General features: G+C 34.9%; 59 protein-coding genes (2 of these 59 running past the window's edge). 9 read left to right on the forward strand and 50 right to left on the reverse strand.

Features of this window, described 5'->3' with window-relative positions; all coding sequences use genetic code 11:
- The 17 genes from rny to AC07SW_RS02590 form a co-directional block, all read right to left on the reverse strand.
- A protein-coding gene (gene rny / locus AC07SW_RS02510) for a ribonuclease Y (protein ID WP_494632178.1) crosses the window boundary here: on the reverse strand, positions 1 to 1259 show its 5' portion. Its footprint begins 301 nt before the window's first position; the window shows 1259 of its 1560 coding nt (coding positions 1-1259); it begins with the start codon at positions 1257 to 1259; its stop codon lies off the left edge, out of view.
- 341 nt (positions 1260 to 1600) lie between these two features.
- Complete coding sequence (recA, locus tag AC07SW_RS02515; RefSeq protein ID WP_119908251.1) at positions 1601 to 2695, reverse strand: recombinase RecA; 1095 nt, start codon at positions 2693 to 2695, stop codon at positions 1601 to 1603.
- Positions 2696 to 2876: 181 nt separating this feature from the next.
- A complete protein-coding gene (locus tag AC07SW_RS02520; protein WP_119908252.1) occupies positions 2877 to 4139 on the reverse strand; it encodes a competence/damage-inducible protein A in 1263 nt (420 codons plus the stop codon).
- A gap of 143 nt (positions 4140 to 4282) precedes the next feature.
- Positions 4283 to 4861: a CDP-diacylglycerol--glycerol-3-phosphate 3-phosphatidyltransferase gene (gene pgsA, locus AC07SW_RS02525; protein WP_034568920.1), complete on the reverse strand. Its 579-nt coding sequence runs from the start codon at positions 4859 to 4861 to the stop codon at positions 4283 to 4285.
- Positions 4862 to 4967: 106 nt separating this feature from the next.
- Positions 4968 to 7037 carry a Na+/H+ antiporter gene (locus AC07SW_RS02530; protein ID WP_135024103.1) on the reverse strand — a complete coding sequence of 690 codons (2070 nt, stop codon included), beginning with the start codon at positions 7035 to 7037 and terminating at the stop codon, positions 4968 to 4970.
- A gap of 83 nt (positions 7038 to 7120) precedes the next feature.
- A complete protein-coding gene (locus AC07SW_RS02535) occupies positions 7121 to 7990 on the reverse strand; it encodes a helix-turn-helix domain-containing protein (RefSeq protein WP_135024105.1) in 870 nt (289 codons plus the stop codon).
- 98 nt (positions 7991 to 8088) lie between these two features.
- On the reverse strand, positions 8089 to 8814 hold the full coding sequence (gene ymfI, locus AC07SW_RS02540; RefSeq protein ID WP_119908254.1) for an elongation factor P 5-aminopentanone reductase: 726 nt from the start codon (positions 8812 to 8814) through the stop codon (positions 8089 to 8091).
- Positions 8811 to 10112 (reverse strand): EF-P 5-aminopentanol modification-associated protein YfmH, encoded by a 1302-nt coding sequence (yfmH, locus tag AC07SW_RS02545; protein WP_119908255.1) that lies wholly within the window; start codon positions 10110 to 10112, stop codon positions 8811 to 8813. Before yfmH ends, ymfI begins: the two co-directional genes overlap by 4 nt.
- Complete coding sequence (gene yfmF / locus AC07SW_RS02550) at positions 10112 to 11374, reverse strand: EF-P 5-aminopentanol modification-associated protein YfmF (RefSeq protein WP_135024110.1); 1263 nt, start codon at positions 11372 to 11374, stop codon at positions 10112 to 10114. Before yfmF ends, yfmH begins: the two co-directional genes overlap by 1 nt.
- A gap of 144 nt (positions 11375 to 11518) precedes the next feature.
- Positions 11519 to 12478, reverse strand: coding sequence for an ABC transporter permease (locus AC07SW_RS02555; protein ID WP_034568908.1), 960 nt, complete (start codon positions 12476 to 12478; stop codon positions 11519 to 11521).
- Between the two features lies 1 nt (position 12479).
- Complete coding sequence (locus AC07SW_RS02560; protein WP_034568906.1) at positions 12480 to 13547, reverse strand: ABC transporter permease; 1068 nt, start codon at positions 13545 to 13547, stop codon at positions 12480 to 12482.
- On the reverse strand, positions 13537 to 15099 hold the full coding sequence (locus AC07SW_RS02565; protein WP_034573430.1) for an ABC transporter ATP-binding protein: 1563 nt from the start codon (positions 15097 to 15099) through the stop codon (positions 13537 to 13539). The genes AC07SW_RS02560 and AC07SW_RS02565 overlap by 11 nt, the downstream gene beginning before the upstream one ends.
- Positions 15100 to 15311: 212 nt before the next feature.
- Positions 15312 to 16355 (reverse strand): BMP family lipoprotein, encoded by a 1044-nt coding sequence (locus AC07SW_RS02570; protein WP_034568904.1) that lies wholly within the window; start codon positions 16353 to 16355, stop codon positions 15312 to 15314.
- 263 nt (positions 16356 to 16618) lie between these two features.
- Entirely contained in the window at positions 16619 to 18964 is a 2346-nt protein-coding gene (locus AC07SW_RS02575) for an FtsK/SpoIIIE family DNA translocase (protein ID WP_119908258.1), read from the reverse strand.
- Between the two features lie 150 nt (positions 18965 to 19114).
- Entirely contained in the window at positions 19115 to 19921 is an 807-nt protein-coding gene (locus AC07SW_RS02580; RefSeq protein WP_034568900.1) for a DUF975 family protein, read from the reverse strand.
- A 157-nt stretch (positions 19922 to 20078) separates the two neighbouring features.
- Positions 20079 to 22154, reverse strand: a complete 2076-nt coding sequence (locus AC07SW_RS02585; protein WP_463684372.1) for a DNA topoisomerase 3 — start codon at positions 22152 to 22154, stop codon at positions 20079 to 20081.
- Between the two features lie 12 nt (positions 22155 to 22166).
- Positions 22167 to 22472, reverse strand: coding sequence for a DUF1033 family protein (locus AC07SW_RS02590; protein WP_236707218.1), 306 nt, complete (start codon positions 22470 to 22472; stop codon positions 22167 to 22169).
- Positions 22473 to 22620: 148 nt separating this feature from the next.
- Here AC07SW_RS02590 and AC07SW_RS02595 point away from each other — a divergent pair, with 148 nt between their 5' ends.
- Positions 22621 to 22896, forward strand: coding sequence for an acylphosphatase (locus AC07SW_RS02595; RefSeq protein WP_463684370.1), 276 nt, complete (start codon positions 22621 to 22623; stop codon positions 22894 to 22896).
- Positions 22897 to 22962: 66 nt separating this feature from the next.
- Positions 22963 to 23880, forward strand: coding sequence for a membrane protein insertase YidC (gene yidC / locus AC07SW_RS02600; protein ID WP_119908261.1), 918 nt, complete (start codon positions 22963 to 22965; stop codon positions 23878 to 23880).
- A gap of 52 nt (positions 23881 to 23932) precedes the next feature.
- Here the strand turns inward: yidC and AC07SW_RS02605 are convergent, their stop codons facing one another.
- Both AC07SW_RS02605 and AC07SW_RS02610 read right to left on the reverse strand, forming a co-directional pair.
- Positions 23933 to 25360, reverse strand: coding sequence for a HAMP domain-containing sensor histidine kinase (locus tag AC07SW_RS02605; RefSeq protein ID WP_494632225.1), 1428 nt, complete (start codon positions 25358 to 25360; stop codon positions 23933 to 23935).
- A gap of 89 nt (positions 25361 to 25449) precedes the next feature.
- Entirely contained in the window at positions 25450 to 26136 is a 687-nt protein-coding gene (locus AC07SW_RS02610) for a response regulator transcription factor (protein ID WP_034568891.1), read from the reverse strand.
- 393 nt (positions 26137 to 26529) lie between these two features.
- On the opposite strand from AC07SW_RS02610, the gene AC07SW_RS02615 reads away from it, so the two are divergent.
- Positions 26530 to 27087 (forward strand): hypothetical protein, encoded by a 558-nt coding sequence (locus tag AC07SW_RS02615; protein ID WP_494632181.1) that lies wholly within the window; start codon positions 26530 to 26532, stop codon positions 27085 to 27087.
- Between the two features lie 71 nt (positions 27088 to 27158).
- Here AC07SW_RS02615 and gnd read toward each other — a convergent pair whose 3' ends face one another.
- Entirely contained in the window at positions 27159 to 28586 is a 1428-nt protein-coding gene (gene gnd, locus AC07SW_RS02620; protein WP_034568886.1) for an NADP-dependent phosphogluconate dehydrogenase, read from the reverse strand.
- A gap of 96 nt (positions 28587 to 28682) precedes the next feature.
- Positions 28683 to 29804 carry a M20/M25/M40 family metallo-hydrolase gene (locus AC07SW_RS02625; protein WP_494632182.1) on the reverse strand — a complete coding sequence of 374 codons (1122 nt, stop codon included), beginning with the start codon at positions 29802 to 29804 and terminating at the stop codon, positions 28683 to 28685.
- 156 nt (positions 29805 to 29960) lie between these two features.
- Between AC07SW_RS02625 and AC07SW_RS02630 the strand changes: the two genes are divergently transcribed.
- Positions 29961 to 30917, forward strand: coding sequence for a magnesium transporter CorA family protein (locus AC07SW_RS02630; RefSeq protein ID WP_034568881.1), 957 nt, complete (start codon positions 29961 to 29963; stop codon positions 30915 to 30917).
- 75 nt (positions 30918 to 30992) lie between these two features.
- The gene (locus tag AC07SW_RS02635) at positions 30993 to 31142 is read left to right on the forward strand and encodes a DUF4044 domain-containing protein (protein ID WP_074403285.1); all 150 of its coding nucleotides are present in this window, start codon (positions 30993 to 30995) and stop codon (positions 31140 to 31142) included.
- 41 nt (positions 31143 to 31183) lie between these two features.
- On the opposite strand, the gene AC07SW_RS02640 is transcribed toward AC07SW_RS02635, so the two are convergent.
- From AC07SW_RS02640 to AC07SW_RS02755, 24 genes are all read right to left on the reverse strand, one after another.
- The gene (locus tag AC07SW_RS02640) at positions 31184 to 32422 is read right to left on the reverse strand and encodes an ABC transporter permease (protein WP_034568879.1); all 1239 of its coding nucleotides are present in this window, start codon (positions 32420 to 32422) and stop codon (positions 31184 to 31186) included.
- Positions 32419 to 33129, reverse strand: a complete 711-nt coding sequence (locus tag AC07SW_RS02645; protein WP_034568877.1) for an ABC transporter ATP-binding protein — start codon at positions 33127 to 33129, stop codon at positions 32419 to 32421. Before AC07SW_RS02645 ends, AC07SW_RS02640 begins: the two co-directional genes overlap by 4 nt.
- A gap of 14 nt (positions 33130 to 33143) precedes the next feature.
- Positions 33144 to 34313: an efflux RND transporter periplasmic adaptor subunit gene (locus AC07SW_RS02650; RefSeq protein ID WP_034568874.1), complete on the reverse strand. Its 1170-nt coding sequence runs from the start codon at positions 34311 to 34313 to the stop codon at positions 33144 to 33146.
- A gap of 208 nt (positions 34314 to 34521) precedes the next feature.
- Positions 34522 to 36225 (reverse strand): DNA repair protein RecN, encoded by a 1704-nt coding sequence (recN, locus tag AC07SW_RS02655; RefSeq protein ID WP_135024130.1) that lies wholly within the window; start codon positions 36223 to 36225, stop codon positions 34522 to 34524.
- A gap of 36 nt (positions 36226 to 36261) precedes the next feature.
- On the reverse strand, positions 36262 to 36711 hold the full coding sequence (gene ahrC, locus AC07SW_RS02660; protein WP_034568869.1) for a transcriptional regulator AhrC/ArgR: 450 nt from the start codon (positions 36709 to 36711) through the stop codon (positions 36262 to 36264).
- Between the two features lie 184 nt (positions 36712 to 36895).
- Positions 36896 to 37714, reverse strand: a complete 819-nt coding sequence (locus tag AC07SW_RS02665) for a TlyA family RNA methyltransferase (protein WP_034568867.1) — start codon at positions 37712 to 37714, stop codon at positions 36896 to 36898.
- A gap of 8 nt (positions 37715 to 37722) precedes the next feature.
- A complete protein-coding gene (locus AC07SW_RS02670) occupies positions 37723 to 38613 on the reverse strand; it encodes a polyprenyl synthetase family protein (protein ID WP_494632184.1) in 891 nt (296 codons plus the stop codon).
- Between the two features lie 12 nt (positions 38614 to 38625).
- On the reverse strand, positions 38626 to 38856 hold the full coding sequence (locus AC07SW_RS02675; RefSeq protein ID WP_034568863.1) for an exodeoxyribonuclease VII small subunit: 231 nt from the start codon (positions 38854 to 38856) through the stop codon (positions 38626 to 38628).
- The gene (xseA, locus tag AC07SW_RS02680) at positions 38856 to 40193 is read right to left on the reverse strand and encodes an exodeoxyribonuclease VII large subunit (RefSeq protein ID WP_494632185.1); all 1338 of its coding nucleotides are present in this window, start codon (positions 40191 to 40193) and stop codon (positions 38856 to 38858) included. Before xseA ends, AC07SW_RS02675 begins: the two co-directional genes overlap by 1 nt.
- A gap of 22 nt (positions 40194 to 40215) precedes the next feature.
- On the reverse strand, positions 40216 to 41055 hold the full coding sequence (locus AC07SW_RS02685) for a bifunctional methylenetetrahydrofolate dehydrogenase/methenyltetrahydrofolate cyclohydrolase (RefSeq protein WP_034573423.1): 840 nt from the start codon (positions 41053 to 41055) through the stop codon (positions 40216 to 40218).
- Positions 41056 to 41260: 205 nt separating this feature from the next.
- On the reverse strand, positions 41261 to 41692 hold the full coding sequence (gene nusB / locus AC07SW_RS02690) for a transcription antitermination factor NusB (protein WP_034568858.1): 432 nt from the start codon (positions 41690 to 41692) through the stop codon (positions 41261 to 41263).
- Positions 41689 to 42114 carry an Asp23/Gls24 family envelope stress response protein gene (locus AC07SW_RS02695; RefSeq protein WP_034568856.1) on the reverse strand — a complete coding sequence of 142 codons (426 nt, stop codon included), beginning with the start codon at positions 42112 to 42114 and terminating at the stop codon, positions 41689 to 41691. The genes nusB and AC07SW_RS02695 overlap by 4 nt, the downstream gene beginning before the upstream one ends.
- 46 nt (positions 42115 to 42160) lie before the next feature.
- On the reverse strand, positions 42161 to 42718 hold the full coding sequence (efp, locus tag AC07SW_RS02700) for an elongation factor P (RefSeq protein ID WP_034568854.1): 558 nt from the start codon (positions 42716 to 42718) through the stop codon (positions 42161 to 42163).
- Between the two features lie 88 nt (positions 42719 to 42806).
- The gene (locus AC07SW_RS02705) at positions 42807 to 43874 is read right to left on the reverse strand and encodes a M24 family metallopeptidase (RefSeq protein WP_135024139.1); all 1068 of its coding nucleotides are present in this window, start codon (positions 43872 to 43874) and stop codon (positions 42807 to 42809) included.
- Between the two features lie 153 nt (positions 43875 to 44027).
- On the reverse strand, positions 44028 to 44363 hold the full coding sequence (gene comGG, locus AC07SW_RS02710; RefSeq protein WP_034568850.1) for a competence type IV pilus minor pilin ComGG: 336 nt from the start codon (positions 44361 to 44363) through the stop codon (positions 44028 to 44030).
- Positions 44360 to 44797, reverse strand: a complete 438-nt coding sequence (gene comGF / locus AC07SW_RS02715; RefSeq protein WP_167736736.1) for a competence type IV pilus minor pilin ComGF — start codon at positions 44795 to 44797, stop codon at positions 44360 to 44362. Before comGF ends, comGG begins: the two co-directional genes overlap by 4 nt.
- A complete protein-coding gene (locus AC07SW_RS02720) occupies positions 44790 to 45098 on the reverse strand; it encodes a hypothetical protein (protein ID WP_135024145.1) in 309 nt (102 codons plus the stop codon). Before AC07SW_RS02720 ends, comGF begins: the two co-directional genes overlap by 8 nt.
- Positions 45091 to 45588, reverse strand: a complete 498-nt coding sequence (gene comGD / locus AC07SW_RS02725; RefSeq protein WP_119908270.1) for a competence type IV pilus minor pilin ComGD — start codon at positions 45586 to 45588, stop codon at positions 45091 to 45093. The genes AC07SW_RS02720 and comGD overlap by 8 nt, the downstream gene beginning before the upstream one ends.
- Complete coding sequence (comGC, locus tag AC07SW_RS02730; protein WP_034568844.1) at positions 45533 to 45850, reverse strand: competence type IV pilus major pilin ComGC; 318 nt, start codon at positions 45848 to 45850, stop codon at positions 45533 to 45535. The genes comGD and comGC overlap by 56 nt, the downstream gene beginning before the upstream one ends.
- On the reverse strand, positions 45847 to 46917 hold the full coding sequence (gene comGB / locus AC07SW_RS02735) for a competence type IV pilus assembly protein ComGB (RefSeq protein WP_167554739.1): 1071 nt from the start codon (positions 46915 to 46917) through the stop codon (positions 45847 to 45849). Before comGB ends, comGC begins: the two co-directional genes overlap by 4 nt.
- Entirely contained in the window at positions 46871 to 47941 is a 1071-nt protein-coding gene (comGA, locus tag AC07SW_RS02740) for a competence type IV pilus ATPase ComGA (RefSeq protein WP_463684361.1), read from the reverse strand. The genes comGB and comGA overlap by 47 nt, the downstream gene beginning before the upstream one ends.
- Before the next feature lie 234 nt (positions 47942 to 48175).
- Positions 48176 to 48622: a universal stress protein gene (locus tag AC07SW_RS02745; protein WP_034568840.1), complete on the reverse strand. Its 447-nt coding sequence runs from the start codon at positions 48620 to 48622 to the stop codon at positions 48176 to 48178.
- A gap of 229 nt (positions 48623 to 48851) precedes the next feature.
- Positions 48852 to 49286 (reverse strand): GNAT family N-acetyltransferase, encoded by a 435-nt coding sequence (locus AC07SW_RS02750; protein WP_494632188.1) that lies wholly within the window; start codon positions 49284 to 49286, stop codon positions 48852 to 48854.
- Between the two features lie 19 nt (positions 49287 to 49305).
- Entirely contained in the window at positions 49306 to 50121 is an 816-nt protein-coding gene (locus tag AC07SW_RS02755; protein WP_034568839.1) for a LysR family transcriptional regulator, read from the reverse strand.
- Between the two features lie 116 nt (positions 50122 to 50237).
- Between AC07SW_RS02755 and AC07SW_RS02760 the strand changes: the two genes are divergently transcribed.
- Both AC07SW_RS02760 and AC07SW_RS02765 read left to right on the forward strand, forming a co-directional pair.
- Positions 50238 to 51230, forward strand: a complete 993-nt coding sequence (locus AC07SW_RS02760) for a YeiH family protein (protein ID WP_494632189.1) — start codon at positions 50238 to 50240, stop codon at positions 51228 to 51230.
- A 178-nt stretch (positions 51231 to 51408) separates the two neighbouring features.
- Positions 51409 to 52254, forward strand: a complete 846-nt coding sequence (locus AC07SW_RS02765; RefSeq protein ID WP_034568835.1) for a YitT family protein — start codon at positions 51409 to 51411, stop codon at positions 52252 to 52254.
- A gap of 28 nt (positions 52255 to 52282) precedes the next feature.
- Here the strand turns inward: AC07SW_RS02765 and AC07SW_RS02770 are convergent, their stop codons facing one another.
- From AC07SW_RS02770 to AC07SW_RS02785, 4 genes are all read right to left on the reverse strand, one after another.
- On the reverse strand, positions 52283 to 53008 hold the full coding sequence (locus AC07SW_RS02770) for a YebC/PmpR family DNA-binding transcriptional regulator (RefSeq protein WP_034568833.1): 726 nt from the start codon (positions 53006 to 53008) through the stop codon (positions 52283 to 52285).
- A 76-nt stretch (positions 53009 to 53084) separates the two neighbouring features.
- Positions 53085 to 53609 carry a dihydrofolate reductase family protein gene (locus AC07SW_RS02775; protein WP_494632191.1) on the reverse strand — a complete coding sequence of 175 codons (525 nt, stop codon included), beginning with the start codon at positions 53607 to 53609 and terminating at the stop codon, positions 53085 to 53087.
- A gap of 12 nt (positions 53610 to 53621) precedes the next feature.
- Entirely contained in the window at positions 53622 to 54131 is a 510-nt protein-coding gene (locus AC07SW_RS02780) for a VanZ family protein (protein ID WP_034568829.1), read from the reverse strand.
- Between the two features lie 92 nt (positions 54132 to 54223).
- A complete protein-coding gene (locus AC07SW_RS02785; RefSeq protein WP_135018739.1) occupies positions 54224 to 54526 on the reverse strand; it encodes a DUF7649 domain-containing protein in 303 nt (100 codons plus the stop codon).
- A 183-nt stretch (positions 54527 to 54709) separates the two neighbouring features.
- Between AC07SW_RS02785 and AC07SW_RS02790 the strand changes: the two genes are divergently transcribed.
- Positions 54710 to 56515: a M3 family oligoendopeptidase gene (locus AC07SW_RS02790; protein WP_494632192.1), complete on the forward strand. Its 1806-nt coding sequence runs from the start codon at positions 54710 to 54712 to the stop codon at positions 56513 to 56515.
- Between the two features lie 93 nt (positions 56516 to 56608).
- A complete protein-coding gene (locus AC07SW_RS02795) occupies positions 56609 to 57166 on the forward strand; it encodes a nucleotidyltransferase family protein (RefSeq protein WP_494632194.1) in 558 nt (185 codons plus the stop codon).
- Positions 57167 to 57178: 12 nt separating this feature from the next.
- Here AC07SW_RS02795 and AC07SW_RS02800 read toward each other — a convergent pair whose 3' ends face one another.
- On the reverse strand, positions 57179 to 57671 hold the 3' portion of the coding sequence (locus AC07SW_RS02800; RefSeq protein WP_311907900.1) for a WecB/TagA/CpsF family glycosyltransferase. Its footprint extends 218 nt past the window's final position; 493 of the gene's 711 nt are visible here — the last part of the coding sequence; the start codon falls outside the window, past its right edge; it ends in the stop codon at positions 57179 to 57181.

Consider the following 57671-nt stretch of genomic DNA (forward strand, 5'->3'; position numbering starts at 1 on the left):
GCAACTAATACCGATATAACTGAAGTGGCTTCGGTATCTCCATGATGAGAAGCGATGGCATTAATAACCGTTGCATTTTCTTTGTATTTCGTTGCAATCTCTTCACCAATTTCTACGTGAGAGCCTTCAATCTCGTGATCTAACGCTTTACCAATGTCATGAAGCAAACCAGCACGTTTTGCTAAGGCAACATCTTCTCCAAGTTCTGCTGCTAAAACACCTGCTAATTTTGCCACTTCAATTGAGTGGTTTAAAACATTTTGACCATAACTTGTTCTAAAGCGTAAACGACCTAGAATCTTAATTAAATCTGGATGTAACGAATGAACTCCAACATCAAAGGTTGCTTGTTCCCCAATTTCTCGGATACGCTCATCCATTTCTTTTCTTGATTTTTCAACCATCTCTTCAATTCGAGCTGGATGAATTCGACCGTCTTGAATTAATTTTTCAAGTGTCATTCTTGCTATTTCACGTCTGATTGGATCAAATCCACTTAAAATAACTGCTTCAGGAGTATCATCGATAATCAAATCAATTCCTGTTAGGGTTTCAAGGGTTCTGATATTTCGACCTTCACGACCAATAATTCGACCTTTCATTTCATCACTTGGTAATGTGACTACCGAAACAGTCGTCTCAGAAACTTGATCTGCTGCACAACGTTGAATTGCTAATGAAATCAGATTTTTCGCTTTTCGATCTGCTTCCTCTTTAGCACGTTGTTCAGAATCTTTAACCATTACAGCTAATTCGTGGGATAGCTCTTCTTCTGTTTCCTTGATAATCATGTTTTTAGCTTCTTCTCGTGATAAAGCCGCAACTCTTTCTAATTCAAGTTGTTGTTCTTCAACTAGTAATGTTGCTTTTTTCTCTTGATCGTCAATTAGCTGTTGTCTTGAACTTAGTTTTTCTTCTTTGGCTTCAAGGGAACGTTCCCGTTTTTCTAGTCCATCATCTTTACGGTCTAGGTTTTCTTCACGTTGTAGTAAACGATTTTCTTGTTTCAGAATGTCGCTTCTTCTCTCTTTTAGCTCCGTTTCAATTTCAGTTCGGTATCTGTGATTTTCATCCTTCGCCTCCAACAAAGCTTCTTTTTTCATGGTCTCTGCTTCTCTTCTTGCTTCCTCCAAAATTCCAGTTGCAGTGTTTCTAGCTCCTGCTAGTTCCTTTTCGTGAGTTGACTTGCGGACGATATATCCTGCGATTAGACCAACAACTAAAGCAACGATAGCGAAGGCTACACTAATAATTAACATTCTTCCACCTCCGTATCATGTATTTAATTGGTCATTTATCATTTCTTTTGGTAAAAATATTGTTTTTAACAAATTTTTATCCCTATCTTTTATAAGTGTAATACAACACACCTCTAATTTTAATTGTAGAGAGGGTACATGTCAACTTAAATAGTGTGATTTGTTGAACCTTTTTATAAATATCAGATATCTATCAAATTAAATAATTATAGTTATCGTTATTAATTGAATTTATGTGTCTGTGTTTTATGTTATTTTGATAAACTAACATTGATAGCGTTCTCTTTTTATTTGAAAAAAAAGAAGTCTCATTGCTTTCGCAATGGACCTCTTTCAATTAATTATTTTTCAATTTCAGGTAAATCTAACACGATCTCACTTTTTTCAGAAACTTGCTTTTTAGATTCTTTTGCATTTTTCTTTTCAGAAGCTTTTTCTTCCACTTCTTCACCAATTCCATATGCTGCACGAACTTTTTTCTCAATTTCTTCTCTTAAGTCAGGATTGTCTTTAAAATATTTCTTCGCATTCTCACGACCTTGACCAATTCGCTCGCCTTCATATGAATACCAAGCACCACTTTTATCAACAATATCTTTTTCTGAACCCATATCTAATAGCTCACCAACTTGAGAAATTCCTTCGCCATACATAATATCAACTTCAGCTACTTTAAAAGGAGGAGCTACTTTATTTTTTACTACTTTAATTTTTGTTCTATTTCCAACAACATCCGTACCATTTTTAATTTGTTCTGCACGGCGCACTTCCAAACGAACCGTTGCGTAGAATTTCAAAGCACGTCCACCTGGTGTGATTTCTGGATTTCCAAACATTACACCAACTTTTTCACGAATTTGATTGATAAACAATGCAATTGTTTTAGTTTTATTAATTGACCCAGATAATTTACGTAAAGCTTGAGACATTAAACGCGCTTGTAAACCAACATGGCTAGCTCCCATTTCGCCTTCAATCTCAGCACGAGGAACTAAGGCTGCTACTGAATCAATTACCACGATATCAACGGCACCACTTGAGACTAAAGCGTCTGCAATCTCTAACCCTTGCTCACCTGTATCGGGTTGAGATAATAGTAATTCATCAATATTAACTCCTAAATTTTGTGCATATTGCGGATCTAATGCATGTTCAGCATCGATAAAGGCTGCGATTCCACCTTGTTTTTGAACTTCGGCAACGGCGTGTAAAGCAACCGTTGTTTTACCTGAACTTTCAGGTCCATAAACTTCAACAATACGTCCTTTTGGAAACCCACCTACTCCTAAAGCTACATCTAATGCTAATGAACCACTAGGAATTGTTGAGATTTGAGTATCAACTTTTTCACCCAGCTTCATTACAGAACCTTTACCAAAACTTTTTTCAATTTTTTTCAATGCTGCGTCCAATGCTTGTTTACGATCATCTGCCATTAAAATTCCTCCTCAATCTATCTTCAAAAAATTATTTACTAGTTCATTATCAGTTATTTTACGGTTACAAGATATATAATAATAGTTCTTGCTAAAAAAAGCAAGAGAAAATCGAACAAACATTCGGTTAAAAGAGATTTATTTTTACGTAGCTATTAAAAATCCATAGATACCAATGATTTCAACTTTCTATTTCTATTGGCAAAGAGAGCACTACTCTTCGAATGAAATCAAATCCTGCTAAAATTGCTTGTTCTCGATTACCATTTCGATCTCTGGCAAAATGATGGCAAATTGCAATTGTAGGTTGGTTCTCTTGTGCCAACGCAATCCAAACTGTTCCTACTGGTTGATTTTCAAGCATAGCTGGTCCTGCAACGCCAGTAAATGACAAAGCCATTTTAGTTTTCATTAATTTTTGTACACCTTCTGCCATTTCAATCGCACATTCTTTACTGACTGCGCCTTTTTCATTCAATGTTTTTGCTGAAACACCTAATAACTGTTCTTTGATTTCATTTTGATAAGCAACGACGCCACCATTAAAGATATCAGAAGCACCTGGAATACTTGCCAACATACTTTGAAATCCACCACCTGTTAAACTTTCAGCAGCAGTTATCGTAATTGTACGCTCTTTTAGCAAATCAACCACTACTTCAGCTAACCGAGTCGTGTCGCCATAGCCATAAAAATACTCGCCTACCCGCAGTTGAATCTTTTCTTCTAAGTTATCCAATAACAGTTTACAACAGGACTGAGAGTCTCCATTAGCGGTAATTCTAAGCGTCACTTCGTAATCTCCTGCATAAGGCGCTAATGTTGGGTTGGTTTGTTCTTCAATTAAGTCATCTAATACCGTAACCAAGCGTGATTCGCCAATGCCATAGAATCGCAACACCCTAGAAACCATAAGGGATTCAGTTGGATTTTCTTTTTGTAGAAGTGGCTTAGCTTCATTTAAAAACATCGGTTTCAATTCGTTGGGTGGACCGGGTAACAGCAAGTAATTCACGGTATCTTTTTTTAAGAACATACCCGCTGCTAACCCAGTTTTATTGGCTAATACGGTTGACCCTTCAATGACCAGTGCTTGTAAACGATTGTTTTCCGTCATTGGACGGTTACTTGCTTGATGAAATACGTTAATTTTTTCAAGTGCATTCTGATCGATTACCAATTTTTTCTTTAGATGAGCGGCTACTGTCTGTTTTGTCATATCATCTTTTGTAGGTCCTAGGCCACCTGTCAAAATAATCAAATCACTTCTTTTTTCAGCTTGCTCTAAAACAGCTTCAAGCCGCTTGGCATTATCTCCAACCACCACATGATGGTAAACATTTATTCCTAATGCTGCTAATTCTTGTGATAAGAAAGCTGCATTTGTATTAACGATTTGTCCCAATAGTAGTTCGGTACCTACTGCAATAATTTCAGCTTTCATCTCCACCGCTCCTCTTATTCAATACTATCTGCATTCTATTGATTTTTCATTTTTTTATTAAATTCAGTTGCTTCTCTTACTTATTTTAGCACAATTTTAAAAAAAAAGAGAAGCTTAGCAAATCGCTAGCTCCTCTTTCAATCTTACATAGATCCTTTAAAAACATCTTTATTTTTAATGAAGTAGTCAACGCCTGAATAGATTGTAAAGAACAAACAGACATACAACATAATCGATGCAAATGGGAAACCCATTCCTTCAAATGGAAAATTATTTAAGAATAATAAAATAATTGCCACCATTTGTGTTGCGGTTTTGATTTTCCCCGGCATGGCAGCAGCCATCACTTCACCGTCTCCAACTAACAATAAACGTAAACCCGTTACTGCTAATTCACGACAAATGATAATTGCAACGACCCAAGAAGGAACGATGCCTTGACCAACTAGTACGATAAAAGCTGTTACAACAAGCATTTTATCTGCTAATGGGTCAGCAAATTTCCCGAAGTTTGTAACTAAACCTCTTGCACGGGCAATTTTTCCATCTAACCAATCTGTCATACTTGCTAAAGCAAAAATAATAGCACCAACCAATTGAGTTACTTCAATCGATGAACCTAGTACTGATACTTCTCCCCAATTTAACGGTGCTAAAACAATCACCATAAAAATAGGAATCATAAAAATACGAAGAACGGTTAACTTATTTGGTAAATTCAATAGTATTTCCTCCACTCTTAACTGATAATTCTGAAATGAATCTCTTTAATCATAATCAACTCACTGCGATTCGTCAATGAAATTCTATTCTATCTCTATTGGTATTTCACTCAGTTCCAAGAGCCAATTCACTCAGCTCATCGTATCCGATTTGTTCACCTATTTGGTTAGCAACCGGATAGTCAATCATTTTTTCATCCATCATTCTTTGAACAATTTCTCGTTGGATTTGCAATGCTAGTCGTGCATAGTAATTTGATTCTTCAACTTCCTCTAGATCATCTTGGCTTTGTTTCATAAAGCGATTATAACGCTGAATGACTCGTAGCGTTTCTTTTCTGTTAGCAGTATTCATTTGATTTTGCAGAGCTTGAATTGTTGCTTCCGCACTGATTTTTTGCGCCAATTTAAATTCGTCCATAATAAGCTGATTATTCTTAAATCGTGAATTAAAATGTTCTTTAATTTCTTTTTCTTCCATATGATTTAACCGGTTTCTCAGCAGACTAAATTTCAATCGGAAAAAGATTTTTTTAATAAAATTCTTTTCCTCAAACTGTTTAGAAGCCGCACTAAAGGCAGCGAATAATTCATGGGTTTGTTTGGAAATTACATTATTTTTATATAAATCATCAATTGTTTTGGATTGAATTGTATTCGCATAATTCAATAATTGTTTGACTTGCTTTTTATCCATTTCACGAAGCGAAACCTCTTCAGTGTCTGCTAATTTGCGAGTTAATTCTACAATTGTTTGATTGATATAATATTGATTTGACGTTGTTCGCTTTGCTTCTAATTGTTGGCTTGTTTGTTTTAAAAGTAGCGCATATGCTGTTTTAAAATCTAAGAAATTCGTGCTTACTTCTGGTAATTCTTCTTTTGGTAAAATAAGTGGTAAGAAAATCGTAGCACTGACTAGACTAATTAGAATAATCATTGCTGTAATAAATAGCAATTCATTGCGTAACGGAAAGGCTTGTCCATTTGTTAAAACCAACGGAATTGAAAGAGCCGTTGCTAACGAAATTGTTCCATGAACGCCTGCTAAAGTTGTGATTAACGCATATTTTCCTCGGCTGATTTGATCTACTTGTTTCTTTTCAGCACCCAATACAAAAGATTTGAAATAATCTTCAAATTTCATCGCATTAGGTTCGACAAAATGTTCATGCAGTAAATAGACCCAAATAAAACGAACGGCCATTAGAAATAGTGAAATGATTAATGCTAAACCTAGTAACTCTTCCACTAAAAAATTTTCCTTACTCCAGATTTTAGCCACAACTGAAGGCAATGTAGCGCCTAACAATAAAAATACCAAACTATTCAGAAAATAGACTACGGTTCCCCAAACATTATTAGAAACCATCTGGATTTTAGTTGTGGTTGCTTGCAGGTGGTCATGCTCTACGCCATGAACGACTCCGGCAGCTACCATTGCTAATACACCTGAAAATTCAAGACGCTCTGCAGCAATAAAAATAGTAAACGGTGTAATTAATTGAATTAACACCAATAACTCGGTTTGCTCCAATCTCATTTTTCGTAATTGAAGACGTAATTTAACAAATAGAAAACCGACAATCCCCCCGAAAATGATTCCCCCAAAAGCAGCAATTAGAAATTCAAAGCTAGCTTCTTTCACTGAAAAATAACCTGTCATTACTACGCCTAAAGCAACTTTAAAGGACACCAAACCAGCAGCATCATTAATCAAAGACTCGCCTTCTAAAACAGCCATAATATTATCTGGCAATTTAATATTTTTTACAATTGATTTCAACGCTACTGTATCCGTTGGTGAAACAATTGCCGATAACGCAAATGAAACAGGCAACGGCAAGTCAGGTATTAGCCAATGAATCAAAAAGCCTCCTGCCACTACTAAGAGTAAAACTAACCCAAAAGCTAAAAGTAAAATGGGTCCTCTTAGCTTCCATAATTCTTTACGTGAAATGTTTTGTCCCTCATAAAAAACTAGCGGCGCAATAATACCAATCATAAATAATTCAGGTTCAAAATGAATCGTGGTCTGTTCAATTGGTACAATAGCTAATAGCAAGCCAATCATAATTTGAATAAGTGCTAATGGGATTTGAGGAATGTATTTGCTGACAATCGCAGATAGTAAAACTCCAGCAACCATCAAAATAAATAAAACTAAGCTGTCCATCAAACTCCTCCTTTTATTTTTATTCTCAAAAAAAATAATAGCGCCATCTATTAGATAGATGACACTATTATCGAACTACTCTATTATGAAGCGGGAGTTAGTTGTAATTGAATATTTTGTGTCACTGAATTGACTGCTTCTGGAGCGTAAGGAATATCCGTTCCATTCAACGTAATTTTCGTTGCTTTTGCATTTCCAACTACGATTGTGACTGCAGTTGTACCTGCTGGAATTGGAACTTCTAAGTTTTCACCACTTTGCATGGTTTTTTGATCAACTTGAACGCCAGCAATTGTAACACCGACCCAGCTTGCCCCACCTTGTGCTGTAAGAACTAATGAACCAGGTTCCGTCATATTTTTAACAGTGTACGTTGTATTGCTTCCTGTTGAAGAAGCAATCGCTACCTCTTGTTTTGGTTTTTCTGGTTCTTTTGAGGATTCTGCTTCAGAACTACTTTCTTTTTTACTACTGCTTGGTTCTTCAGCTGAACTAGTAATTGAAACACTTTCTGAATCTTTTGAAATCATTGGTTCTTTTTCTTTGTTGCCACTCTTCGTTGCAGCAAACCAAATAGCTCCAGTAATCGCTAAAACAATTGCGACAATAATAATCGTTGGTAAAATCGCTTGAATTTTTTCCAACCAGATATTTGCAACATGGTTTTCTGAACGGGTTTGACTAGTCGAAACTTTCTCAACATATTCTTCATCATGTGTTTGTGGAACATCTTCCGTATACTCTTCTAGCAATTGATCCCCATTTAAACCCACGGTATCAGCATATTGCTTAATAAAAGCGCGAGCATAGAATTTTCCAGGCATCACATCAAAGTTTCCCTCTTCAATCGCAATCAAATAACGCTTTTGAATTTTAGTCATTTGTTGTAAATCGTCAAGCGTATACCCTTTTGCTTTTCTAGCTTCTTGCAATTTCACGCCAATTTCATTCATTATATTTCCACCTACCAGATCTCTTTTTTAGAGAACTAAAATTCTCATATCTTACATATTATAACATAAATAATGGAGTCAGAATATTAATTTTTTCTTTACTTTAACCAACCACCACTGATTGTTAATGCTTGTCCTGTCATGTAACTGCTCTCTTCTTTTAAAAGTTGTTTTACCCAAAAACTAATGTCATTTGGCTGTCCTAAACGACCAACTGGAATTTCTTGAAGCAATTCTGTCACTTCTGTTTCACTAAACTCGCTGTTCATTTTCGTTTGAATTGCACCTGGAGCTATGGCGTTGACTGTGATGCCAAGACTTGCAACTTCCTTACTGTAGGCTTTTACAAATGCTAATTGAGCCCCTTTTAGCGTGGAATACAAGACTTCCATTGCACTTCCAACTTCGCCATAAACCGAGCTGATAAAAATAATTCTACCTAATGTCGATTTCGCTAGTTTAGGTTGCAATTTTTGCAATAGAAGGAGTGGTGTTTTAAGATGAACTTGCCACATTTTTTCCATTTCTATCGCTGATACTTCTGTCAGTAACTGATAACTTGTAAAGCCACTTGAAAAAATAACTGCATCTACTTGAAAAAGAGCCTCTAAAAAAGTGGCAACGCCTTTTTCATCCGTCATATCTAAGGTTAATTTAAAGAAATCTTGTTTTGGAAATTGATTTTGATAACTCTCTAATTGCTCATCTAAGCTAAGTTGATCTTTAAAGCCATGTAAATAAAGGGACCATCCGTCAGATGCTAAATCTGCTGCAATGGCTTTGCCGATATCTCCACTAGCCCCCATTACCAATGCAAATTTCATGACTCTTTTGCCTCTTTTGGCAAAATATGAAAGACACTCATTCTTTCTGGTACCATAAATTGCGTTGCCAACTCTTTTACTTGAGAAAGTGTGATGCTTTCAATGACTGGGACTAAATCAAATAAGCTCGCTTCTCCATATGATTCTTGACTGTATTGGTTCGCAATATATTCAATTGAATTTAAAGATTGTAAGCTTTTGCCTACCATTCTTTTTTTAATCATCGTCAAATTTTCTGCTGTTAACTCTGGGCTATGAGGGGCTGTTTCTAGAATCTTTTTAACTGCATCGCTTAAAGCCGATGGATCTTTTGCATCGCCACCAATATCAACAAAATGGAAAGTACGATCGAGGTTAAATTCATAAGAAAAACTGTCGTCAACAATCCCTTCGTCATATAACTGCAAGTAATTAGTTGAAGTTGGTCCAAATAACAAAGTTAATAGCAAGTTCATTGTAGTTTTTAAAACTAACGCTTCTCTTCCTGTTGGAGCTGGCTCGATTCCTTTAACACCAACAATACTTTTTGCACGATTAACAGGCATTTCAATTGAATCGAATGCTTTGATATCACTCACTTTTTCAGTAGGGAAAAAGCGTTGGATTTCTTGTTTTGGTGCAAACTCTTTTTTAGCTTGATTTTGACGAATCCAGTCCATCATCTCGGCTGGATCCATTTTACCAACTACTAATAAATTCATATTACTAGGGTGATAAAAAGTATGGTAGCTCTCATACAAATCTTCTGCTGTAATTTCCATGATGCTCTCTACTGTTCCTGCAATGTCAATATGGATTGGATGATGCGGATACATATTGCCTACGATTCCAAAAAATAAGCGCCAATCTGGTTCATCATCATACATTTGAATTTCTTGCGCGATAATGCCTTTTTCCTTATCGACAGTCTCTTTTGTGAAATACGGTTCTTGAACAAAGTCGAGAAGCGTCGCCACATTTTCTAAAACATAGTTAGTACTTGAAAAAAGATAACTTGTTCTAGTAAAACTGGTAAATGCATTTGCAGAAGCTCCATATTTACCAAAGACATGAAAAATATCTCCCTCTTCTTTTTCAAACATTTTATGCTCTAAGAAATGAGCAATCCCATCCGGTACTGTTACTTTTTCAGATTTTCCTAATGGAATAAAACTGTTGTCGATTGACCCATAATTAGTTGTAAATAAACTATAGGTTTTATGAAAATCATTTTTAGGTAATAGTGTTACTTTCAATCCATTATCTAAGGTTTCGGTGTAAAGTGTTTCATCTAATTGTGCATAATGTTTTTTTTCCATTACTTATTTTCCTCCCCTGTTAAGAAGAATGTTGCTTTTAAATAAACCTGATTGGCAATTTTAATGATCTCTTCTTTTGTGACTTCATTAATTTTTTGCTCAAACTCTGCGGTTGTTAACGTCGATCCAACTAATTGTTGAGTATACATTTTTTCCATCACCGCTCCTGGATTGTCTTCCGATTGTAAAACTTGGTTTTTTAGCATTTCTTTGGTTTGATCGATTGCTTCATCTGAAAAATTCCCATTTTGCATTTCTATTAATTGCAATTGAATGATTTCTCTCACCTGTTCAACTTTTGTGCTGTCGATTCCCGTTTGAACAGTCATCATGCCTCTAAAAGTATCTAAAGTACTAGAAGCATAATAAGCCAAACTTTCCTTTTCACGGACATTCATAAATAATTTAGAGTGAGGAAATCCGCCAAATAACCCATTAAAAATCTGGGCTGCAAAATAGTTCTTATCCTGATAAAAGACATTCGTTTCATAGGCTAAATTAAATTTAGCTTGCGTTACTTCTTGTTGCTCAATTTCTTCAATTAATTTGTTGTGCGTAGCAGCTGTGTAAAAAATGGACTCCCTTGGTACTTGACGTGCTTTAAACGGGAACGCTCGGAATGCTTCTGTCATTTCGCTTTCCTCAACATCTCCTAAGACATAAATATCAACACAATCTTCTGCTAATAATTCTTGATAATACTCATATAAAGAAGCGGCCGTAATGTCGTTTAAATCTTCTAAAGTTCCAATACTTGGTGTTTTTTGGTTTTCATCTTCAAAATACAAACGTTGTAAAGATAAACTTGCATACGCTTGTTTGTCATCAAAAATCGATTCGTAATAATCGGCTAAATTTTCTTTTTCACGATTAAAGGTTTCCTCATCAAATTTTCCATCTGTTACATTCGGATGAAACAAAATTTCTTTTAGGAAATCAATGCCTTCTTGTAAGACATTCTCATTAGCAGAAAGATATTTTTCATTTACAACAGTCATCCCTACCGTTAACATATGCATGGTGCCTTTTTTAGTTACAGATAAGCCAAAACTTGCACCGTAAAGATTCGCCAATTCACTTCTTAACTTGGTTTGGGAATTGTATTTTTTACTATTGGTTTCAAGTAAACTTGATAATAGAGCTCGTTTAGTAATATTTTTTTTATCTAAAGGCGTTCTAAATTTTAAAACGATGCGGATCGTCTTGTATTTTTTAGTAGGTAAAACATGAATATTCACGCCTTCTTGTAATTGAATCGACATTCTTTATTTCCTCCTCATTGGAACTGAACTTCATCTATCTATGATAAGTGAATTGCAGCAAGAATACAATCATAATGCCACCATTCAAAGAAAATCTTAACATGAAAAAAACACTCTAAACAATTGCTTAGAGTGTTTTTGCTTTTATTTCGATTTAATGTATGTTTCACCATCTGCTGCTGGAGCTTCTGATTTCCCAATCACACCTACTAAAACAATAATCGTTAGGATGTAAGGTGCTGTTTGAAGTACCACAGGTGGAACATCCTTGATTAATGGAATGTAACTTCCAATTACGCTTAAGCTTTGCGCAAATCCAAAGAATATTGCTGCTCCCATGGCTCCAAGTGGATTCCATTTTCCGAAAATCATCGCTGCTAGCGCGATAAATCCTTGTCCTGCAATCGTTGAATGAGAGAAGTTTAGTGAAATAGATTGAGCAGCGATGGCTCCACCAATTCCGCCTAATAAACCAGAAATCATCACACCTGCATAGCGCATCACGTAAACATTAATTCCTAATGTATCTGCTGCTTGAGGATGCTCCCCAACAGAACGTAAACGTAAACCAAATCTTGTCTTGTAAAGTAAAATCCACGATAAAATTGCTACAATAATCGCTACAAATGCCATTGCTGAGGTATTTGTAAAGAAAATTTTCCCAATCACTGGAATGTCTTTCAATAGTGGAATACTGCTTTTACCAAAGTTAAATTGAATAATATCCGTTTGACCACGTCCATCAAATAAGACACGTGTTAAAAAGACAGCCAACGCAGGGGCTAACATGTTGATAACCGTACCTGAAACAATATGATTCGCTCTTAAATTAACGGTTGCAACTGCATGAATTAGTGAAAAAAGAATACCAATTCCGCCACCAACAAGTAACCCAAGCCACGGCGTTGCATCGCCAAATTGTTCTGCAAATGAAAGGTTAAACACGATTGATGAAAAAGCCCCCATCACCATGATTCCTTCTAGTCCAACGTTAACGATTCCGCCACGTTCTGAAAAAGTACCACCTAAGGCTGTAAATATAAGTGGAGCTGCATAAATTAATGCTGATGAAACAACGATTGATAATGTTGAAACGATATCCATCTTAATTCACCCCTCCTTTATTTACTTTAACCACTCGGTTCATAATGTAACGAATTAAATAATTTGCTCCAACGAAGAAAATAATTGAGGCAATCACAATGTCTACTACCTCTGATGGGACATCACTTGAAAGCGGCATACTCACGCCACCAATTTTAAGTCCACCAAACAATAGTCCTGAAACAAGAATTCCAAACGGATTTCCAGCTCCTAGTAAGGCAACTGCCATTCCATCAAAACCAATACTTGGCATACTTCCCATCACAAATAGATTTTCAAAGTTTCCAAGACCTTCCATCGTGCCACCTAAACCAGCTAGCCCGCCTGAAATGACCATTGCTAAAATAATATTGCGTTTTGTACTCATACCAGCGTATTCAGAAGCGTATGGATTTAATCCAACTGAACGTAATTCATAACCTAAAGTGGTTTTATGCATCATGATCCAAACGACCACACACATCAAGATCGCAATCAGTAAGCCGTAATGTAACGTTGAGTTTTCTGTAATCGATGCTAAAAACTCTGAGCGTAAACTAGCATTTTCTGAAATTCTTGGTGTCGCATCATCTGCTTTTGTTAACACATTTCGAACCATATGATTTGAGATATACAAAGCGGTATAGTTTAACATAATCGTTACAATAACTTCACTTGTATTAAAGTAAGCTCGTAACACACCAGCAATTCCTGCCCAAACCGCGCCACATAAAGCTCCCACAATTAAACAGAATGGAATCAAAATCATTTTTGGCAAATCAGGAAACATCAATGCGATGGTAACTGATCCTACCCAGCCAAATAGTGCTTGACCAGCAACCCCAATATTAAAGAAGCCAGCTGTATTTGCAACCGCAAAACCTAGAGCCGTTAAAATTAATGGTGTGGCTTGTCTTAATGTTTCCCCTACATAAAAGGGACTTCCAATCGCACCATCAATCAATGAACTATATCCTAATAGGGGATCATAGCCAAAAGCCAACATAATGATGGCTCCTAGAATCAACCCTAGCACTACTGAAAGCACTGGAACTAAAAAATTCTTAAGACGTTCGCTTCTATGATTCAAAATGATTCTCCTCTCCAACAGATCTTTCATTATTTTCAGCGGCTAAAGCAGCTTGAGCTTTTTCTAATGACGAACCCGCCATCAGTAATCCCAACTCTTCTCTAGTTGTTGTTTCAGGGTCAACAATAGCTACGATGTTCCCTTCATACATAACCGCAATGCGATCTGACACATTTAAAATTTCATCAAGTTCAAAACTCATTAATAAAACAGCTTTCTTTTTGTCACGTTGTTCAATTAAACGTTTGTGGATGTATTCAATCGCTCCAACGTCAAGTCCACGCGTTGGTTGGGCAGCAATTAATAGTGAAGGATTACGCTCTAACTCACGAGCAATAATCGCTTTTTGTTGATTCCCACCTGATAACGCACTTGCTGGTACAAATTCATTTGGAGTTCGGACATCAAACTCTTCAATCAATTTTGTAGCATATTGATTGATTGCACGATGATTTAAAAAACCATGATTGCTTAAAGGTTTTTGGTAATAGGTTTGTAAAGCAATATTTTCCTCTAGGCTCATTGGTAAAATCAAGCCATATTTATGGCGATCTTCTGGAATATGACCTAATCCCGTCTCTGTAATTTTTCGAGGAGGTAAATTTTGAACAGCTTTTCCTTCAAGGGTGATACTTCCTGATTCTACTTTAGTTAATCCGGTGATTGCTTGAATCAGTTCACTTTGACCATTGCCATCAATTCCGGCAATCCCAACGACTTCTCCTGCACGAACGTCTAAACTTAAGCCTTTAACTGCCTCTAAGCCTCGAGATTCTTTAACAACTAAATCTTTTATTTCTAAAACCACTTCTTGTGGTGCCGCTTTTATTTTCTTTGTTTTAAATGAAACAGAGCGTCCAACCATCATATCCGCTAGTTCTTGTTGGCTTGTTTTTTTCACGTCAACGGTATCGATACTTTGACCACGACGAATGACCGTACAACGATCAGCCACTTGTTTAATTTCATCTAATTTATGAGTAATCAAGATAATTGATTTTCCTTCTTTAACTAATTCACGCATGATATCAATTAATTCATCAATCTCTTGTGGAGTCAAAACTGCAGTCGGCTCATCAAAAATTAAAATATCTGCTCCTCGGTAAAGCGTTTTAATAATTTCGACTCTTTGTTCCATTCCCACTGAAATATCTTCTACAACAGCTGTAGGATCAACAGATAAACCATACTTTCCAGATAATTCATTAATCATTTTTTTAGCAGCCAATTTGTCTAAAAATCCTAAACGATTGGGCTCACTACCTAAAATAATATTTTCGGTTACCGTAAATTTTTTCACTAACATAAAGTGTTGGTGAACCATTCCAATTCCCAATTTATTCGCGACACTAGGGGAACTGATTTTAACAGCTTCACCATTGATTTTAATTTCACCAGATGTTGGTTCTAATAAACCTGATAGAATATTCATCAGTGTTGACTTTCCTGCACCATTTTCACCAAGTAGTGCATGAATCTCACCTTTTTTCAGTTTAAGGTTGATATTATCGTTTGCTTTGAACTCTCCAAACTGTTTTGTAATACCAGACATCTCAATTACATAATCTGTCCCTGTCAAGGTTGGTTCACTCCTTTTTTATGTTTGTTGTTTTTCTCGTATAGTATACTTTATTTAAAAAGAAACCGCTACCTAAAATTCTTTTTTATTGATAATATAAGTGCTATTTTTATTTTTTCACATTACTTTTCACAAAAATAGCCGGACAAACATCATCCGGCCACTATATCTGTCATTTATATTAATTAAGGTTTTTCTGGAACTTCGATCTTGCCATCAACAATTTGTTGTTTGTAATCATCTACTGCTTTTTGAACATCATCTGTTAATTGTCCTTTAGATAAATCAACACCGTCTTCTTTCAAGCCATAAGTCAATGTTTCTCCACCTGGGAATTTATCTTTCATTGCATCATTTGAAATATCCACTACGGCTGTTTTAACACCTTTAAGCGTTGAAGCAAGCGTTAAGTTTCCACCTTCGTATTTACCTTCTTCAGTTTGGTCACGGTCAACACCGATTACCCATACTTTTTTCTTAGAGTCAGCTTTCATGATATCTTTAGCTTCTGAAAAGACACCATTACCTGTGTCACCTGCTGCTTGATAAATAATATCAATTCCACTGTTGTACATTGCTGCTGCTAATTGTTTCCCTTTAGCAGAGTCACCAAATGAACCAGCGTATTCAACTTTTACATCGATATCTGGATCAACTGCTTTAACGCCTGCAATAAATCCTGCTTCAAAACGACCAATAACTTCACCTTCTTGACCACCAACAAAACCTAATTTTTTAGTTTCAGTTGTTTTTGCTGCTGCAACACCTGCTAAAAAGGCTGCTTCATGGTCTTTAAAGATAACTGAAACCACGTTGTCACCTTTGACAACAGAATCAATAATCGCAAAGTTTGTTTTTGGATTTTGTTTTGCTACATCTTCTAAAGCTGGAGCAATTTTATATCCAATTCCGAATACAGTGTTAAATTGTGATTTAACGGCACTGTTTAAATTTGTTACGAAATCTGAGTCAGAGTTAGATTGTAGATAGTTAAAACCATCTTTCCCTTTTTTCAAGTCATGTTCTTTGCCCCAAGCTTGCAAACCTTCCCATGCTGATTGGTTAAATGATTTATCATCTACCCCTCCAACGTCTGTTACCATTGCAACTGTATGCCCCTTAGCAGAACCGCTCTTACCTGAATCCTTTGCTCCGCCGCCACAAGCTGCTAATGTTAAACTAACGCCTAAACCGATTGCTAGTAGACCCACAAGATTACGCTTTTTCAATTTAAAACCCCTCCAAAAAAAATTTGATTGAAAACGAAACGTTAAGTTAACGAATCATTACTCACAACTATTCTACCACCTTTTTATAAAAATTGAAACGTTTTACCGATTAATGAAAGCGATTTACATAAAAAACATTAAGAATTTAATCTTATTTTCATTTAATTATAAAAATTATATCGCTTTTATTGATTCCTTTTTTATGAAAACCCTTCATAACCGAACGTTGTTAGAATAAAAAAAGAAGACAAATTGTCTTCTTTTTAGCTTTCATTATTATTTTCAGGATCCGATTGACTTGGTAAATGAGTGATATTCACTTTTCGAGGTTTACTGCCCTCAGATGGTCCAACAATTCCTCGCATTTCCATCTCATCTACCAATCTAGCTGCACGATTGTACCCAATTCTAAAACGACGTTGCAATAAGGAAATACTTGCTGTTTGCATTTCCAAGACCATTTGGACTGCCTCATCATACAGATCGTCTTGTACTTCATTACTGACTGTTTCTTGAATTTCGGTTGGCATCATTTCCTCTTGATAATTAGCTCCTTGCTGATCGGTAATAAATTCTACAATCCGTTCAACTTCTTCATCTGATATAAATGCACCTTGTACGCGAACAGGTTTATTTTCACCCATTGGTAAAAAGAGCATGTCTCCGCGACCTAGCAACTTTTCAGCCCCGCTACTGTCAATAATAGTTCTTGAATCGATGCCACTTGAAACTGCAAATGCAATTCTTGAGGGAACATTGGCTTTGATAATCCCCGTAATAACGTCAACACTTGGTCTTTGAGTCGCAAGAATCATATGAATACCAGCTGCCCTCGCCATTTGTGCTAAGCGAATAATCGCGTCTTCCACTTCATTACTCGCCACCATCATTAAATCAGCTAATTCATCTACAATTACAACAATATAAGGTAGAAACGGATAATTTTCATCCTTCTCCGTATTTTTAGTGGCAACCATTTTATTGTAACCTGTAATATTTCGCATGCCACTAGCTGCAAATAATTCATAGCGTCGTTCCATTTCCATCACCACTTTTTGCAATGCTTGTGCGGCTTTTTTAGGATTTGTTACAACCGGTGTTAACAAATGAGGAATGCCGTTATAGACATTTAATTCAACCATCTTTGGATCAATCATCATCAATTTAACTTCATGAGGTTTCGCACGCATCAAAATACTCGTAATGATTCCATTGATACAAACCGATTTCCCACTCCCCGTGGAACCTGCCACCAATAAATGGGGCATTTTGGCTAAATCAGCAGTGGCAACAGATCCTGTAATATCTCGACCTAAAGGTACTTCCAATAAATTTTCAGGATGTAGGGGTTGTGCTTCTATAATATCTCTAAAAGCAACAATACTTACTTCACTATTTGGTACTTCAATCCCAATAAAGGCTTTCCCTGGAATGGGTGCTTCAATACGGATATCCTTTGCAGCTAGTGCTAACGCAATATCATCACTTAAACTAACGATTTTACTAACTTTAACCCCAATCGCTGGCTGTACTTCATATTTTGTAACTGCTGGTCCCAAATTAGCTTTCGTTACCTTAGCATCTACGCCAAAGCTTTTGAAAGTCGCTTCTAATTTGGTTACATTTTCTTGAATCAAGGCATATTCATTCGACTGATCCAATGCTTCAATTGCATTTAACAATGTTGTAGGAGGTAATTGATAGTCTCGGTTTTCTGGTTCTGCTTTGATTTCAAAGTTCAACTCTCCAGTTGGCTCTGCTTCCTCTTTTACTGGCTCTCTGACTTCTGTTGAAGTAGGTTTTAAATTTTGTTGATAACTGTCGATTTTCAATTCTAACTGCTCTGCTTCGCCTACCACAGCTTCTTTTTCAGCAGCTGCAAGTGCTTGTCCTGGTGAAATTGGTTGGACTCGATTCTTAGACTGTTGCTTAGAATCACCATTGTTTTCTTTTTTTGAATTTTTTTCTTGTTTCACTGTACTCCGCTTCTCATTAAAAGCTTGCCATTTTTTCTGTAAAATTGGGCCATTTTTTTGCAGAACATCTCTTACTTTTATCAACACTGTTTTAAACGATAAATTAAAGAAAATAAAAAAACCAGCAATCATTAAGATACTTGCAATAAAGTACGTACCTCCTTGTGAAAATAGAAAATGACTTCCACTGTAAAGCAGTGCGCCTATCATGCCACCGCCAAGCGATTCTTTAATTTGATTATTTCCCATATCCGTCATAAAAAAGCGTAATGTTGCAGGAATTACTTTAACATTCGTCCCCATAATTGGACTAAATAATCTGGCATGAAGAATCACAAGTAAACTAAGATACATAATACTAAAGCCAATAATTTTCTTACTTTTATAGGAAGGTTCTTTGCCTTTTAAAACTAAATACAGACCATATAAACCAAAAGCAACCACACTAACCAAATAGGTATTCCCTACAAAAAAGCGGAATAGGTTCGCAATTAAGATACCAATAAAACCTAATTTGCTTGCCGCGAAAATAGCGGAACAGATAAATAAAAGACCAATAATTTCAATGGAAAGATTCCGTTTTTGTTGTTTTTTTGAGGGTGCTTTTTTTTTCGTCTTCTTTTTTTGTGCCACTCTTCATACTCCTTTCAATCATATTCTTCTTTATTATACACAAAAAAGCGGACAAATGTTCTCTCTCCCCTTAAAAAAATCAATTTCTATTGCCTTTTTAACAAAAAAAAACTCTTAGTAGATTTCCTACTAAGAGTTTTAATTATACGATTATTCCCCTAACTGTTGAACTGTCAAACGACGGTAATAAACTTGTTCTGAAGTTTTTAGGTAAGGAGTGATGTAAAAACTAATGGCAATAAAATATAGCGCTAAAACAAATGCCAAAATTATTGATGTAACAACTAATGGAGAAGTTCCATTATCCCACCCACTAATACCTATGAAAAACACAACCAACCAAATAATAAGTGGTACGATATACCATAGTATGAATGATAATTGTAAAAAGAAGAAATTTGCTTTTTTGCCGTCCATCAATTTACGACTCGCTGTAATTGCATCTAAAATGCCAATCTCTGGATTATCTTTCATGATATTCAATGCTTGGCTATAACTATATGACTTAATAATACCAGGAACCACTAATAATAATGACCATAATGCAGTAAAAATACCAATCATAATAATTAAACCTAACACTTTGAAAAAGTTTTTATTAAATACTTGGAAAATTGAACCGATTGAATAATTTTTTCCATCTACTAAGTCTAAAAATGACCATTTATACCCAACATCTAACACTGAGCTAATAATTTGGGTAATAATCCCTAAAACAAATGATACAGACATTGTACCAATCATTACAGATGTCATCGCGATAAGATCTGCTTCACTAATATTTCCACTATTTGCGCCTGCCAAACCACCTGCAATTGATCCAACACCAGAAATCATATTGGTTACCATTGACATTGCGAAACTAATTAATCCTAAAATGATAAATCCACCAATAGCCGTTCCCCAGTTGCCTTGCAAGCTATTTTTAGCTTCAAGTTTAACTTCTTTAATATTCATAAAATCCTCCTTTTTAAGTTGCTTAAAAGTCAACTCCTATATAAAGGATAAACTATTCTTATATTCTTGTCTACAAAATAACTTGAATTTTTTTTGTTTCGCTTCTATAAACACTTAAATAAAAAAGCCTGCAAAAAGAGCAGGCTTTTTTTTATGATTACTTATTCTCCTTCATGGCAGCTTTTAATGCCAATGCTAAAGGACTTTCAACTTCCTCTTCACTTTGACTATATTTTTTAAGCATTTTCTTTTCTTCGTGTTTTGACATTTTTTTATTTTTCTTATCTCCTATTTTTTCAGAGATATTACAGAACTTACATTTGAAATAAGCACCATTTTTGCCTTCATGAATTTCCATTTTTTTATGGCACTGTGAGCATCGATGCATCGATACTTTTGGATCTTTTCTACGGCGGTAAGAACACTCCGTATTGCTACAAACTAAAATTTTGCCATCACGAGCATTTTTTTCTTTTAACTTTTCACCGCAATCCGGACATGTTTTATTCGTTAATGAGTGATCGGTGTATACTTGATTGCTTGTCTTGATCTCTTTTACTAGGCGTGTTGTTTCAGCTTCGATTTGTTTAATAAAGACTTCTTTTTTTAATTTGCTAGCGGCAATCTCTTCTAGTGCTTTTTCCCATTTCGCAGTTAAATCAGGTGTTACAAGTGTTGGATTAACCAGAGTCAATAACTGTCTTCCTTTAGGCGACACACTTAATTTATTTTGTGCACGTTCCATCAACTCACTACTGATTAATTTTTCAATAATTTCAGCTCTTGTTGCGGGAGTTCCTAAACCCGTTTTCTCCATTTTTTGCAAGAGGGTTGCTTCTGTCAAACGACTTGGTGCCTCTGTTAAATGTTTATTGATTGCAAATTGTGGGTTTTTTAACGTTTCGCCTTTTTTATAAGAAGCCTCTACTTTAGGTGCCTCCACTTGTTTCCATCCAGCTTCAATCACTTCTTCTTGTTGACATTGGAATTGAATGCCTTCAACTAAAAATTGATACGTCGTTTTTTTAGCTTGATAGGCTGGTAAAAACAATCCTAAGAAGCGCTCTACAACCATTCGGTAAATTTTCAGCTCATCACTTTCCATTTTTTCAACTCTTGGTCGTTCTTCCGTCGGAATAATCCCATGGTGATCGGTTACCTTGCTATTATTGAAAACCCCTTTTTGAGTTACTTGTCCGCCATTTTTTAAAGCTTTCTTTACAACATCCGGTGAAAAACTTTGAACAGCATGTAAACGATCTTTCATTGTTGCTGCCATATCGGTTGTTAAATGCTTTGAATCGGTTCTTGGGTACGACAATACTTTATGACGTTCATACAAAGTCTGCATCAAACCTAACGTTTTCTTAGCTGAAAATTGGTAACGTTTATTAGCATCTCGTTGTAATTCAGTTAAATCATAAGGAATAGGTGCATAATCTGTTTGAATTTTTTCTTTGATTTCATTTACTTTAACTGGTTTACTTTTTAATTTAGTCGCCAATTCTTCGGCTTCTTTACGATCCTTAAATTTGGTTTTAGCGCCTTCAATCAAAGTTGCTTTTTGACCATCCACCATTAAGCTGACGGTATAAAAAGTTTCTGGCATAAACGTTTCTATTTTTTCTTCTTGTTTGCGTACCATTGCTAAAGTAGGTGTTTGGACACGTCCAGCTGACAAGCTGTCTTGATATCTAACCGTTAAGGCTCTTGTTACATTTAAGCCAACCAACCAATCCGCTTGGGAACGTGCTATTGCTGAATCGTATAATGCATCGTATTGCTTACTTGGTTTCAGATTTTTAAATCCTTCTTTAATGGCTTTGTCAGTTTGAGAAGAAATCCATAGTCGCTTAACAGGTTTATTAAAGTGAACATACTCTAAAATCCAACGCGCAACCAATTCCCCTTCTCTTCCGGCATCTGTTGCAATTACAGCACTATCAATGTCTTTGCGGTTCGCTAATTGTTTAATCGCTTTTAATTGATGCCCTGTATTTTTTAATGGTTTAATCGCCATTTTAGGAGGAATTAAAGGCAAACTTTCTAAATCCCAATTAGCCCATTCTTTTTTGTAATCTTCTGGCATTTTTAAACCTAATAAATGACCTAATGCCCATGTTACGATAACATCTTTTCCTTCTATATAGTTCTTATTTTTTTGAGTAGCGCCAAGAACACGAGCAATCTCTTTTCCAACGCTAGGTTTTTCTGCAATAATCAATGTTTTCATTTAATTTCCTTTCTATTTTGAAGCTGTCGGTTGAAACACTTCAAAAGGTCGATCATCTTTTAAAAGCATGATACTATGGAATAATTGTATGTCATCTTCGCAATCTTCGCAATATCGTATTTCTGTTTCATTCCAAAATGCAGTTAAATAAGACTTTTTTGTTTCTTTATAAGGATACTGCATCTCTAACTCTGAATAAATTTGCTGATATGCTCGGCTAGCTTCTTGAAAAGTCGCATAATCATTTTGTGAAACAATATCGTCTTTCCAATCATCAAAAAACCACCAGGGTTCATATTCACCATATAATGCAATCACTTGATACAAATAGATCCCCTCCTGTTTTTTATCTTAATTTAAGTATATCATGACTTACTCTAATTGGCTTTTTTGTAGTTTGATTGACTAATCACAAATTCATCGTTAAAATACTTATATTGTTACGTATTAGAAAGGAGAAGATTTGATGAAAACCATTCGTATGAAGGTAAAAGGTCGCGTGCAAGGTGTTGGATTTCGTTATATGACGAAGATGGTTGCCGATCAAATTGGCATATTTGGAATTGTACAAAATGAAGCGGACGGATCGGTTTATATCGAAGCAAATGGTGATTCAGATAAAATCGATTTATTTATTGCTAAAATTAAGCAGTCCCCAACCCCCAGCGGTCGAGTCGAAAATCTCCAAGTTGAAGAAGATGCATCTATCAAAATTCGCAACAAATTTTCAGTAACTAATTGAAATCTGACTGCGATTCAAGTATAGTTAGAAATGTTACCTATTAAATTAATCAAAGGATCGTGAAACATGAATAAATTAAAAAAATTACTTTTAACAAGTAGCGTATTAAGTCTTGTCCTATTCTTATCTGGTTGTATGAAAACTGATAAAAATGGGAATGGAACAGGTTTTATTTACGACTATCTTGTTGTGCCAACAGGAAATTCTATCATTTGGTTAGCTGACTTGTTTAATGGCAGTTATGGAATGGCGATTATTTTTATTACGTTAATCGTTCGTGTCATTATTTTGCCTTTAAATTTAAATCAAGCGAAAAAATCAATGATTCAGCAAGAAAAGATGGCTGTCATTAAGCCTGAAATGGATGTTATCCAAAAGAAACAAAAAGAAGCTGCCACGCAAGAAGAAAAAGCTGCTGCTCAACAAGAATTAATGGCACTTTACAAAGCCAATAATATGAGTATGACTGGTGGAATCGGATGTTTACCAATTCTAATCCAAATGCCTATTTTTACTGCTATGTATCAAGCAATTCGCCTTTCTCCTCAGATTGCTGAAAGCAACTTCTTAGGAATTAACCTTGGCGATAAAAATGTCTATCTAGCAATTGCTGCTGGTTTAGTTTACGTCGTGCAAGCTTACCTTTCAATGATTGGCATGCCTGAGGCTCAGAAAAAACAAATGCGCATGATGATGTTTATGAGTCCAGTAATGATTTTAATTTTCACACTTCAATCACCAGCGGGGCTTGGTCTTTATTGGTTAGTCGGTGGAGTCTTTGCTTGTTTCCAAACTTTAATTACAAATTTGTATCACAAACCTAAAATTAAAGCTGCAATCGCAGAGGAAATGAAAAATCGTCCGATTCAACCTGCTGTCGTTCAAAAAGCTAAGCCAATCAAAGCTGAAGAAATTAGCGCAGCTTCAAAAAAAAATACACCTAATCCTAAAAAAGGACGTAATTCTGGTAAACAGAATCGTTAATTTAAACAAAAAAGAAAGGAGCGAATGACCTTGGTCACTGGCTCCTTTCTTTTTAATTTTCTTTTAAAATCGGTAAACTAATTCTAAAGATTGTACCGTGATTTAAAACACTTTCAACGGAAATCGTTCCTTGGTACCCATCTAGTAGCTCCTTGGCGATCGCTAAACCCAATCCATTTCCACCTTTGTCTCGACTTCTTGCCTTGTCGATTCGATAAAAACGATTAAATATTTTTTGCAAATCCCCTTGACCAATTCCTTCACCAAAATCTTGAATGGCAATTTGAATAGCGTAATCATCTTGGGCTACGGAAATGTGAATCTCTTTACGATCTGTTGAATATTTCACTGCATTGTCCAATAAAATAATCAAAATCTGTTCAAAATGATTTCGGTAAATTTGAACATTCACATCTTCATCGACGTCATCATCTAAATTAAAAACAAAATCTGGGTGAATCATACTAAAATTATTAAAGGTTTGATGGATCATATTTTTTACATTTGTTTTCTCATGTTTATAATGAATTTCCACTTGTTCGGCTCTAGAAAGATCTAGCATTTCTTGTACTAAGCTCTTCATCCGTTCAATTTCTTGTAAGGATGCAGACAAAGATTCGTCTAAAATAACAGGATCTTCTTTTCCCCAACGATTTAATAGTTTTAAATGACCTTCCATAATAGCTACTGGCGTCCGTAATTCATGAGAAACATCTTCAACAAATTGTTTCTGCTGTTCAATGTATTTTTGCATTTTATCTAACATATCGTTGAAAAGCCTTGTCAAATCAGATAATTCATCGTTTGAATCTGGTACGACCATTCTTGAGCGCGATTGCGTATCCTGTCTAACATCATTCATTGTTCGCGTCATTAGCTTAATTGGTTTTAAGAAATTAATGGCTAATAAATAACCTAATACACCACTCACAATCAAGGCTAAACTTCCCATTGTCAGCATCACCAAAACAATTTTATTGCTCATTTCATGATAACGCAATAATTCATTGGTTACTTGAACATATCCAATAATATTTTGATTCTGACTAGACATAATTGGCATTGTCCCTGAAAATCCGTCTTTCCCATCAATTTTGATTGGTTTAATTTCAGTATACGCTGTTTTAGTGAACGTTGCATGACTTGCTCTTGATTCATACAACAATCGTGAATTTGGATCAAAAACTCTGACCACAACTCCTGCTTCATTTATTTTAGCGTAAAGTGTATCGATTGAATCATATGAACTGTCATCAATCAAAAACCTTGAATCTACTTCTGAGTCATTTGTAGTCGGAAAATTAGGTTGTAGTGTTTGAGTCACTTTTTCATTTGTTAAATTAGCAGATTCCAATTTCAACTTATTAGAGACTGCAAACAAAGTATCTTTTACATTTGCATGCTCTTGTGAAATCATCATTTGTGTAAATCCCATAAAAATAGCGACAGAAAAAAGAGTGTACGTAAAAAAGATTGCCATACTTGCGCCAATCGTCCACTTCCATTTAAGAGAAACCCGCTTTTTTACTTTAGGTTTCTCCTCTTTTTCACTGTCAATAATTTTATTGCTCACGAGCGCATCACATAACCCGTTCCACGAACTGTTTGAATATAGCTTTCTTCGTTAGGAACATCAATTTTATTACGCAAATAACGGATATAAACATCCACCACATTCGTTTCAACTTCTGTTTCATAGCCCCATACTTTATTTAAAAGAACATCTCTTGCTAAAACTACGTTAACGTTTTCCATCAAAGCTAATAACAATTCATACTCACGCTTCGTTAATTCAATCACTTCATCCCCACGTCTGACAACACGATTTTCTTTTTCAACAGTGATATCACGGTATGTAACCGTAGTTTGTTTCGTAATATTTTGTTCGCCTTCAATATCAATGCGACGTAACAACGCACGTAAGCGTGCCAATAGTTCTTCAATCGCAAAAGGTTTCACAATATAATCGTCTGCTCCATGATCTAAACCAGAAACTCGATCAATCACAGAATCTCTTGCAGTCATCATGATAATTGGCGTATTTTTCACTTGACGAATACGGCGGCAAACTTCAATTCCGTTTAATTCTGGTAACATCAAATCAAGCAAAATAGCATCCCAATCATCTGAAAGCGCTGCTTCAAGTCCTGCTCTACCATTATTTTGAACTTCAGTTTCATAACCTTCATGTTTTAATTCTAACTCAACAAAGCGCGCTAAATTCTTCTCATCTTCAATAATTAATATTTTATGCATACCTATTCACCTTTTCCTTTATACTCAGTGGATTTATTCTTACACTGCGACTTTAGTACAATAACATGTTTGACCTCTTACTACAATCTATTTCTAATTGAATTTTCACTTCATTTTACCATAAATAAATAAAAAATAAACGTTATACACCTAATTCAATCATTTTTTACTCTTTTTCAAATTAAATTCTTCAGTTTTTTTCAAAAAATAAAAAAACATTGAGAAAATGATAATAGCCTAAATTCTTCTTCAATAGATAATTAATATAAAAAAACTATACCAAAAAATTGTAGCTATTGTGACCTATTCAGCAAAATGATATAATTGAACCGTTGTTATTTTTGTTTGAATAAACGCTTTTATGTAAAAGATAAAAGAATATAGGAGGAGACAATGGCTAGAAAAATGCTATATCCAAAAACGAAAAAAAAGAATCTCAAACGAAAGATACTCATTCTCGTTGTAATTATCTTACTATTGACAATTATTTTTTTCGGTTTCTACAAAATGAAAGTAAAAAACGAAAGGGTTGTTTTCCGATCTCCAATTATTTTTATAAATCAGAATAGTTTTATCAATGAAAAAAGAATGGCTTCCCCTATTCAAAATGGAGTCACGATAGAGGTACTGGATAAAAAAATTGTACCCAGCGAACAAAAAAAAGATTCCTCAGTTACCCTCGAACTAGAGATTCGAACGAAAAATAATCTTACCAAAGCAATTAACATTAACTATTCCGATTTTTTACTTATCAAAGATGACGTTAGTTTCGAACCTGAACTAAACTTTGCTACTGACTTTTTATACCAAGATGCTATCAATCCTGATATCACTATCACTCGAAAGCTTGCCTTTAAAGTCAGTGAAGAAACGGCTCTTAGTAAAAAAGTACTTTTAGTGACAGATAGTAAAGAATGGATTAGCAATCTAGATAGACCAATTTCTAACTAAAAAAGCATGGAAAACTACTTGGAAAGAAATCTTCCCATTGTTTTCCACGCTTTCTTTTTTAATTTAAACGTTTATTTATTGTCTTCCCCATACCAATCGTAATGATAAACGCCTTCTTTATCCGTTCTTTCATACGTATGAGCACCAAAATAATCGCGCTGTGCTTGGATTAAGTTCGCTGGTAAGTTTTCTGAACGATAAGAATCGTAATAAGCAATAGCTGATGAGAAGGTTGGAATTGGAACGCCTGCTTTAACGGCAATTCCTACAACATCACGAACAGCATCTTGATAGTTTTTCGTAATATCAATGAAATACTCATCCAATAATAAGTTTTTCAATGCTGGCTCACGGTCATAAGCATCTGTAATTTTTTGTAAGAAACGAGCACGGATAATACATCCTGCACGAAAAATCTTAGCAATTTCACCATATTGTAAATCCCAGTTGTATTCTTCACTCGCAATACGCATTTGAGCAAATCCTTGTGCATAGCTCATGATTTTACTAAAGTATAAAGCTTGACGAATTTTTTCGATAAATTCTGCTTTCTCTTCTGTTAATGTAAATGTAGCTGGTTTTGGTAGAACTTTGCTTGCATTCACCCGTTCTTCTTTCATTGCTGAAATGTAACGTGCGAATACGGATTCTGTAATTAGTGGCAGTGGCACACCTAAATCCAATGCACTTTGTGACGTCCATTTACCTGTTCCTTTATTTCCAGCACGATCTAAAATCACGTCAACAATTGGTTTTCCTGTTTCTGGATCTTTTCTTGTTAAGATGTCAGAAGTAATTTCCATTAGATAGCTATCTAATTCTCCATTGTTCCATTCCGTGAAGACTGCTGCTGCTTCTTCTACACTTAAGCCCGCAACATCTTTTAATAGTGCATAAGACTCTGCTATCAATTGCATATCGCCATATTCGATTCCATTATGAACCATCTTAACATAGTGACCAGCACCATTTGGGCCAATATAAGTGACACATGGTTCGCCATCTTCTTTAGCAACAGCCGCAATTTTTTCAAAAATAGGTGCAACTAAATCGTAGGCTTCTTTTTGTCCACCAGGCATGATTGCAGGACCTTTCAAAGCTCCTTCTTCCCCACCTGAAACACCTGTACCAATAAAGTTAATACCTGATTGATCCAACTCTTCATTACGACGAATTGTATCTTTAAAGAAGGTATTTCCTCCATCAATTAAAATATCGCCTTTATCTAAATGAGGCAACAACGCTTGAATCGTCATATCTGTTGGTGCTCCTGCTTTAACCATAATCAAAATACGACGTGGTTTTTCAAGAGAAGCCACAAAATCTTCTATTGTATAAGTTGGCACCAATTTTTTATCTGGATGCTCTGCAACAACTTCTTCAGTTTTAGAACCTGTACGGTTAAAAATAGAAACGCTATATCCTCTGCTTTCAATATTTAAAGCTAAGTTTTTACCCATTACTGCCATTCCGATAACGCCAATTTCTTGTTTCGACATTTATGAAACGCTCCCTTCAAATGCTTACATTTTAAAACTCTTCATTATCGTACCAAATATTTGCTGAAAATAAAAGAATTGATTTCTTTTATTCTTTTATTTACTACTTACCACCGTTACGATTTGATACGCTAATTCTGCAGCTTTTTTTAATTCCTTAGTTGGAATGTATTCATGAACCGTATGAATTTTCTCATATCCAATGGATAAGTTGGTTGTTGGCTTGCCTTTTCCATTAAAAATAGTTGCATCACTTCCGCCACCGCTTGTTTGATAATTAGGACGAATACCTAGGTTCATAATTGCTTTTGCCGCAACTTGAACAACTTGAGTTTCTTTGGTAAAACGATAGCCGTCATAATTTTTCTTAGTTAAAACGACTGCTGAACCGCCCATTTCAGATGCAATCGTTTCAAACGTTGATTTCATGTGGTTCACTTGATTTTCACAAGCTTCTTTTGACAATGACCGCGCTTCTGCAATCACTTCTAAGCGATCCATTACAATATTAGTAGCTGTCCCACCACTGATTAAACCAATGTTTGCTGTTGTTTCTTCATCAATTCTACCTAATTTCATATGATGAATCGCATTTGCTGCAATCTGAACTGCTGAAATTCCTTTTTCAGGAGCTACTCCAGCATGAGCCGTCACACCTTTAATCAAAGCTTCGATACGATATTGAGTCGGGCTTCCAACTGTAATGCTTCCAACTGGGCCACCTGTATCTAGAACGAACCCGTAATTTGCAGAAAGTTGTTTAACGTCAAACGCTTTAGCACCAACTAATCCGCTCTCTTCCCCAACTGTAATCACAAATTCAATTGGACAATGAACCATTTCTGATTCCTTTAGTGTTTGAATGAGTTCAAATAAAATCGCAATCCCAGCTTTATCATCTGCACCCAAGATAGTCGTTCCATCGGTTTGAATCACACCATCTTTGATAATAGGTTGAATATTTTTCCCTGGCATTACCGTGTCCATGTGACAAGAAAAGAAAATCGTCTCCAGACTGTCATCTCCAGCTAATACCGCAATCAGATTGTTCGCACCAAAACCTGTTTCTCCCTTGGTTTGATCTTCAGTTACTTCTAATCCTAGTTTTTCAAATTCTGATTTTAAATAAGGTTGAATCGCTTCTTCTTGTTTGGTTTCTGAATCGATTTTCACCAAATCAACAAACCGTTGAATAAGTCTTTCCTCGTTGATTAACATTGACTACCACTTCTTTCCTGATTGTATTCTCTATTTTAAGTGAAACGACCCATTTGTGCAACTCTTCCTACTTTATAGTTTATTTAAGTTATTTGGATTGTTCTAGTGTATAATGAAACTATGAGTTTATGAAAAATGGATAAGGAGATTTCACTTATGATTCAAGGTTTTCGTACAAATGGTGTTGGTGAATTAATTACTGACAATCAAGAAATAAGTGGTGGTTGGATTAATGTAAACGACCCTACTGATGAAGAAATTACTAAATTAGTTAAAACATTCAATTTTCCAAGAGATTATATTACCAGTGTCTTAGATGAGAATGAAAATTCAAGACAAGAAATGCTAAAAGAAGAAGATGAAGATGCAGCTTCTCTTATTGTTATGCAATACCCTCACTTAATGATTGGTGAATTGGGTTACATCGAGTATGTGACACTTCCTATTTCAATCATTTTAACTAAAAACACCTTGATTACTGCTTCAAAACATACACCCTTATTCATTACAAAAATGATTCAAAATCAAGAGGGATACAAAATCGATACTACTCATCAAGAGCAATTTGTCTTACGCCTTCTATGGCACATTTCAGCCTCTTATATTCATTTTTTAAATGATATTGATGATGAAACAAAAAAATTAGAGCTACAACTTACGAAGTCAACTAAAAACGAACAGCTTTTTGCTTTGATGGCTTTGCAAAAAAGCTTAACTTACTTCTTAACCGCAATTTCCAGCAATCGTCCGATTCTAGATATTATGAAAGAAACCGATCGTTTTAGTAAGAATGCTGTCGCTCGTAGTTTCTTGCATGATGTAATTGTTGAAAATGAACAGGCTGAAACGATGATTCATCAATACCGAGAAATTTTAGATCAGGTTAGCAATGTGTTTTCAGCTGTTGTTTCAAATAATTTAAACAATATTATGAAAATTTTAACCTCTATTACAATTGTTTTAACTATTCCTACTATTATTGGCGGAATTTACGGAATGAACGTTGACTTGCCATTATCGCAAGCTCCAAATGCTTTTTGGATTGTTTTGTTATTGATGTTGATTATTAGCATTATTACAGCTTGGATTTTAAAAAAGAAAAACTATTTTTAAATCATCACTTGAAAAAGCAGTCTCATTAAGTGTAAAATGATAGAGACTATTTAAAAAGAAAGTGAGGAACTATTCTTGAAAAATAAAGATATTTATAAAACAAGCTATAAGAAAAAACAACCTACTAAAATGGAAAAAATAACAAAAATCGTTGTTTGGATTATGTTATTCGCAATGATAGGTTCAGGTGTACTGTCAGTTGTCTATACTTTATTCTTTAACTAAAAAAAGAGAACACTCTCCATAAGAGTGCTCTCTTTTTTTAGTTAACGATAGATTGCTTTGATTGGGTCCATTTTTGCTGCATTAATTGCAGGTATAATTCCAAATAGAATCCCAGTAAAAATCGACACAACTGTTGAAATAATAAAGATTTGAGGCGTCATTACAGGAATTATTTGGACAAATGATCCTAGTAATTTAGATAGACCATAACCTAATGCGATTCCTATCAATCCTCCGATTAAGGTGATAAAAGCTGCTTCAAGTAAGAATTGTAGTAAAATCGTTCTTGGTTTAGCTCCAATTGCTCGTCTAATCCCAATTTCACGTTTTCTTTCAGTTACCGAAACATACATAATATTCATCACGCCAATCCCACCAACAAGAAGTGAAATTGCTGTAATTGCCATTAAAAATCCTGTCATTCCACCAACAGCATCTTCCATCATTTTTTGTTGTTGCTGTGCACTGTCGTTTTCTTTGAAAATTCCTTTTACCTCTGGATGGGCTTCGGTCATTCTATTAACGGCTTCATCTAAAACTTGTTGGCGATCCGCATCAGGTTTTAATTTCAAATTAATTCCTTGGATTTGTTTTGATTTTGCCAACTCATTATAAGAAGCTCTTGAAACAATGCTGCTTCCAACGGTATTCCAATCTAACTCCATGCTTTCGCTTTGAGAAAGGTTATTGTAATCGAACTTTTCTTTAATTCCAATTACCTTGTACATGTAACCATTAATTGAAACCGCCTGATTCAGCATTTCTTCTGGCTTATCCATCTTGATTTGATCATCAAAAACACTGTGATCTAAAATAATCACATCACGATTGGCATCTCTGGATTCGATTTGACGACCAAAGGCTAACGGAACTTCGCCGGTATTAGGGGTTGCCATTAAACTTGCTTTTGCCCCAAAGTAATCCATATTGACATCAATATTATCGCCACCTGCTACTCCACCATAATCTGGATAGATTGCATCAATGCCTTTTATGTCTTTTATTTTTTTCAAATCAACTCTTGTAAAAGAAAAATCACTATCCTTATAACTAATATAGTTCATTCCATCTGATTCTTCGTCTTCCATACTGTATTGAATTTTCATAATATTTGCATTGGTATCATTAGCTGACATTACTTGCTTTTTCATCCCGGCACCTAAAGTTGAGATACAGACAACCGATGTGATTCCAATAATAATTCCAACCATTGTTAAAAATACGCGAAGCTTGTGTGCTCTTAAACTTAAAAAGGTGCTGATTAAAATATTGATAATCATAAAGTCACCCCATTCTCTACAAAGACGCCATCTTTCATTCGAATTACTCGAGTTGCGTATTTTGTCATATCTTCATCATGCGTTACCATGACAATTGTTTTGCCTTCTTTATTTAATTCACTTAATGTACTCATAATTTCTTTTCCTGTTTCACTATCTAAGGCACCTGTAGGCTCATCTGCCATAATCAACAACGGATTGTTCACTAACGATCTTGCAATCGCTACACGTTGCTGTTGTCCACCTGACAACTCAGTAGCACGAGACTTTAATTTTGTTCCCAAACCAACTAAGTCTAAATATTTTTTTGCTCGTTCGTGTTTTTCGCTACTTTTTTTGACCCCTTGATAAACCATTGGCAATTCAACATTTTGAATAACATTTAAAGAATCAATCAAAAAGAACTGTTGAAAAACAAAACCAAAGAACTGATTGCGATAATCGGACTTCTTATTTTCGGATAAAGAAGACACATCCGTTCCTTTAAATAAATAAGTTCCATCTGAAATTCGATCTAAAAACCCAATAATATTCATTAAGGTCGTTTTACCGCTCCCTGATTTCCCCATAATCATAATGAACTCACCTTCATAAATCGTTAGGTTTAATGATTTTAGGACATGAAGTTTTTCTTTTCCCATTGGAAAATACTTATTGATTTCCTTTAGCACAATCAAAGGGGTTTTTTCATTTTTTTCATTTTCCATTGATTACGCCCCCCTTAATTTTCAACAGTAACATTGCCATTAGCAGCATCTGTTTTCTCTGAATGATCGCCTTCTAGTAAATCGCCTTCTTTAACTTTTTTCTTAGAAGAAACAATTACTTTATCAGCAGACTCAAGTCCTGACGTCACTATCGTATTTTTCCCTTTTTCTTCGCCAGTTTGAATTTCACGACGAATCACTGATCCAAAATCATTGACTAATACGTAACGAATATCCCCTTCAGTTTGGATTGCTTTCGTTGGAATTTCAATTGGATCGTTGCTTAAATTAATGGTTGCTTGTACATGGTAGCCATTTTTCACACCTTCAAATGAATCCAAGGCTAATTTAACTAGGTAAGATGACATACCCGCTTCTGCACCTGCTGTAGCATCTGCAGCACCTTCAGCTCCAGCTGTTTCTGGCGGATTATTATCTATATAAGTGATTTTCCCACCCACTGTTTTACCTGTTGGAACAATTTGAATATTGGCTTTTTGATCAATAGTAATTTTTGCTAAATCTTTTTCATTTACTTTTCCTGATACGTAATATCCTTCAGAAGTTAATTTTAAAATAGGTGCATTTGCATCCTTGATTTCTGGAATCGCAACTTGTCCTCTGAATTTTGCAGTTGTGTTCACATATTGTTTTTCTTTCAAATTAGCAATCGTACTTGTTGAAAATTGAATATCTTCATCAATGGTTGCTAATGCCTCAGTGTACTCTGATTCTATTGCACTTTTTGATGTAGTTCTCTCTTCTTCTGGTGTCGCATTAAAATTAGCAAGCGCCTTGTCTCTTCTAGCAATTGTATTGCTACGTTTTGTTTGATTTCTACTCACTGTGTTGTTTTGTTCTTCTATCAATTGGGTAATCTCTTTATCTTCATAAGTAAATAAAACGGTTCCTTGATCTACAATATCTCCATTATTTACTTTGATTTCTGGTTGTGTTCCTAGTTTTTCATTTTTAGCAAATGATTCTGTTTGATCTGGTGTCACCACTCCATTGATGTATACTTGCTCAACATCTGGTACGTCAAAGTAATCAATTCCATCATCGACTTTAGCACTTTTCCCAGCCTCTTCTACTGTACTTGATTTCATCATACTTTTTACTACGAATCCACCAATAATTAATACAACCACTACTACAATACCAACAATCCATTTTTTCTTCATTGTAAGCCTCCTAATTTTTAATTAATAATTCCTTATAAGTATATCTATTTTAAGCATTTATGAGAACCCTTTAATCGGAAGTTTAGATAAAAATCATCCTTAGGTTGTAGGTGAATAGGTCTTTTCTGTCACAAAATCGTCACATTTAGGTAACGTTTGTTATTTAAAATACTTAAAAAAAAGAAAATCAGCAAGTTGATTTTCTTTTTTAAATGTATTTGTGTTTTTCAGTTTTGGCTAGTTCTAGTAATTCTTTTGCATGCTCTAAAGTCAATTTAGTTATCTCAGTTCCTGCTAGCATTCGAGCGATTTCTTGTACTTTAGCTGATTTTTTTAGCAAGTCAACATGGGTCTCTGTTCGTTCTCCTACAACAGTTTTGGAAATAAAAAGATGATGATCCGCCATTGCTGCAACTTGTGGCAAATGAGTAATACATAAAACTTGTGAATGAACAGCTACTAAATAAATTTTATTCGCAATTGCTTGTGCTACTCGACCACTTACTCCAGTATCAACTTCATCAAAGATGATACTAGTAATCCCTAAGTTTTTTGAGAAAATCGTCTTCATTGCTAACATCATTCGAGAAAGCTCTCCACCTGAAGCTACTTTTGCTAATGGTTTTAAAGGTTCTCCCGGATTGGTTGCAATATAAAACTCAACCTGATCAATTCCGTTTTCACTGAAGCTTTTTCCATTTGTTTCTTTTGAAAGGAAGCGAACTTCAAAAATAACTTTTTCCATATAAAGCTCTTTTAATTGCTCATGAATACTGATTTCTAGATCTTTAGCAACTTCTTGTCGTTTTTTGGACAATACTTGCCCTTTTTTGGTCAATTGTTCTGATAATTCTTTGAGTTCAGTTGTTAACGTATAAATATGATCTTCTCGATTTTTAATTTGGCTTAATTCAATGGTTATTTTTTCATAATAATTCATGATTTCAGCTAAAGAATCGCCATATTTTCGTTTCATCTGATGAATCAGTTCAAGTCTCTTCTCGATTTCATTTAAACGATTTTCATCATAGGCTAGCTGATCCATTTCTTTTAAAATATCACTAGCTGCTTCTTGTAGTTGAAAATAACTATTGGAAATACTTTCAGAAATTTGTTTGTACTTGCCATCGATTTCTTCAATTCCACTCATTTCAGTCATCGCACTGCCAATTAAATCGATGCCACTACCTTCCTCTCCTTGCAGAGCATCATAGCTAACTGAAAGGGCACCAACAATTCGTTGATAATTAACTAATAAGTTTTTTTCTTCTTCTAGTAAATCATCTTCTCCAACAACTAGTTCAGCTAATTCAATGTCGTTGGTTTGATAAGCTAGCATATCCATTCGTTGAGCTAATTCTTGTTCGCTATTTTGCCACTTCTCATAAGTTGTTTTAGCGGTTTGGTAGGCTAGATAAGTTTGATGATAATCTGCTTTTAAGCGACTTAATGTCTCATTACCAAATTGATCTAGCATTCCTAAGTGACGTTCTGGATTCATTAATTCTTGGTGCTCATTTTGACCATGAATGTCAATCATCGTTTCACCAATCAAACGTAATGTAGCAATATTGACTAAGCGTCCATTAACTCGACAGACATTTTTCCCATTTCGGTGAATATCTCGTTGAATCAAAACGGTATGATCTTCAAAATCAATATCATATTCTTTTAATAAATCAAAAGTAGTGGCTTCTTTATTTAATGAGAATAAACCTTCTAGGACGCATTTGGACTCACCGTGACGGATAAACTCGCTTGAGCCTCTTCCACCTGCTAATAAACCTACTGCATCAATGATAATTGATTTACCTGCACCCGTCTCACCCGTTAAAACGGTCATTCCATTTTCAAAGCTTAATGACAAATCGTGAATAATCGCGAAATTTTTAATGGCTAGTTCTTGTAACATGTTTTCACCTCTCAAAACCGTTTTTGCTTTTAATTTTTATAATAAATGTAAAAAATGATCTTTAATTCTTGTCGCAGCTTCTGCTGATTTACAAATAATCAAGACAGTATCATCGCCACAAATCGTTCCAAATACCCCTTCAAAGCTAGAAGAATCGATTAATGATCCTAATGCATAAGCATTTCCTGGAATCGTTTTTAAAACGAGAAAGTAATCTTGCATGTCAATCGAAACAAAAGCATCTTTGACCAGTCGTTCCAATTTTTTTGATGTATCGTATTGTGCATCTGGTGGCATACTGTAGCGATAACCGCCAGTTTGTGAGGGAACTTTTACTAGATGAAGTTCTTTGATGTCTCGTGAAATAGTTGCCTGTGTGACCACGATTCCTCTTTCTTCTAATATACGCACAAAATCCTCTTGTTTTTCAATTACATTATCCTGAATCAACTCTTGTAATAACCGATGTCTTTCTTTTTTCTTCATGATTACACCTCGTTTTCTAAAAACAGTATATTTATGCAATGATTTAACTCTATCATAACGTATTTTACTTTCGGAATAAAGAATTAAGTAAAAAATATAGTTGTTTTTAACACTAAATGTATATTCATACTCAAAAAACAGCACTAAAATAAGATTCTTTTCTTAATTTAGCACTGTTTTTTATTTATTTTTTCAAACGCTCATAAGCACTGGCTAAAGTAGAATCCGCATTAACACTATAATTTACAGTTCCAGTAACTTTGTCATTCCATTTTAAATGCATTAAAAATTCAATATTGCCTTCGCCACCAGTGATTGGTGAATAATCAAGAGCCATTACATCATATCCGATACCAACTACAAATTGAATCATATCGTCTAATACTTGTTTATGAACAGCTGGGTCACGAACGATTCCTTTTTTGCCAACACCTTCACGACCTGCTTCAAATTGTGGTTTAATTAAAGCTAATACATCGCCACCAGGTTTTAAAATATCTTTTAATACTGGTAAAATCAAACGCAGAGAAATAAAAGAAACATCGATTGTCGCAAATTCCGGTTGTCCTTTGGTAAAATCTTCTAATTTACTGTGTCTGAAATTAACGCGTTCCATTACTTCTACACGTTCATCTTGTCTTAACTTCCAAGCCAATTGATTGTAGCCTACATCTAACGCATAGCTCATTGTTGCCCCATTTTGTAAAGCTGCATCGGTAAATCCACCCGTTGAAGAGCCAATATCCAACATAACCTTATCCGTTACATCCACGTCAAATACTTCTAAGGCTTTTTCAAGTTTCAAGCCACCACGACTTACATAACGCAATGTTTCCCCTTTGATTTTAAGTACGGAATCTTGTGAGATTTTTTCACCTGGTTTGTCTAAGCGTTCTTCTTTTTCATTATAGATTTGACCCGCCATAATTGCTCGTTTCGCTTTCTCTCTTGTTTCAAATAGTCCTTGTTCAACTAATAAAATATCCACTCGTTCTTTCTTCATTCCATCGCCTATCTTTCTTCTATCAAAAGCATATCGGCAATCTCATTTAAAAGACTTGCGTCAAATACTTCATTATTTTTTTCGTAATTAAGAGCTTTTTTCGCTTGTCCTAATTCTTCATTTAACGCTTCAATAGCGCCAGTTAATGTCAATAAATTAGGATAAGTACTTTTTTCATGGATTGCATCCATGCCAGTTTCTTTCCCTAACTCCGTCACATCTCCAATAACGTCCATCACATCATCTCGAATTTGAAAAGCCAGTCCCAAATGAAGAGCGTATTGTTCAAGCGCATTTAAAGCCAATGATGAAACTTCTGCAATAATCCCGCCTGCTATAGCTGCAAAACGTAATAATTCCCCTGTTTTTCTAGCATGAATTTCTTTTAATTCCTTTAAGGGAACTTGTTTTTTTTCAGCTTCCATATCCGCCACTTGACCGGCAACCATCCCTGTTGGTCCTGCTGACTTAGCCAATGCTGAGATAAGCTTTACTTTTTTATCATTTGATAAAGGACTTGTTGCAATCACTTCAAAAGCATAGGTCAATAGACCATCACCTGCTAAAATCGCCATATCTTCACCATAGACAATGTGATTGGTTGGCTTGCCTCGTCTTAGAGCGTCGTTATCCATTGCTGGTAAATCATCATGAATCAATGAATACGTATGAATGTATTCTAGAGCCGCTGCAACTTCAAATCCTGCTTTTGGATTTTTTCCGAATGACTTTAGTACCGCTAATAAAAGTAACGGGCGGATTCGTTTGCCACCTGCTGACACAGAATAGTTCATTGCATGATATAATGTTGAATTTGGTAAAATTTCTTCTTTTAATGTGTTGATTAAAAAGTCTTCAAACAAGGGCATTTGTTGCGTTTGAAAATCAATTAAGTTCATTTAGGTTACTCCTTATTCTGAATCTGTCTCAAATAGTGCTTCTTCACCGTTTTCATCTACCATTTTTGTTAGCGTTTTTTCAGCATTTTGTAACGTTTCTTTACAAATTTTGCTAAGACCTACACCTTTTTGAAATTGTTCTAAAGCTTCTTCTAAAGGAACATCGCCTTGCTCTAAGTTGGTTACGATTTCTTCTAGTTGTTGCATTGCTTCTTCAAATTTGATTTGTTTTTTTACAGTCATTAGATTTCCTCTACTTTCTTAGTCACTTTTGCTTCAATTTTTCCTTTATGCAAATGAATTTCAATCACTTCATCTTTTTTAACTTGTTCTGATTCTTTAATCACTTCACCATTTTTAGTGACATAACTATACCCACGATCCATGATTTTTAAAGGACTTAAATAATCAAGAGACTGCATTAACACGTGAATAGTTTGTGTTTTTTCATCCATATAGCGTCTCATTTGAAGAGACAATTGCTGGGTTAAAACCGCTATTTCTTGTTGTTTTTGTTCAACTAATTGTGTTGGATTATGAGCTTTTAGTCTTAATTCCAGCAAACTTAAACGATGATTATTTTGATTAATTTTCTCTTCTATATTGCGAAACAATCCCTCAGTTGCTATATCTAAATTTTGAGCATAACCTTCATATAGACGCTCAGGTTGTTTAAAAATATACGAACTTAAACTACGATTTAGACGATGATCTAATACGTCAATTTTACCTTTAAAAGCTTGCATTAAGCGAAGTTTTAATTGTTCTATCTTCATAAGTTCATCTGCTAATAATGGTACGGATAATTCTGCTGCTGCAGTTGGTGTAGCTGCTCTCACATCTGCTACTAAATCAGCAATTGTTGTATCCGTTTCATGTCCTACTGAAGAGATACTTGGAGTCGTGGCTTCAAAAATAGCTCTTGCAACAATTTCTTCATTAAATGGCCACAAATCTTCAATCGAGCCACCACCACGAGCGATAATCATCGTATCAAAATCGCCGATTTCTTCTACTAGTTTAATGTTTTTAACAATATCTTTTGCTGCTTGATTCCCTTGAACTAATGTAGGAAAAATCACTAACTGTACAATTGGATAACGTCTTTTAACAGTGGTCATAATATCTCTTACAACAGCTCCAGTTGGACTCGTAATGACAGCTATTTTTTTAGGGAAAGTTGAGATTAATTGCTTTGGTGCATCAAACAATCCTTCTAGTCGTAATTTTTTTTTAGTTTCTTCTAAAGCTTGATACAAAGCACCTACACCATCAGGTTCCATATGTTCTACGTAGATTTGATAATTCCCACTGGCTTCATATAAAGAGATGCGACCAACAATTAGGACTTTCATTCCCTCTTCAGGCGTAAACTTCAATTTTTGAAAAGCAGGTTTAAACATAATTGCAGAAATCTTAGCCTGATTGTCTTTTAAGCTAAAATATTGATGCGCATTTGGACGCATTCTAAAATTTGAAATTTCTCCTGTTAAATAGATTCGCTCTAAATAAGGGTCTTGATCAAATTTACGTTTAATGTATTTCGTTAGTGCTGTAACAGTTAAATATTCTGTCGTCAAAAGGATTCCTCCTTATTTGCTTCTATTGATTTCCTTTTTTACGTGCATTTTTGATTGTTTGATAAAGCAACATTGTAATCGTCATCGGGCCTACGCCTTTTGGAACTGGTGTTAAAAATCCAGCTACTTCGCTAACCTCACTCGTTGCCACGTCTCCAATCAATTTGCCGTTCTCATCACGATTCATTCCGACATCGATCACAACTGCACCAGGTTTGATAAATTCTTTTGTTACAAAATGACCTCGTCCTATTGCAACAACCAAAATATCTGCCTGTTTTGCAACCTCAACTAAATTTTTTGTTTTAGAGTGAGCGATGGTAACAGTTGCATCCTCCATTAATAAAAGCTGAGCCATTGGTTTGCCAACAATATTGCTACGGCCAATAATTACGGCATTTTTCCCGGAAATGTCAATATTATAACGAGCTAATAATTTCATAATACCATAAGGAGTGCATGGAATCATATCTGGTTTTCCAATTAATAATTTCCCCATATTTATAGGATGAAAGCCATCCACGTCTTTTGTTGAATCAATCGCATTTAGTACTTTATCTGCATCAATATGCTCAGGTAATGGCAACTGCACTAGTATACCATGAAAGTCATCATCTTGATTGAATTTTTCAATTTCTTCTAATAATTCAGCTTCTGAAATCGTCGCTGGATAACGTTCTACAACAGAATGAAAACCTAGTGCAATCGCTCTTTTTTCCTTATTTTTAACGTAGGTTTGACTGGCTGGATTTTCGCCTACTAGTAATACAACTAAACCAGGTGTAATTCCCTTATTTTTTAATTCTGCAACCATTTCTTGCATATCTATTTGCATTTCATCTGCCAAACCTTTACCATCCATTATCGTTGCACTCACTACTGACCCACTCCTTAAAATTCATTTTGCATTTCTATTTTACCACAATAAAAAGCTTCAAAATAGTAATAAAGGCTTTTAACAACGAAAATAACGACAATTAAATCGAAATTTATTAAATTCATTCGTTTTTAGCTTCTTTAAAGAATTCCATAAAAAAAGAGACCCACAAGCAGTCTCTTTTTTATAATTATTCAGCTAGTTCATCGGCTACTTTTGCTAGAACTCCGTTAACAAATTTACGAGATTTTTCATCACTGTAAAGTTTTGTAATTTCAAGAGCTTCATTCAAAGCCACTTTAGCAGGAACGTCCGTCACATAAAGCATTTCAAAAATAGCAATACGTAAAATCATTAAATCGGTTTTTGCTAAGCGTTTCATTGACCAATTTGCTAGATTTTCTTCAATTTTTGCGTCAATGACTGCTTGATGCTCGGTAACTCCTGAAGTTAATAATTCCAAATATTTAGGTACTGCAACTCTGTCTACCTCGTCAGCAAGCTCTTCGTGACTTGTTAAAGCTTGTTGCATCGCTTGATCCGCAGAAAGATCTTCGTTAGCAGCTAGTTGGAATAATGTTTGTAAAGCTTTTTCTCTAATCTCGCGTCTTGTTAAACTCACGCATCTTCACCATCTTCATCTTCTAAATCGATTAATTTTTGAATCTCAGCTTTTTCTGGGATAATTGCTACAACATGGATATTGACTTCAGTTAGTTCAATATCTGTCATAAACAATAATTGTTGACGAATTTTTTCTTGCATTTCTAACGCTACTTTAGGAACCGCAACGCCATAATTCAAGTAACAATAAACATCTACTTTCAAGCCTTCTTCATCGACTGTTAGACGGACACCTTTTTTATGATTTACGCGTCCAAATAATTCAGTCACTCCTGAAGTTAAGCTGCCATGCATTGCATAAACGCCTTCTACTTTACTTGCTGCGATTCCTGAAATCACTTCTATTACTTCTGGTGCAATTTCAATTTCTCCCAAGCTTGCTTTATTGTCTTGTAAGGTTAATTTTGATTCTTCAGCCATAGGGCAACCCTCCACTTTTTATATAGATTGATCTAATTTTTTCGTATTAAGCTCTTGATACATATGAATTGTCTTGTGTGTTAACGATTAAAACATCGTCTACATTAACAAAGAAAGGAACGTTGATCATGACACCTGTTTCCATTTTAGCAGGTTTTGTTCCCCCTGAAGATGTATCACCGCGGATACCAGGATCTGTTTCTGCTACACGAAGCTCTACAGTATTTGGCAACTCAACACCTAATGTTTCAGCACCATACATGATGATTTGAACTTCCATATTTTCTTTCAGATATTTCAATTCTTCTTCAATTTGCGCTTCTTGTAATTCTAATTGATCGTAAGTTTCGCTGTCCATAAAGACATGAGCGCCACCACTTTCATATAAATATTGCATTTTACGGTTATCGATTTGTGCTTTTGCTACTTTTTCTCCCGCACGGAAAGTTTTTTCTTGAGCAGCGCCTGTTCTAAGATTTTTAAGTTTTGAACGGACAAAAGCCGCTCCTTTACCTGGTTTAACATGTTGGAATTCTACAACACGCCAAATTCCGCCATCAAATTCAATTGTCAAGCCTGTTTTAAAATCATTTACTGAAATCATTTAATTTCCTCCTAGAGCTTCTCTATTCTATTTATTTAGTGTAGCATTTTTTTCTCATTCTTACTATTGAATTGTTATTTCAATCTGATTATAAAATGATTAGTTCTTTTGGTGAATGAACAATTACTTCGTTGCCTGTTGACGTAATCACTAAATCATCTTCAATTCGAACGCCACCGATTCCTGGCAAATAAATACCAGGCTCATTCGTAATCACGTTACCTGGCACAAATGCTTTGTCTGCAAGTTGGGAAACATTCGGCCCTTCGTGAATCTCTAATCCAATCCCATGTCCTGTTGAATGACCGAAAGCTTCACCATATCCAAAGCTCTTAATATGATCTCTTGCTACAGCATCTAGTTCTTTTCCTGTCATACCTGGTTTTGCTACTTCAAGCACTTTTAACTGAGCTTCAAGTGTAATTTGATAGATTTCTTTTAATTTTTCAGTTGGTTCACCAACAGCAATCGTTCTTGTCATGTCAGAAACATAACCTTCATAATAACAACCAAAATCTAAGGTTACAAAATCTCCTTTTTCAATCAGTTTTGAACTCGCAACCCCGTGAGGCATCGCTGAACGTAGACCACTGGCAACAATCGTTTCAAAAGAAACGCCGCTAGCTCCTAAACTGCGCATGTGAAAATCAAGTAAGTTCGCAACTTCGATTTCACTCATTCCTGGCTTGATAACGCCTAAGATATAGTTAAAAGCCGCATCTGAAATAGAACATGCTTTTTTAATGGTTTCAATCTCAACGGTTTCTTTTACTTCTCTAAGACTTTCAATCAATCCTGAAACGGGTACTAAATCTGTTTCAACGGGAATGATCTCTTCAAGTAACTCAAAAGTTGAAAATGTAATAAAATCCTGTTCAAATCCCATTGCTTCAATCTTATTTTCTTCAACTAATTTAACAACTTCATCAAAAATTGGACCTTGATTTTGAATTATTTTAAATCCTACTGCTTGTTTGGCAACTTGCTCTGTATAACGAAAATCCGTTATAAAGTAGGCTTCATCTAATGTAATAACACTTAAACCCGTTGTTCCTGTAAAGTTAGAGACATAACGTAAATTATAAGGGCTTGTTACTAATAGCGCATCTAAGCCTCTTTGTTTCATACCCTTACGTAATTTTTCAATTCGATTCATTGACGTTCCCTCCCAAATCTTTTTTATTTAAATGGTACTCTTTCGTCCCATACAAATTTATACAATTCATTTTATTATATCGTGAAACCCGTCTGATTACAACGAATATTCTACTTATTCTAGTCATTTACAGCAATAAAAAAGAGCAACCATTTAATTGGGTTGCTCTTTTTCTGAAAATTGAATATTTTCTTTTTCTTGATAGCTATTTTTCAATGTAGTTTGTACAGCAAATTGATAGGCATCTTGTTTTACTATCTCTACTTCTCCAGACTGAAATACAAATTTCCCCTTTGTCCAATTTTCATGACTTTCTTCTTTTAACTTTTTTTTAGTTAAAGAAATCATCGTTTTAGCTTGATAGTGATCTTTCGTCACCTGTAATTGTTCGAATTGATTTTGATAGATTTTCAAAGTTCCTAGTAATAATAAAGTAAGAAGGATTAGAAAAACTAATGCTGTTGGGAGTAAGGCACCTTTTTGATTCATTGTTTCAGCTCCTCTTTAAAACAAGCTGGAAGTTGATTTCGATACCTTTCTTGATTTTCAAATTGAACTTCAAGAACAATTGAATTGGCTTTTTTTTGAAATGTCAGACTTTCAACTTTTACTAAAAGTGGTTGATGCCCGCCTTTACTCGTTCTTTTGCGAACCATCTTCTGATAATTTTCATAGTAGCTAATCCTACCTTTGGCATTTTCAGTTTGAATGTTATCTTGCGTTACTTTAATTACGATTTGATTTTGCCATTCTTTTTCTAATTGATTTAAAAACAAATGCCATTCCAATTGCCGATCTTGAAAAGTTTGCCTTCTAATCAATTGAAATTGGCTCACACTGATTGAAAGAAGAGAGATACTTAAAACTAAGATAAAAAGGGCGCAAAGCGTTTCAATTAACGTAAAGCCCTTTTGATTAGTCAAAATTTGTGTGAAGTAGCACTTCTTCTTTAGAAAAGTGAGTCGCTTTATCAACAACTTTAATCCCTCCTAATCCTTTATTTTCCAATAGCTTAATCTCCCATTCATGGCTGCCGGATTTCCAAACACCTGTTTCTGACATCTGTTGAGTTTGCTCATATAAAATTCTACTAGCTTCTACTTCTAGTTTTTGTTCTTGAATATGGTTTAAGAAGCCAATTACAATTGGCAAATAAATCAAAACGCCAATCGTAATCAATAAAAATGTGATTAATCCTTCAACTAACAAATAGCCCTCATTCATTCTCCAATACTTCAAAAAAATAACGCCCACTTCCAATTTGAAATTTAAATTGATATTGTTTTTTGCTACTATTAAAATAAATTGTACTAAAACTAGACACATTCCCAGTTCCTGAATTAAAGTAAAAAACCTTATCTGTTGGTATCGTCAGCTTTTCAGGTAAAAAAAGTACTTTATTTAAACGATGTGCTGGTTGCCCCTCCATTTCACACTTAATCTTCCCAGCTTTTAAAACAGTAATTTTCGTTCGCTCATTAGAAAGTAACGCTACGGTTTGCATACTTGTCAATTTACTTTGAAATTCTTCAAAAAATAGATTGCGTTTTACTTCTTCTATAACTGACTTAGCGATAAGTGTCGGCATCAATAACACTATACTTGAGACAATTAAAACAAGTACGGTTTCTAATAAAGTGAACCCCTGATTGCTTTTTTTAAGGTGGTCCACTAACAGCTGTCCCATTAATTTTAATCCCTTTATCTTTGGCATTTTTCACCTGCTTATTTTTCAAATAGCCTGCTTTTTCTAACATTTCAAAAGTAACGGATTCCACATTTCCTTTTTCTAATTGATACAGTTCAATTTGCGTTTCAACAACGGTCACGAGTGCATCTGTTCCTTGATGATCAATTTTTTCTTTTTGTTTTGTCACATTAGGTATTACGAGAATGAGCAACACCGAAATCACAAATAAAACCAGAATCATTTCCACTAAAGTAAATCCGTTGTTGTTTAATAGTTTTTTCTTCATCCAATTCCCTCCATCATTGTAAACATTGGTAAAAGTAGTGCTAGGTAAACACATAAAATGAAAAAAGCGACAATTATAAAAATCAGTGGTTGAATCCAATTTAACCCTTTTTCTAATTTTTCAAGAAGTTCTTTTTGACAATCTTGTCCATAAATAGCCAGTTCCGCTCCCAATTTACTCGTTGTTTCGCCATGAAAGACGATAAAGCTTATTTCTTGGTTAAAAAAAGCAAACTGCTTGAAAATTTCATTAAATTTTTTCCCTTGTGATAATTCCTCTTCCATTATCACCGCTAATTCTTGCATTAAAGGCAGTGTTTCTTTCTGCTTCATTAACTGAATGATTTCTTGCATTGAACAGCCACTTTTAAATAAATGGCTCCATTCAATACTAAAATAGGCAGTATAGTAATGTTTAACCATCTTACTAAAAAAAGGCACATAAGTGAAAAAGGTCGTTTTTTTTATTGCAGATAATTGAGCGAGCCGTCTATTTAATACAAACCAAATCAAGCTACCTCCTAAAACAAAATAAATAAAAATCGAGGGAAAATGCAGAATCAAACCAATTGAAAACCGACTAATAAAAGAAACTTCTTGCGTATTTTGCTGTTGAAATAATTGTTCAAAATGCGGCAGTAATAAAATTCTCATTGCTAAAACAATTCCTATCATCAACCCCATTAATAACAAAGGGTAACTAAGAATTTTCTTTAATTTTTTTTGTTGTGTTATTTTTTCTTCTATAGTCTTTCCTGTTGTCAATAAGGTTCGACCAAACGCACCATGAACTTGTGCTAAATAAAGTTGAGTTGTAATTTGTTGATTAAAATTTTTTTCTTTTAAAAGTTGATGAAATTCATGTCCTTCTCCTAGTCCCGTTATGATACGTTGAATCAACGCTTTTTCTTTTGGCATAATCATTTTTAAAAATACTAAGGCTTCTTTAAGAGTAAATCCCTCTTCTATTAATAATCCCGTTTTTATTAAGAAATAGGCTTTTCTTTTTTCAGTAAATTTTTTATCTAATTTGAAATTGCTGATAGCTTTCTTTTGTAATATATCCATACGCATAAGCCTTTCTTAACACTTCATTAAATCCATTAGTTTGTTTTCGATTAAAAATTTCTTCTTGAAGCTCTTGTAGTCTTTTTTCTAATAGTTGATAAGATAAAATTTCGTATAATGTTGCTTTTTTATGATCATGAGGAAAATGGGTACAAAAAAAATGACAATTCCCCTTACATAATGAACATTTTTTCGCAATCAATCGTTGGCTTACAACCGCCAATAGTACTTGTTGCAACTGCAACAAGCTAACACCTAATTCTAACATTCTTAAAAGAACCCCTTCTGTATCTTTTGCATGAATGCTGGCTAAAATTAAATGCCCAGTTAACGCGCCACGCAGAACATTTTTAGCGGTTTGACTATCTCTAATTTCTCCCACAATCAAAATATCCGGATGATGCCTTAAGCTTGCTTTTAAAATTACTTCATAGGTAATACCGGCTTCTTCATTAAGCTGAGTTTGAAGAAATTCTGGTTGTTCTATTTCCACAGGATCTTCTATCGTAATAACTTGACTTTGCTTTTTATCGACTTGTTCTTTGACTAGTTGATACATTGTCGTCGTTTTTCCTGAACTTACCGGACCTGAAAATAAAATTAAACCACTTTTGGCTGATACTAATTGCTGTAGTTCTCCAATCGCTTTTGGGAAAAAGGTTGTTTCTTCTAATTTGCAGTCTTGTTTACTCAGTAATAGACGAATCACCATTGACTCTTGATAATTAAAGTTTGTGATCGTTGAAAAACGTAATGATTTTTGTAGTTCTCCTATTTCAAGTTCAGCTGCACCACTTTGTGGTTTGCGTTTTTCACTGACCTCCATATTGGCTAAAAATTTAAAATACGCTATCAAACGGGAGCCTAACTCTAAAGTTACTTTTTGCCATTCAATTAGTTCGTTGCTTGTTCTAAAGTAAATACGATAATGGTTCCTTGTCGGCAAGATATGGATATCACTTGCGCCTCTTTTTGCTAAATTTTTAATCAAATGTTTTGCAAATTCTTCAATCGATTCACTCATTATTCCCTCCTTTCCTACTCATTAATAGTATTCGCAAATTTGTCATGCTTCATTTTTTTTAATAAAAATAGAGACAACGATATGTATTTGACAGCTTCGGGAACGAATGAAACAAAATTGATTATGTATGCCACCTATTAAGAAAATAGGTGGTCTTTTTAATAAAAAAAACCTCTACGACAACGTAGAGGGGAAGACATTTGATTGGTATAAACTAGTACACATTTTCCTACCTTATTTACGTACCACTAGCACATCACATAACGCATGGGTTACTACATAACTTGATACCGAACCCACTAGAACAAGCTCAACTGCATTTTTACCTGTAGCACCTACAATAATTAAGTCAATATTTTCTTTTTCAGGGATATGGGTGGCAATTAATTTTTTTGGACTTCCAATTTTAAATATACTCCGAACATGGTTCAGCTCTTTTTTTGCTTTACTTGATAAATCAGATAAATTCTCTTCAATTTTTTGTTCTTCAATATTTAATACATAAGCAAATTCTTTGAGATTTTGAGTGATATTGTTTAACCCCTTATTGTCATCTAAGACTTGCACAATAACTAACTCTGCATTATTTCGTTTAGCAACTTCTACCGCTTTATAAAACGCATGCTTCGATTGCTCCGATCCGTCCACCGCTACTAAGATACGTCGATATTCATTTTCCATTTTCTTCGCCTCCCCTTTCCTTTATTATAGCGTTTACAGTTTTAAATGTACAAAAAAAACCCTCTAGTTGTTAGGAGGCTGCTGAAAAAGTAGAATAATTTAAGCTATCTAAAAATAAAGTTTTTTAGATAGCCTTTTTATAAATGGTCTTTTTTTTTGGGATTTTCTAAATCCATGAATACTCTGGTTTTTTCTTTCTTCATTCAACATCCTTTTCCGCTTTTATAGTTTAAAATAGCTTTAAAATATTTTTCTGTTCTTTTCGAATTTGATAACCTGATTTTTCATAAAAACAATGAGCTTTGTGACGTTCAACACCAGAATGCAGAATCACTCCATCCATTCCCTGCTCTTTGCTCCAGTCCTCCACGCGTTGTAACAACTGACTGCCAATTCCTTTTGAACGGCTATTTTCATCTACTACTAAAGCGATTAAATACGTTAGCGGTTCAAATAACAAAGAATCTAATACTAGCCACTGGGCAAAACCTAAAATTTCTCCATTACTCGCTTCGGCTACTATAATGGTTGTACCGTTGACTTTATCTTTTTTGATTTTAGTTAGTCGCCTTGCCGTTTCTTCCACAGTCATTGGGTAGCCTAACTGATTTAACAATCGATTGATTGATTGCTCATCTTGTTGTTGCATTTCACGTATTTCCATTGATTCCCCTCCTAAATTTTTATTTATTTAATGCGTTAAAAAATGCCTCTACTACTTGTTGAAGGACTTTATTTTGTTGTTTGGGTTTGATTAAATACAGCTCCCTTTCTAACGGTTCTTTGAGGGATTCAAAGGGAATATTTCCTACTGCTTGCTTAGATATGAGTGTTTTCCCAATGCCTTTTTCTAATAATTTTATGATCATTTCGTTGCTTTCAATAATCATTTTTTGTTGTGGCTGAATATTGTATGTGTCGAAATAATCCATCGTAAAATGATGGATGCCAGATCCTTTTTCTCTAACGAGCCACAAGGTCTCCTCTTTTTTACCAGCTACTACTAATTCATCTTTTAGAAAAGGAACTCGCTCTAATTCCGTTGTGGTAAGAGCGGCTTCAATAAAACCAAAATCCCACATTCGTGTTTCAACTTTTTTTAAAACATCCTCTGAATTGCTTAGATAGACTTCAAAATCAACTAATGGAAATTGTTCTTGAATATCCTTTAAAATCGCTGGCAAATAATGAACAGCAATCGTATGAGAAGCGCCAATTTTACACGTCGTTCGTAAAATACCTTTTAAAGACTGGACTTCGTGAATCGAATCTTCCCACAGTTCCAGCATTTCCTTACATTGAATATAAAATAATTTGCCACTTTCAGTTGGGCTCATTTCTGTTCGACCATTGCGAACAAAGAGCGGCGCTCCAACTATCTCTTCTAGTTTGTGAATTTGAGTGGAAACAGTAGGTTGGGAAATAAACAGCTTCTCAGCTGCAACGGTAAAATTTAGTTCTTCATAAACAACTTTATAGGTCTCTAAAAATTTGAACATGTTTTTTTAACCCTTTCCATAAAAAAAAGTAATTGAAATCATTTAAAATAACTATTTCCATAATAATACCATATCCCGTATACTTTAGTCATTAGATTAAAGGAGCTGTATAGTAAATGAATACAATCAAATCTTATTTTCCTGGGCTATTGTTAGCCAGTTGCGTTGCTTTAATCAGTAAAGGAATTGCTCTTATTTTCCCTAGCTTAGGGGCTGCAACATTTGCGATTTTAATTGGTATTTTTTTAGGGAATACTTTTTTTAAAGGTTCAATTTATGCAAATGGTACAAAATTTTCAGAAAGTAATTTGTTAGCTTATTCCATCGTGCTACTTGGCGGCACGATTACCTTTCAAACAATTTCATTATTAGGTGGACATGGTCTTTTATTTATTATGCTTCAAATGACTGGAACGATTTTTGCAGCGATCTATTTAGGGAGGAAACTCGCTTTTTCACAAAACATTCGACTATTAATGGCTAGTGGAAATGCAGTATGTGGCTCATCCGCAATCGCTTCTACTGCTCCTGTCATTGATGCTAACGAAGAAGATCGAGGCCTGACAATTACTATTGTGAATTTAATGGGAACTGTTTTAATGTTAATTTTGCCATTAATCAGTCTCTTCTTGTATCAGCAAGATACCTTAAAAAGCTCAGCTTTAATTGGCGGTGTGTTGCAATCTGTTGGACAAGTAGTTGCTAGTGGCAGCATGGTTAATCCTGAAATTTTAGCAATGGCAACGATTTTTAAAATTGTTCGGATTTTATTTTTAGTTGTCGTTGTTTACGCTTTTGGACGCTACAAACAAAAAACAACTACAATGATTCAAAAGCAATCCTCAAAAAAAATGGTGAAGATTCCTTGGTATGTAATTGGTTTTTTTATAGTTTGCTTCTTTCGCAGTATTGGTTTTATCCCTGAATTTGCAAGCTCTTTGATGCATAGCATCAGTAGTTGGTTTGAAATTATTGCCCTTGCAGGAATTGGCTTACGCTTAAATTTTAGTCATTTATTAAAACAAGGCAACCGCTTGATTGTCTATGGTTTGACTCTTGGAACGGTACAAGTTTTGCTTGCTATGGCGCTGATTTTACTTCTGTTTTAAGCAATCGTCCCCTTGCCTATTAAACTGTTTTATGCTATATTTTCACTAATTGATGTTACGTAAAACGACACTTAAGAGTGAGAAATATTCGTGTTTCACTATAAGGCTCCAGTGATTTGAACGCAATCACTTGGTGTCTTCTTTTTTGGGAATCACGTCAATTGGGAGAGGAGAAAAAATGACAAAAAAACAGATTTTAAATTTAGTAAAGATTATAGTAGGAGCTTTTATTTTTTCTCTTGCTGTAAATGTTTTTGCTTTGCCAAATAAACTTGGTGAAGGTGGAGTAACAGGTTTAACGATGGTTCTTTATTATTTATTTGCTTGGGCACCAGCCTTAACAAACCTGTTATTTAATAGTGTTTTACTAGTAATTGGTTATAAATATTTGGATAAAAGTACTGTTTATTTAACCATTTTAGCAGTCGCTATTTTTTCATTCTTTTTACGAGTGACAGAAAGCTGGCATTTTTTGACCGATCAAACGATTATTGCAGCCATCACTGCAGGAACTTTGATGGGGACAGGAATGGGCTTGATTATGTTAGGTGGCGGCACTACTGCTGGAAGTGCTATTTTAGCGAAGCTAGCGAATAAGTACTTAGGTTGGAATACAAGCTATGCCTTGTTATTTTTCGACTTGATTGTTGTGGTTCCATCGGCTTTTGTTATTGGACTTCAAAATATGTTATTTACAATCGTTTCGCTATACGTATCTACAAAAGTCCTGGACTTCTTATTGGAAGGCTTTAATCCTAAAAAATCTATTACCATTATCTCAGATCAACATGATTTAATTGCTCGAGATATTGAAAAAGAATTAGAACGCGGCATCACTGTTTTTCATGGTCATGGCTATTATTTCAAACAAAATAAAGATATTTTATATACGGTTGTTAGCCGTCAACAATTATTACAAGTCACTAAGATTGTCAATAAGTATGACCCAAAAGCCTTTTTCATCATTAATGATGTTCAAAGTGTCGAAGGGGAAGGTTTTACGAAACAAATTACGAGTGAATAAAAAAAGATCCTCTTAAGAGGATCTTTTTTTACATTTCAGCATTATGAAAGACTTCTGAAACATCATCGTCATCTTCCAATTTATCTAACATTGTTTGAAACAACTCAGCTTTATCTGCAGGTAATGCTGCGGTTGTTTGAGGAACCATCGTGATTTCAGCTTGAGCAAGTTTGTATCCCTCTGCTTCAAGTGCATCCCGTACGGTTGTAAAATCAGTTGGATCTGTATAAATTTCGAAAACCTCTTCACTCGTCTCCAACTCTTCACCACCTGCTTCTAAAACGCTCAGCAACATTGTATCTTCGTCCACATCTAAGCCTGCTCGTTCAATCGCTAGATAGCCTTTACGATCAAACATATACCCCACAGATCCGGTTTCACCAATTGAACCACCATTTTTATTAAAGGCTACTCGAACATTGGTTGCAGTTCGGTTGCGATTATCTGTTAAAGTATGAACTAAAACCGCAATTCCATTTGGACCATATCCTTCATAAGTGATTTCATCATAGTGCTCGCCTTCGCCTGTTTGACTTCCCTTTGTGATCGCTCTTTTTACATTGTCATTTGGCATATTCGCAGCTTTAGCTTTATCAATCATCATACGCAATTGCGGGTTGATACCAGGGTCAGGTCCACCACTTTTAACGGCCATATAAATTTCTCTTGATATTTTCTGGAAAATTTTACCACGTTTAGCATCTTGTGCATTTTTACGTCCTTGGATGTTGCTCCATTTTGAATGTCCTGACATTCCTGTTCCCTCATTTCATCGTATAATGTACTTCTCTTCTATTTTATCAACTAAATCTTTTTTAACAACTCTCATTTTATTCAGCTACATAATGCATTTGGACAAGATCTTTGTATTGTCTTAGCTCACTTAATTTAAAACGTTTTTCTAAATAATTGCCAGAAAATAAGGGAACGCCTTCTCCGATTAAAACCGGTGCAATGGAAAGAATCAGTTCATCAACTAAATCTTTTTCTAAAAATTGAGCGATTAAATTTCCGCCACCAATTAAAAAGATATCTTTCCCTTCTTTTTCTTTTAAGTTTTCAACTAAATGTACAATATCACCATCAACAAAAGTAACTTGTGGATGCCCTTCTTTTGGTGCGTGGCTGGTTACAACGTAATTTTCATAGTCATCATATGGAAAGGGTACATCAAATCCTAAGACTTCGTCATAAGTAGTTCGCCCCATAATGGTTGTATCTACTTGCTTCATAAAAGCATAGTACCCATTATCGCCATCATTTTCAGTTTGATACAACCAGTTCAAATCGCCATTCTTTTTAGCAATTTTCCCATCAAGAGAAGCTGCAATATATAAAATTACCGAACGTTTCATTCGTTTTCCTCCTTATTTGCGTTTTCTATTTTTTCTCAAGCGAACAAAAAGATAGACAATTAAAATACCGGTTAAAGCCCCCACACTATCTAAAATAACATCTTGAAATAGAGGCGTTCGTTCTGCTGTAAAGCTCTGGTGAAATTCATCAAATGCAGCATACCCTGCTGCTAACAGCCAAGAAATTAAAAATGCCAATTCAGTTGAACGCATCTTGTCTTTTAAACCTAAAAACCAAAAGAGGCCAAGTAAAAAATACGTGCCAAAATGTGCACCTTTTCGAATAAAAAATTCGACAAAATGTGAATAACCTTTCGTAGCAATACTAACTTCACTTCCTGCGTAATTAAAATGAACCGTACTCAAAAGATCTTTTAATGGCTCATTTTTCAATAACGTTTCTAGCATTGGTGCTACTGTTTGCTTACTATAAGGTTGTGATGAACTATAAAAGAGAATCCCCATAATTAAAATAGCCAAAAGAATAAAAAGATTTTCTTTTGAGGATGTTTTTTTCTTCATTTGATTTCCTCCAATTTCAATATCTGCTCTATCAGTTTACTATTTTTCACAAAAAAAAGCACCCTTCTCCCTTAAGAAAAGAGTGATTCTAATTAAATTCTACGATTCGCTTGTTGACGTAACTCGTCTAATCCAAATACAAGCAGCCAGATTAATGCAACAATTAACATGAGTGCAAATGCTCCTGAAATAAAGGCTCCATAAACTAACGCACCTACGCCTGTATACCAAGCAATTTTCCCCAACTGACTATTTTGAGTTCTCTTTGCTAACGTCATTACAATAAAACTTCCGATAATAACTAGTAATAATAGCGGTCTTGTTACAATACTTGAAAGCATTGACAATGCTAACACACCTTCAATTAATAAAAATAGTTTAAAATTATGACTCATGTCTCTTCCTCTTTTCCATTTAAGTGATACTCTTAGTTTAGCTGTTCCCCATCAGCTAAACGACCGACAAAAGCCGGAACTTCTTCTGCAACTTAAGGCTGATTTTAGATGATAAAGTTTATTTTCATATTTTGAAAAAGTGAGTTATAATAGATTTATTAGAATTTAGAAAGGATGTCATGAATGACTTATCATATTAATTGGGATTTAGATTCAATTTTCCCCGGAGGAAGCACCTCTGCCGCATTGCAAGAAAAGATTACACTATTACACACTCAGCTAGAGGAACTAACAACCCAGGTACAAGCTTGGGAATTTAACCAAGATCAGACAAATACTTCTCAATTCTCAGCTATTTTAGCTTTAGAAGAAAAAATTTCAATGGGGCTAACTCAGGCTTTTAGTTTTATTGAAGCCGTTCAATCCGCCGATGTCTCTGATAAAAATGCAGGCACTGTTACAGGTCAATTATTAGAGTTAAATAGCCAATTTCAAACGATCCATACAATTTTAGTCAAAAAATTAGTTCTTATTTCTGAGGATAAATGGCAAGAATTACTCCAAATCCCTTCATTTAAAGCTATCGCTTTTAGTCTAAATGAAACAAGAGAAGACGGAAAAGAATTATTAAGCGAAGCCGAAGAAGCTTTAATCAACGCTTTAAGTATCGATGGTTTCCAAGGTTGGAGCGACCATTACGACAGTTTAGTTGCAACGATTGAAATTCCTTTTGAAGAAAAAGATGGTTCGGTTTCTCTTCTTTCTGCTGGACAGGCATTCAATAAAATGAGTGATGATCCTGATAGCGCTGTTCGGAAACAATTATTTAAAAAATGGGAAGACGCCTGGACAAAAAAAGCGCCATTATTTGCAGATACTTTAAATCATTTAGCTGGTTTTCGATTAGCCAACTACAAAGCTCACCATACAACAGACTTTTTAAAGAAACCTTTGCGTTATAATCGAATGAAAAAAGAAACTTTAGATGCGATGTGGCAAGCAGTAAGTGATCATAAAAAACCATTTGTTGACTATCTGAATCAAAAAGCAAAACTTTTTGGAAAAACACAATTATCATGGGAAGACATTGATGCGCCAGTCATTATTGGCTCAAACAAACCACAGGTTTATCCTTTTGATCAAGGTGCTGATTTCATCGTTGCCAACTTTAGAAAATTCAGTACAAAAATGGCTGATTTTGCACAATACGCCTTCGACCATTCTTGGATTGAAGCAGAAGATCGTAGTGGAAAACGCCCTGGCGGTTACTGTACAGGTTTCCCTGAAAGTAAAGAATCACGAATTTTTATGACGTATTCAGAATCTCCAAGTGATGTCTCAACGTTGGCTCATGAGCTAGGTCATGCCTTCCATTCTGACGTGATGAAAGACTTGCCAATCCTCAACCAAGATTATGCGATGAACGTTGCTGAAACAGCCAGTACATTTGCTGAAATGATCGTTGCAGATGCTACTGTCAAAGAAGCTACAACAACTGAGGAAAAAATCATGCTCTTAGATACAAAAATTTCAAGTAGCATCGCGATGTTTTTAAATATTCATGCTCGCTTTATTTTTGAATCTAATTTTTACAAGGAGCGCCAAGCTGGAATCGTCTCTGAAGAGCGTATTTCTGAATTGATGGAAGAAGCTCAAAAAGAAGCTTTCCAAAATTCCTTAAGTCAGTACCATCCGCATTTTTGGGCTAGCAAGTTGCACTTCTTTATTTCAGATGTGCCATTCTACAACTTCCCTTATACCTTTGGCTATTTATTCAGTTTAGGAATCTACGCTCGGTCGTTAGAAGAAGGAGCCGATTTTGAAGATAAGTATATCGCCTTATTAAAAGATACTGCTTCAATGACAACAGAAGAGCTAGCGATGAAACACCTTGACGTCGATTTAACAAAGTCTGATTTTTGGGTTGCGGGAATCAAACTAATGGAAGCAGATGTACAAGAATTTATTGAGTTAACCAATAATCTTTAATCACTTTCTTTATACAAAATACCTCTATTTTTTCAATAGGGGTATTTTCTATAACATAAGGCGATTGACATTCAATTGAAGTGAGGTTTTCGTATGAAAAATCAACAAGATTTAATGAACTGTATTTCAAATAATCCTGAGTTAATGACTATTCTAACAATTGTCGAAGAATTGCATTTGCCACAAGCTTGCCTTTGTGCTGGAACAATTCGAAGTACCATCTGGAATCATTTATCAACTAAAAAAAATTACTTATCCAATGATCTTGATATCATTTTTTTTGATCCAAACGTATCCTATGAATCCGCTCTTCTAATTCAAGATCAGCTTCAACAAAAGTATCTTTTTTATCAATGGGAACTGAGAAACCAGTATGATATGCACCAACACAATCCTAATACCGCTCCCTATTTGTCTGTCGAAGATGCGATTAGTAAATTTCCAGAAACCTGTACAGCTATCGGAATTCGAACACAAAAAGGAGAACTTGAACTGATTGCGCCTTATGGTGTTTCTGATTTAATTCATTTTAAAGTAGTACCTACACCATATTATCAAACAGATCCTGAAAGAATGGCGATTTTCAAACAACGATTGCGACAAAAAGATTGGAAGAAAACCTGGCCCAATTTAACACTTTACTTGAATTGATGATTTAGCTCTTTATTGACTTAATGACTTTACTCTTGCTTTTAGCGTATGAACTAATAAAAACGCATTTCCAAAGAGACTATGGACAAGTAGTTTTCTTATTTTTTTACTTAGTCGTCGGATTGGTTTTGTCTTAATTTCATCTGCTAGTACATCAAAATTAGCACCTACTCCCATTGCGAAAGGAATTCCCAATTGCCCTAAGTATTCGTCAATCCAATATTCTTTTTTGGGACTGGAAAACGCTACAAATAAAATATCTGATCGTGATTTTTGAATTTCTTTAACAACCTTTAAAGTATCTTTCTTTGAAAAATAACCATTATGATAACCAGAGATGTCAAGTGTCGGATAAGTGATTCTCACATAATTTACTACGTCTTCAAGAACTTCATTACTTGATCCAAGAAAATAAGGACGATAACCTTGCTCCTCACACTTTTTTAACAGCTCAATAAACAATAGTTTTGTTGATACTCGCTGTTTAAGTGGTCTCTTTAGTAAT

This window comes from Carnobacterium sp. GW821-FHT04C06 (assembly GCF_059420345.1).

Excerpts from the sequence above, each read along its gene's own strand:
- recA (WP_119908251.1), bottom strand. The coding sequence starts at position 2,695 with ATGGCAGATGATCGTAAACAAGCATTGGACGCAGCATTGAAAAAAATT.
- AC07SW_RS02520 (WP_119908252.1), bottom strand. The coding sequence starts at position 4,139 with ATGAAAGCTGAAATTATTGCAGTAGGTACCGAACTACTATTGGGACAA.
- AC07SW_RS02530 (WP_135024103.1), bottom strand. The coding sequence starts at position 7,037 with ATGGACAGCTTAGTTTTATTTATTTTGATGGTTGCTGGAGTTTTACTA.
- AC07SW_RS02535 (WP_135024105.1), bottom strand. The coding sequence starts at position 7,990 with ATGAATGAAATTGGCGTGAAATTGCAAGAAGCTAGAAAAGCAAAAGGG.
- ymfI (WP_119908254.1), bottom strand. The coding sequence starts at position 8,814 with ATGAAATTTGCATTGGTAATGGGGGCTAGTGGAGATATCGGCAAAGCC.
- yfmH (WP_119908255.1), bottom strand. The coding sequence starts at position 10,112 with ATGGAAAAAAAACATTATGCACAATTAGATGAAACACTTTACACCGAA.
- yfmF (WP_135024110.1), bottom strand. The coding sequence starts at position 11,374 with ATGTCGATTCAATTACAAGAAGGCGTGAATATTCATGTTTTACCTACT.
- AC07SW_RS02555 (WP_034568908.1), bottom strand. The coding sequence starts at position 12,478 with ATGGATATCGTTTCAACATTATCAATCGTTGTTTCATCAGCATTAATT.
- AC07SW_RS02565 (WP_034573430.1), bottom strand. The coding sequence starts at position 15,099 with ATGTCTGGTATTACAAAACAGTTTGGAGAGTTCAAAGCAAACGATAAT.
- AC07SW_RS02580 (WP_034568900.1), bottom strand. The coding sequence starts at position 19,921 with ATGAATATTAAAGAAGTTAAACTTGAAGCTAAAAATAGCTTGCAAGGC.
- AC07SW_RS02585 (WP_463684372.1), bottom strand. The coding sequence starts at position 22,154 with ATGAAAACATTGATTATTGCAGAAAAACCTAGCGTTGGAAAAGAGATT.
- AC07SW_RS02595 (WP_463684370.1), top strand. The coding sequence starts at position 22,621 with ATGAAAACCATTCGTATGAAGGTAAAAGGTCGCGTGCAAGGTGTTGGA.
- yidC (WP_119908261.1), top strand. The coding sequence starts at position 22,963 with ATGAATAAATTAAAAAAATTACTTTTAACAAGTAGCGTATTAAGTCTT.
- AC07SW_RS02605 (WP_494632225.1), bottom strand. The coding sequence starts at position 25,360 with ATGGCAATCTTTTTTACGTACACTCTTTTTTCTGTCGCTATTTTTATG.
- AC07SW_RS02610 (WP_034568891.1), bottom strand. The coding sequence starts at position 26,136 with ATGCATAAAATATTAATTATTGAAGATGAGAAGAATTTAGCGCGCTTT.
- AC07SW_RS02615 (WP_494632181.1), top strand. The coding sequence starts at position 26,530 with ATGGCTAGAAAAATGCTATATCCAAAAACGAAAAAAAAGAATCTCAAA.
- gnd (WP_034568886.1), bottom strand. The coding sequence starts at position 28,586 with ATGTCGAAACAAGAAATTGGCGTTATCGGAATGGCAGTAATGGGTAAA.
- AC07SW_RS02625 (WP_494632182.1), bottom strand. The coding sequence starts at position 29,804 with ATGTTAATCAACGAGGAAAGACTTATTCAACGGTTTGTTGATTTGGTG.
- AC07SW_RS02630 (WP_034568881.1), top strand. The coding sequence starts at position 29,961 with ATGATTCAAGGTTTTCGTACAAATGGTGTTGGTGAATTAATTACTGAC.
- AC07SW_RS02640 (WP_034568879.1), bottom strand. The coding sequence starts at position 32,422 with ATGATTATCAATATTTTAATCAGCACCTTTTTAAGTTTAAGAGCACAC.
- AC07SW_RS02645 (WP_034568877.1), bottom strand. The coding sequence starts at position 33,129 with ATGGAAAATGAAAAAAATGAAAAAACCCCTTTGATTGTGCTAAAGGAA.
- AC07SW_RS02650 (WP_034568874.1), bottom strand. The coding sequence starts at position 34,313 with ATGAAGAAAAAATGGATTGTTGGTATTGTAGTAGTGGTTGTATTAATT.
- recN (WP_135024130.1), bottom strand. The coding sequence starts at position 36,225 with ATGTTACAAGAACTAGCCATTAAAAATTTCGCGATTATTCACGATTTG.
- ahrC (WP_034568869.1), bottom strand. The coding sequence starts at position 36,711 with ATGAAGAAAAAAGAAAGACATCGGTTATTACAAGAGTTGATTCAGGAT.
- AC07SW_RS02665 (WP_034568867.1), bottom strand. The coding sequence starts at position 37,714 with ATGAAGAAAGAACGAGTGGATATTTTATTAGTTGAACAAGGACTATTT.
- AC07SW_RS02670 (WP_494632184.1), bottom strand. The coding sequence starts at position 38,613 with ATGAACTTAATTGATTTTCAAACGCAACAAATGCCCTTGTTTGAAGAC.
- AC07SW_RS02675 (WP_034568863.1), bottom strand. The coding sequence starts at position 38,856 with ATGACTGTAAAAAAACAAATCAAATTTGAAGAAGCAATGCAACAACTA.
- AC07SW_RS02685 (WP_034573423.1), bottom strand. The coding sequence starts at position 41,055 with ATGGATGGTAAAGGTTTGGCAGATGAAATGCAAATAGATATGCAAGAA.
- AC07SW_RS02695 (WP_034568856.1), bottom strand. The coding sequence starts at position 42,114 with ATGGCTGAAGAATCAAAATTAACCTTACAAGACAATAAAGCAAGCTTG.
- efp (WP_034568854.1), bottom strand. The coding sequence starts at position 42,718 with ATGATTTCAGTAAATGATTTTAAAACAGGCTTGACAATTGAATTTGAT.
- AC07SW_RS02705 (WP_135024139.1), bottom strand. The coding sequence starts at position 43,874 with ATGAATCGAATTGAAAAATTACGTAAGGGTATGAAACAAAGAGGCTTA.
- comGG (WP_034568850.1), bottom strand. The coding sequence starts at position 44,363 with ATGAATCAAAAAGGTGCCTTACTCCCAACAGCATTAGTTTTTCTAATC.
- AC07SW_RS02720 (WP_135024145.1), bottom strand. The coding sequence starts at position 45,098 with ATGAATGAGGGCTATTTGTTAGTTGAAGGATTAATCACATTTTTATTG.
- comGD (WP_119908270.1), bottom strand. The coding sequence starts at position 45,588 with ATGCCAAAGATAAAGGGATTAAAATTAATGGGACAGCTGTTAGTGGAC.
- comGC (WP_034568844.1), bottom strand. The coding sequence starts at position 45,850 with ATGAAGAAAAAACTATTAAACAACAACGGATTTACTTTAGTGGAAATG.
- comGB (WP_167554739.1), bottom strand. The coding sequence starts at position 46,917 with ATGGATATATTACAAAAGAAAGCTATCAGCAATTTCAAATTAGATAAA.
- comGA (WP_463684361.1), bottom strand. The coding sequence starts at position 47,941 with ATGAGTGAATCGATTGAAGAATTTGCAAAACATTTGATTAAAAATTTA.
- AC07SW_RS02745 (WP_034568840.1), bottom strand. The coding sequence starts at position 48,622 with ATGGAAAATGAATATCGACGTATCTTAGTAGCGGTGGACGGATCGGAG.
- AC07SW_RS02750 (WP_494632188.1), bottom strand. The coding sequence starts at position 49,286 with ATGGAAATACGTGAAATGCAACAACAAGATGAGCAATCAATCAATCGA.
- AC07SW_RS02755 (WP_034568839.1), bottom strand. The coding sequence starts at position 50,121 with ATGTTCAAATTTTTAGAGACCTATAAAGTTGTTTATGAAGAACTAAAT.
- AC07SW_RS02760 (WP_494632189.1), top strand. The coding sequence starts at position 50,238 with ATGAATACAATCAAATCTTATTTTCCTGGGCTATTGTTAGCCAGTTGC.
- AC07SW_RS02765 (WP_034568835.1), top strand. The coding sequence starts at position 51,409 with ATGACAAAAAAACAGATTTTAAATTTAGTAAAGATTATAGTAGGAGCT.
- AC07SW_RS02770 (WP_034568833.1), bottom strand. The coding sequence starts at position 53,008 with ATGTCAGGACATTCAAAATGGAGCAACATCCAAGGACGTAAAAATGCA.
- AC07SW_RS02775 (WP_494632191.1), bottom strand. The coding sequence starts at position 53,609 with ATGAAACGTTCGGTAATTTTATATATTGCAGCTTCTCTTGATGGGAAA.
- AC07SW_RS02780 (WP_034568829.1), bottom strand. The coding sequence starts at position 54,131 with ATGAAGAAAAAAACATCCTCAAAAGAAAATCTTTTTATTCTTTTGGCT.
- AC07SW_RS02785 (WP_135018739.1), bottom strand. The coding sequence starts at position 54,526 with ATGAGTCATAATTTTAAACTATTTTTATTAATTGAAGGTGTGTTAGCA.
- AC07SW_RS02790 (WP_494632192.1), top strand. The coding sequence starts at position 54,710 with ATGACTTATCATATTAATTGGGATTTAGATTCAATTTTCCCCGGAGGA.
- AC07SW_RS02795 (WP_494632194.1), top strand. The coding sequence starts at position 56,609 with ATGAAAAATCAACAAGATTTAATGAACTGTATTTCAAATAATCCTGAG.